The 57,671-nt window shown below is 54.7% G+C and carries 38 protein-coding genes, 1 tRNA gene and 1 CRISPR repeat array (2 of these 40 only partly in view); of the genes, 14 read left to right on the forward strand and 25 right to left on the reverse strand.

The annotated features are described in order from the left end of the window. Positions 1–1,255 carry the 5' portion of a PLP-dependent aminotransferase family protein gene (locus C5Y96_RS24660; RefSeq protein ID WP_105359004.1) on the reverse strand. It extends 200 nt beyond the left edge of the window, so the window shows 1,255 of its 1,455 coding nt (coding positions 1–1,255); it begins with the start codon at positions 1,253–1,255; the stop codon falls past the left edge of the window. Between the two features lie 167 nt (positions 1,256–1,422). Between C5Y96_RS24660 and metE the strand changes: the two genes are divergently transcribed. The 8 genes from metE to C5Y96_RS24700 all read left to right on the forward strand — a co-directional run bounded on the left by metE (position 1,423) and on the right by C5Y96_RS24700 (position 11,125). Beyond that, on the forward strand, positions 1,423–3,711 hold the full coding sequence (gene metE / locus C5Y96_RS24665; protein WP_105359006.1) for a 5-methyltetrahydropteroyltriglutamate--homocysteine S-methyltransferase: 2,289 nt from the start codon (positions 1,423–1,425) through the stop codon (positions 3,709–3,711). Between the two features lie 175 nt (positions 3,712–3,886). Next, positions 3,887–4,309, forward strand: a complete 423-nt coding sequence (locus tag C5Y96_RS24670; protein ID WP_233199109.1) for a Dabb family protein — start codon at positions 3,887–3,889, stop codon at positions 4,307–4,309. A gap of 310 nt (positions 4,310–4,619) precedes the next feature. Then, positions 4,620–4,940: a hypothetical protein gene (locus C5Y96_RS24675; protein ID WP_105359008.1), complete on the forward strand. Its 321-nt coding sequence runs from the start codon at positions 4,620–4,622 to the stop codon at positions 4,938–4,940. Between the two features lie 228 nt (positions 4,941–5,168). Continuing rightward, on the forward strand, positions 5,169–5,783 hold the full coding sequence (locus tag C5Y96_RS24680; protein ID WP_158261411.1) for a carbonic anhydrase: 615 nt from the start codon (positions 5,169–5,171) through the stop codon (positions 5,781–5,783). 28 nt (positions 5,784–5,811) lie between these two features. Continuing rightward, entirely contained in the window at positions 5,812–7,524 is a 1,713-nt protein-coding gene (locus C5Y96_RS24685) for a SulP family inorganic anion transporter (RefSeq protein ID WP_105359012.1), read from the forward strand. Between the two features lie 422 nt (positions 7,525–7,946). After that, entirely contained in the window at positions 7,947–9,416 is a 1,470-nt protein-coding gene (locus tag C5Y96_RS24690; RefSeq protein WP_233199111.1) for an OprO/OprP family phosphate-selective porin, read from the forward strand. Between the two features lie 99 nt (positions 9,417–9,515). Further along, positions 9,516–10,055: a hypothetical protein gene (locus C5Y96_RS24695; protein WP_105359014.1), complete on the forward strand. Its 540-nt coding sequence runs from the start codon at positions 9,516–9,518 to the stop codon at positions 10,053–10,055. Between the two features lie 236 nt (positions 10,056–10,291). After that, the gene (locus C5Y96_RS24700; RefSeq protein WP_105359015.1) at positions 10,292–11,125 is read left to right on the forward strand and encodes a TrmH family RNA methyltransferase; all 834 of its coding nucleotides are present in this window, start codon (positions 10,292–10,294) and stop codon (positions 11,123–11,125) included. On the opposite strand, the gene C5Y96_RS24705 is transcribed toward C5Y96_RS24700, so the two are convergent. From C5Y96_RS24705 to C5Y96_RS24730, 6 genes are all read right to left on the reverse strand, one after another. Continuing rightward, entirely contained in the window at positions 11,102–11,890 is a 789-nt protein-coding gene (locus C5Y96_RS24705; protein WP_105359016.1) for a biotin--[acetyl-CoA-carboxylase] ligase, read from the reverse strand. The genes C5Y96_RS24700 and C5Y96_RS24705 overlap by 24 nt on opposite strands. A gap of 61 nt (positions 11,891–11,951) precedes the next feature. After that, positions 11,952–15,395: a pyruvate carboxylase gene (locus tag C5Y96_RS24710; RefSeq protein ID WP_105359017.1), complete on the reverse strand. Its 3,444-nt coding sequence runs from the start codon at positions 15,393–15,395 to the stop codon at positions 11,952–11,954. Between the two features lie 270 nt (positions 15,396–15,665). Continuing rightward, a complete protein-coding gene (locus C5Y96_RS24715) occupies positions 15,666–16,427 on the reverse strand; it encodes a response regulator (RefSeq protein ID WP_105359018.1) in 762 nt (253 codons plus the stop codon). A gap of 35 nt (positions 16,428–16,462) precedes the next feature. Next, a complete protein-coding gene (phoU, locus tag C5Y96_RS24720; RefSeq protein WP_105359020.1) occupies positions 16,463–17,152 on the reverse strand; it encodes a phosphate signaling complex protein PhoU in 690 nt (229 codons plus the stop codon). Positions 17,153–17,308: 156 nt separating this feature from the next. Then, complete coding sequence (locus C5Y96_RS24725) at positions 17,309–19,096, reverse strand: sensor histidine kinase (RefSeq protein WP_105359021.1); 1,788 nt, start codon at positions 19,094–19,096, stop codon at positions 17,309–17,311. A 190-nt stretch (positions 19,097–19,286) separates the two neighbouring features. Next, a complete protein-coding gene (locus C5Y96_RS24730) occupies positions 19,287–20,675 on the reverse strand; it encodes a Gfo/Idh/MocA family protein (RefSeq protein WP_105359022.1) in 1,389 nt (462 codons plus the stop codon). 188 nt (positions 20,676–20,863) lie between these two features. On the opposite strand from C5Y96_RS24730, the gene C5Y96_RS24735 reads away from it, so the two are divergent. Then, positions 20,864–21,907: an FAD:protein FMN transferase gene (locus tag C5Y96_RS24735; RefSeq protein ID WP_158261412.1), complete on the forward strand. Its 1,044-nt coding sequence runs from the start codon at positions 20,864–20,866 to the stop codon at positions 21,905–21,907. Positions 21,908–21,915: 8 nt separating this feature from the next. Here the strand turns inward: C5Y96_RS24735 and C5Y96_RS24740 are convergent, their stop codons facing one another. Next, on the reverse strand, positions 21,916–22,443 hold the full coding sequence (locus C5Y96_RS24740; protein WP_105359024.1) for an opioid growth factor receptor-related protein: 528 nt from the start codon (positions 22,441–22,443) through the stop codon (positions 21,916–21,918). A 144-nt stretch (positions 22,444–22,587) separates the two neighbouring features. Here C5Y96_RS24740 and C5Y96_RS24745 point away from each other — a divergent pair, with 144 nt between their 5' ends. After that, positions 22,588–24,135 (forward strand): cryptochrome/photolyase family protein, encoded by a 1,548-nt coding sequence (locus tag C5Y96_RS24745; protein WP_105359025.1) that lies wholly within the window; start codon positions 22,588–22,590, stop codon positions 24,133–24,135. Here the strand turns inward: C5Y96_RS24745 and C5Y96_RS24750 are convergent. Beyond that, positions 24,132–24,539: a carboxypeptidase-like regulatory domain-containing protein gene (locus C5Y96_RS24750; RefSeq protein ID WP_105359027.1), complete on the reverse strand. Its 408-nt coding sequence runs from the start codon at positions 24,537–24,539 to the stop codon at positions 24,132–24,134. The genes C5Y96_RS24745 and C5Y96_RS24750 overlap by 4 nt on opposite strands. A gap of 102 nt (positions 24,540–24,641) precedes the next feature. After that, positions 24,642–25,691, reverse strand: coding sequence for a DUF1559 domain-containing protein (locus tag C5Y96_RS24755; RefSeq protein ID WP_105359029.1), 1,050 nt, complete (start codon positions 25,689–25,691; stop codon positions 24,642–24,644). A 188-nt stretch (positions 25,692–25,879) separates the two neighbouring features. On the opposite strand from C5Y96_RS24755, the gene C5Y96_RS24760 reads away from it, so the two are divergent. After that, positions 25,880–26,647, forward strand: a complete 768-nt coding sequence (locus C5Y96_RS24760; protein ID WP_146115796.1) for an AraC family transcriptional regulator — start codon at positions 25,880–25,882, stop codon at positions 26,645–26,647. A gap of 279 nt (positions 26,648–26,926) precedes the next feature. Here the strand turns inward: C5Y96_RS24760 and C5Y96_RS24765 are convergent, their stop codons facing one another. Next, the gene (locus tag C5Y96_RS24765; protein WP_105359033.1) at positions 26,927–28,501 is read right to left on the reverse strand and encodes a M20/M25/M40 family metallo-hydrolase; all 1,575 of its coding nucleotides are present in this window, start codon (positions 28,499–28,501) and stop codon (positions 26,927–26,929) included. A gap of 225 nt (positions 28,502–28,726) precedes the next feature. Here C5Y96_RS24765 and C5Y96_RS24770 point away from each other — a divergent pair. After that, a tRNA-Ser gene (locus tag C5Y96_RS24770) sits at positions 28,727–28,816 on the forward strand. A 233-nt stretch (positions 28,817–29,049) separates the two neighbouring features. Here C5Y96_RS24770 and C5Y96_RS24775 read toward each other — a convergent pair. From C5Y96_RS24775 to C5Y96_RS24815, 10 genes are all read right to left on the reverse strand, one after another. Further along, positions 29,050–30,279: a tyrosine-type recombinase/integrase gene (locus C5Y96_RS24775; RefSeq protein WP_158261413.1), complete on the reverse strand. Its 1,230-nt coding sequence runs from the start codon at positions 30,277–30,279 to the stop codon at positions 29,050–29,052. A gap of 19 nt (positions 30,280–30,298) precedes the next feature. Beyond that, the gene (locus tag C5Y96_RS27525; RefSeq protein ID WP_158261414.1) at positions 30,299–30,577 is read right to left on the reverse strand and encodes a helix-turn-helix transcriptional regulator; all 279 of its coding nucleotides are present in this window, start codon (positions 30,575–30,577) and stop codon (positions 30,299–30,301) included. Positions 30,578–30,732: 155 nt separating this feature from the next. Continuing rightward, the gene (locus tag C5Y96_RS24780; RefSeq protein ID WP_105359037.1) at positions 30,733–31,881 is read right to left on the reverse strand and encodes a hypothetical protein; all 1,149 of its coding nucleotides are present in this window, start codon (positions 31,879–31,881) and stop codon (positions 30,733–30,735) included. Between the two features lie 408 nt (positions 31,882–32,289). Further along, a CRISPR array of direct repeats spans positions 32,290–34,694; the repeat unit is 36 nt; unit sequence GCTGTGGCTTGGAGGGAATCGTCGCTTAGGTACACT. Positions 34,695–34,747: 53 nt separating this feature from the next. Next, entirely contained in the window at positions 34,748–35,074 is a 327-nt protein-coding gene (gene cas2, locus C5Y96_RS24785) for a CRISPR-associated endonuclease Cas2 (protein ID WP_199188790.1), read from the reverse strand. A 1-nt stretch (position 35,075) separates the two neighbouring features. Further along, positions 35,076–35,969: a type II CRISPR-associated endonuclease Cas1 gene (gene cas1, locus C5Y96_RS24790; protein ID WP_105359040.1), complete on the reverse strand. Its 894-nt coding sequence runs from the start codon at positions 35,967–35,969 to the stop codon at positions 35,076–35,078. After that, positions 35,962–39,114, reverse strand: coding sequence for a type II CRISPR RNA-guided endonuclease Cas9 (cas9, locus tag C5Y96_RS24795; protein ID WP_158261415.1), 3,153 nt, complete (start codon positions 39,112–39,114; stop codon positions 35,962–35,964). Before cas9 ends, cas1 begins: the two co-directional genes overlap by 8 nt. A 546-nt stretch (positions 39,115–39,660) precedes the next feature. Beyond that, positions 39,661–42,474, reverse strand: coding sequence for an ABC transporter permease (locus C5Y96_RS24800; RefSeq protein WP_105359044.1), 2,814 nt, complete (start codon positions 42,472–42,474; stop codon positions 39,661–39,663). Continuing rightward, entirely contained in the window at positions 42,474–43,238 is a 765-nt protein-coding gene (locus C5Y96_RS24805) for an ABC transporter ATP-binding protein (protein ID WP_105359046.1), read from the reverse strand. The genes C5Y96_RS24800 and C5Y96_RS24805 overlap by 1 nt, the downstream gene beginning before the upstream one ends. Positions 43,239–43,270: 32 nt before the next feature. Next, positions 43,271–46,066: an ABC transporter permease gene (locus tag C5Y96_RS24810; RefSeq protein WP_105359048.1), complete on the reverse strand. Its 2,796-nt coding sequence runs from the start codon at positions 46,064–46,066 to the stop codon at positions 43,271–43,273. Next, entirely contained in the window at positions 46,063–46,866 is an 804-nt protein-coding gene (locus C5Y96_RS24815) for an ABC transporter ATP-binding protein (RefSeq protein ID WP_105359049.1), read from the reverse strand. The genes C5Y96_RS24810 and C5Y96_RS24815 overlap by 4 nt, the downstream gene beginning before the upstream one ends. A 902-nt stretch (positions 46,867–47,768) precedes the next feature. Here C5Y96_RS24815 and C5Y96_RS24820 point away from each other — a divergent pair. Then, positions 47,769–48,689 (forward strand): DUF1559 domain-containing protein, encoded by a 921-nt coding sequence (locus C5Y96_RS24820; protein ID WP_105359113.1) that lies wholly within the window; start codon positions 47,769–47,771, stop codon positions 48,687–48,689. A gap of 229 nt (positions 48,690–48,918) precedes the next feature. On the opposite strand, the gene C5Y96_RS24825 is transcribed toward C5Y96_RS24820, so the two are convergent. From C5Y96_RS24825 to C5Y96_RS24840, 4 genes are all read right to left on the reverse strand, one after another. Continuing rightward, positions 48,919–51,168: a serine/threonine protein kinase gene (locus tag C5Y96_RS24825; RefSeq protein WP_105359050.1), complete on the reverse strand. Its 2,250-nt coding sequence runs from the start codon at positions 51,166–51,168 to the stop codon at positions 48,919–48,921. 110 nt (positions 51,169–51,278) lie between these two features. Beyond that, a complete protein-coding gene (locus C5Y96_RS24830) occupies positions 51,279–51,848 on the reverse strand; it encodes a sigma-70 family RNA polymerase sigma factor (RefSeq protein ID WP_105359051.1) in 570 nt (189 codons plus the stop codon). Positions 51,849–52,093: 245 nt separating this feature from the next. Next, positions 52,094–55,246 (reverse strand): efflux RND transporter permease subunit, encoded by a 3,153-nt coding sequence (locus tag C5Y96_RS24835; RefSeq protein WP_105359052.1) that lies wholly within the window; start codon positions 55,244–55,246, stop codon positions 52,094–52,096. Positions 55,247–55,256: 10 nt separating this feature from the next. Beyond that, a complete protein-coding gene (locus C5Y96_RS24840) occupies positions 55,257–56,321 on the reverse strand; it encodes an efflux RND transporter periplasmic adaptor subunit (protein ID WP_158261416.1) in 1,065 nt (354 codons plus the stop codon). Positions 56,322–56,865: 544 nt separating this feature from the next. Between C5Y96_RS24840 and C5Y96_RS24845 the strand changes: the two genes are divergently transcribed. Next, positions 56,866–57,671 carry the 5' portion of an efflux transporter outer membrane subunit gene (locus tag C5Y96_RS24845; RefSeq protein WP_105359054.1) on the forward strand. It continues 793 nt past the right edge of the window, so the window shows 806 of its 1,599 coding nt (coding positions 1–806); its start codon is at positions 56,866–56,868; its stop codon lies beyond the right edge, outside the window.

The following is a 57,671-nucleotide window of genomic DNA, read 5'->3' on the forward strand; positions in this document are numbered from 1 at the left end:
TCCACAGCACGTGACCACCCAAAGGTCGCGAGGCGCGGACTCCATCGGGAAAACAATTTCGCACTGCCCGTAAGGCGTCGTCCATTTGCTCGGCGAACTGCGAACGGACCTTCCGCAGGTGACGATCGTACGCCCCGGTTTCCAGGATCTCGGCGGCGACCAACTGCGGAGCAACCGACGTACATTGATTCACCACCAGCTTCATCAATTGAAACTGCTGCAAGTAACGCCCCGGAATGCACCACCCCAGCCGCAGCCCTGGCGACAGCGTTTTGCTGAAGCTGCCGCAGTAAAGGACGCGTCCCTGGGTGTCGTAGGCTTTGATCGCTCGCGGGCGAGGTGACCTGAACGAAAGGTCACCGTAAACGTCGTCTTCGACCAACGGAACCTGGTAGCGGTTTAAGATCTCGACCAGGCGTTTCTTATTCTCTTCCGGCATCAAGCTGCCGGTGGGGTTCGAGAAATTCGAAACGATCGTACACGCCGAGATATCGTATTTACCCAGCACATGGTCGAGGTGATCGAGCTGAATCCCGGTCTCCGGGTCACAGGCCACCTCCACCGCTTTCAGCCCCAATGACTGTAGCACTTCCAGCAGCGCGTAGTACGCCGGCGATTCGATCGCCACAATACTGCCCGGCGGGGCCACGCATTTGATGGAAAGATAAACCGCTTCCTTGGCCCCACTGGTGATAACGATATCATCGGGGCTGACCACGTAGCCAGCCTCGGTCCCGCGTTTGGCGATCGACTTACGCAGCGCCTCGTGCCCCGGTACCCCGTCGTAGCCGAAGCAGGCATCCGGCAAATCCCGCATCACCTTTTGATACGACTTATTAAGCACCGCCAGCGGCATCAATTGCGTCGATTGAACCGCCGCACCAAGGGTGGGCTCGGCACCAGAGCCAATCGCGGCGTTCATGCGCGTGGGGATGTTCGTTTGAATGACGCACGCTTCGCCGTTGGGCTTGGTCGACGAAAGCTTCGGCAGTTCCTCGGCCGGGCGACGAACGTAGTGGCCTGACTGCGGACGAACCTCGATCGTTCGCCAGTCTTCGAGCAAGGCCAGTGCGCTTTTGGCCGTGTTCAAGCTGACGCGATGCTCTTCACTTAAGCGACGGATCGACGGCAGCTTCTCGCCAGGCTCGAACGCCCCCGACTGAATCAGCCGCCGAATCTTGTCTGCCAACTGGTAGTAAAGCGTGTTCTCTTCGTCGCCGCCGACTGCAACGTCTGGTTGGGGGTCCGATTTCATCTGTCACCCATGTTCCCTTGGAAATCTGATTCGACTTGAGGCCAAGCCTTATCTGTAACCAAAGACAAAACACATATCCAAAACTGTATCCACCATCATCGTAGCGATAAACTGCTTGAACTCGCAAGTGTTATCACATTTCACCCACTCAAAAGGACTGTACCCCCATGGCGATTGCAACAAATCTCGGTTTTCCGCGGATCGGAGCCAAACGAGAGCTGAAGTGGCTGCTGGAAAAGTACTGGAAAGGGACGATCGGAGCCGAGGACCTGCTGACCGGGGCCCACGAAATCCGACGATCCAACTGGAATAGCCAGGTCGAAGCAGGCATCGAGCAGCTACCGGTTGGCGACTTTTCGCTGTACGACCACGTGCTCGACTGGGCCCTCCGCGTCGGAGCCGTACCGGCGGCCTATCAAACGCCGCAGCTGGTCAGCGAGCTCGATCGTTACTTCGCGATGGCCCGCGGCACGCAAAAAGGGGCCGACCTGCCCGCCTTGGAAATGACCAAGTGGTTCAATACCAACTACCACTACATTGTGCCTGAATGGTCCACCGATCAAGCCTTCCAGCTTAACGCCAACGCCCTACTCGCAGAGATCACCGCCGCACAGGCCGTTGCTGGTAACGTCCGCCCCGTGGTGCTGGGGCCGGTTAGCTTATTGCTGCTAGGCAAGCTGAAAGGTAGCGAGGCGTCGCCGCTGGTGCTGCTCGACAAACTGCTGCCGGTGTACGAGGAGCTTCTGGCGAAGCTCAACGAAGCAGGCGTGACGTGGGTGCAGTGGGACGAACCGATCCTGGCCCTCGACCTGAACGACCAGGCCCAGGCAGCGTTGAAGCACAGCCTGGAAGCCCTGGCCCCAGCGCGAGGTTCGCTGAAACTGGTACTGACCAGCTACTTCGAGTCGCTGCGAGAGAACCTGCCGCTGGCATTCTCGCTGCCGGTCGACGCCGTGCATCTCGACCTGGTCTATGGCCCCGAGCAACTGACCGCTGCCCTGCAGCACATCCGTCCCGAGCAGTACCTCTCGCTGGGGCTGGTCGATGGACGCAACGTCTGGAAGACCGACCTCGCTCGGGCACTGGAAACGGCTCAGTTAGCCGCCAATGCAATTGGCAAAGATCGACTACTAATCGCCGGAAGCTGCTCGCTATTGCATAGCCCGGTCGATCTGACACACGAGACCGAGATCGACGAGGAAGTCAAATCGTGGCTGGCCTTTGCACGACAGAAGCTGGACGAGATTTCGATTCTTACCCGTGCGATCAACGAAGGCCCCGAATCGGTGGCCAAGCAGCTTCAGGAGAACGCCGCGGCAATCGAAACGCGTCGGACTTCGCATCGCACGCACAACCCCGAAGTTCGCAGCCGCCATCAAGCAATTTCGTCTGAGAGTTTCCGACGCCAGGCCGATTACCAGGCTCGCAAGACGCAGCAGCAAGAACGCTTGAATCTTCCTTTGCTGCCAACCACCACGATCGGTTCGTTCCCGCAGACGAGCGAAGTCCGCCAGGCCCGGGCAGCGTTTCGCAAAGGGGACCTGGCCGCAGGCGACTATGACACATTCCTGAAAACCGAAACCCAAAAGTGCATTGCCCGGCAAGAGTCGCTGGGGATCGATGTGCTGGTACACGGCGAGTTCGAGCGGAATGATATGGTCGAGTACTTCGGCGAGCAACTGGAAGGATTCGTCGTCTCGGCCAACGGTTGGGTACAGAGCTATGGCTCGCGCTGCGTGAAGCCGCCGATCATCTTCGGTGACGTCCAGCGAGCCGGCGCGATGACGGTCGAAATGACCAGGTACGCACAGTCACTTACTTCGCGACCGGTGAAAGGCATGCTGACCGGGCCGGTGACGATCTTGTTCTGGTCGTTCATTCGCGACGATCAGCCGCGGCGCGATACGTGCGAACAGATTGCGCTGGCCATTCGCGACGAAGCGGCCGATCTGGAAGCAGCTGGCATCGGCGTGATTCAGATCGACGAGCCAGCCCTACGAGAAGGGCTGCCGCTACGAAAGACCGATCAAGAGGGCTACCTTCGCTGGGCCGTCGATGCGTTTCGCCTGGCTTCGAGCGGGGTGGCCAACCAGACGCAGATCCACACCCACATGTGCTACTGCGAGTTCAACGAAATTCTCCCATCGATCGCGGAGCTGGATGCCGACGTGATTTCGATCGAGACGAGCCGCTCGAAGATGGAACTGTTAGACGGGTTCGGTAGCTTCCAGTATCCCAACGAAATCGGACCAGGCGTCTACGACATTCACTCGCCGCGAGTGCCTGCGACCAGCGAGATGGTCGGCCTGCTGAAGAAAGCGGTCGATGTCATTCCACCGCAGCGACTGTGGGTGAATCCAGATTGCGGGCTGAAAACCCGCGGCTGGGTGGAAGTGGAAGCAGCTCTGGAATCGATGGTGGCCGCTGCCCGAGAAGTTCGCTCCCTGTTAGCTTAATAACAGTTAGAAACTGGTATTTTCATTCACGCCTCGTCAGGAAAATCCTCGGCGAGGCGTGAATTAATTCTTGGAGAAAGCCGTTGAAAACAGAACGCTTTCGTGTCAAATTAAAGGACTGCCCGCCAGCGACAATTCCCACCTCCTACCTGTACCCGAGAAGGTCCCGCCTCCCATGAAGTTTCCCGGTATGGAACTCCGCTCTTTGTCCGCCTGTTTTGCCCTGTTGTTTCTGGGCCTGTTTTCGATGACTGCGATGGTTCAAGCTGAAGATAAGAAAGCCGAAGAGGCCGCTCCGAAGCTTCGTCATGTGGTGATCTTCAAGTTCAAAGAGTCGGCCAAGGCCGAGGATATCGAGAAGGTGGAAAAGGCATTTGCCGCTTTGCCGAAGAAGATTCCGGTCATCAAGGATTACGAATGGGGCACCAATAACAGCCCCGAAATGCTCGATAAGGGCTTCACTCACTGCTTTCTGGTGACGTTCGCCAGCGAAGAGGATCGCGCCGCTTACCTCCCGCACCCGGCCCACCAGAAGTTCGTTTCGATCTTGCGACCGCATTTGGAAGAAGCGTTCGTGGTCGATTACTGGGCCAAATAGTTACAGGCCCCATAGTGTCTCGCTGGTGGCGGATAGCCACCAGGACCATCAGCCATTTGAGGGGGGACCGTCTTGCCTGGTCCCCTTGGCTATTTCTTGACGGTTAAGGTTGTCGATCTGCGCATTAGATGCCACTTCGTTATTTTTCGTAGAAGTGTATCGTTCTGGGTTGGACGACAGCACGCGGATTACCTATTCTTTTTTGTAGACAATGATTTCGAGTTTGACGATTTCATTGCCGATATGAACGATGAGCTTACTCATTACGTACTGGGTAGGCGTGCTTCGTGAATCCCTTTAGGGACCCTGAATGAATTCTCGTTGGCTTTACTTTCTGTTGATCGTTGCCCTGCTGCTGCCGGTGACACGCCCGCGGCTGACCGGTGCGATGATTGCTGGAAGTACGCCCATCTCGAACAATTCGCAGGGGAACACTTCGCAGACCGAGGAAGAGGAAGTTCACGAACGAACGGCCACCTCGCGTCAAACGCATCGCATTGCCCGGGGCTCGCAAGCCTCGCTGGGGCAATACTCGATTCCACAACCGGGTCGATTCCACAGTGCTAAAACCGGTGCCGCGCCGGGCATTGTCGCAACCCACAACGGTTTCGGCGGCCACATTACCTGCTAACTCTTTGCAGGCTGCTATGCGCGCACTTACAGATCCACTTGGCTGAATCTCGGTGCGCAAATTCTTTCGGCAGCCGCCATCTCTTGGTACCTGATGCCTGAACCTCGGTTCGCGTTGGCATCGTCAATTGTGCTCTCGAACGCCACTTCGTGCCTGGGTTTTCCCTGGCATGGTGACTCGAGTTCCTCCCCTCAATTCCATCTGAACTCAACCAAGAAGATATATACCATGCGCGACTTACTATCCGGCGTGACTCAATTCCAACAAGAAACCTTCCCCGTAAAGAAGAGCCGTTTTCAGGAACTGGCCCGGGGGCAAAGCCCGGAAGCACTGTTCATTACCTGCAGTGATTCCCGAGTGAATCCAGAACTGTTTACCAACAGCGAGCCCGGCGAGATCTTCGTTATTCGCAATGCCGGCAACATCGTCGGCCGCAAAGGAGAAGCCGACTTGGGCATGGCAGCCACCATTGAATATGCGGTCAAAGCCTTGAAGGTTCCGCAGATCATCGTGTGCGGCCACTCTCAGTGCGGGGCCATGCAAGGATTGATGAATCCTGAAGTGGTCTCCGGTTTGCCAGAAGTGGGCAAGTGGGTCTCGCTGTCGAAGAAGGCCCTTGATGATCGGTCGGGCAACCCCAAAGGGGATCGCCTGATGCAACTCATCGAAGCCAACATTCGCCTGCAAGTGCGAAACCTGATGACCTTCCCCGAAGTCGCCTACGCGGTCGAAGCTGGCCGACTGCTGCTGCATGGCTGGCTGTACGACTTCGAAACCGGCAGGGTGAATGTCCTTGCTCCAGAAACCAACCAATTCGTCGACCCACACGTCCGAATTGCCTGAACTTAATCCCCCTCACGGAAGCAAACCCATGGCTAAGCAAGACACTCACACCAACCCGGTCACCGGCTACTTCGCAGCTACGTTCAGGAAAGATTTTATTGCCTCGATCGTCGTTTTCCTGGTCGCCCTGCCGCTATGTATCGGGATCGCCGTGGCCGTCGGGGTGAATCCCGCTCGGGCATTGATTACCGGTATCGTCGGCGGTTTGATCGTGGGCATCTTCACCGGTTCGCCGCTGCAAGTCAGTGGGCCAGCCGCGGGTTTGTTCGTGATTGTGGCGGACATGATTGCCCAGCAGAAAGCGAAGTTCCTCGAATTCTTTTCGGGTCCGGGTGAGGCCGCCGACGGGGCTGCGATGACGTATGCCTTGTCGGCGCTGGGTCTCTCGGTGCTCGTTGCCGGGGCGATTCAAGTGGCCGCAGGCAAACTCGGCATCGGTCGTTGGTTTCAGGCCGTTTCGCCGGCAGTGATCAACGGCATGCTGGCGGGGATTGGTATCCTGATCATCGTCAGCCAGTTTCACGTGATGCTCGATCACGAAGCACTATGGCACGGCCACAAGGCCCACGGCGGCTTGCAATATATGGCCACTATTCCCGAAGCAATTTGGAAGTGCTTCGACCTGAGCGATGGCACCCCGCACCATCACCTGGCCGGCGCAATCGGTATTGTCACGATCATGACGATGATGCTTTGGCAGTCGTTCGCACCGAAACAACTGAAGCTTGTTCCGGCGGCACTGCTGGGGATCGCTCTGGCGACGATCGTAGCCATGGTGCTGAGCTTCGAGATTCAGAACCTGGTCGTGCCAGAGAACCTGCTGGACGAAGTCTCGTTTCTCACTTCGACATCCGAGTGGTCTTCGATTGTCGTCGATCCATCGATTTACGTCTCGGCCTTGGTGATTGCGTTGGTGGCCAGTGCCGAAACGCTGCTCTGCGCGACGGCGGTAGACAAGATGAAACCCGGGCACAAAACGAATCACGACAAGGAACTCACCGCCCAGGGGATCGGCAACATGGCCTGCGGGCTGGTGGGTGCTTTGCCGATGACAGGCGTGATCGTGCGAAGTTCGGCCAACGTCAATGCCGGGGGACAAACCCGCGGGGCGACCATTTTGCATGGAGCCTGGCTGCTGCTGTTCATTGTGTTCCTACCCCAGATCCTGACGCTGGTGCCCCGCGCGGCGTTGGGGGCCTTGTTGGTTTACACCGGCATCAAGCTGGTCAACATCAAGCAGATCAAGGAACTCTATAAGACTAGTTGGTCCGAGTTCGCGATCTACGCCACGACGGTCGTCCTGATTGTCAGCTTCGACCTGCTGATTGGCGTGATCGCGGGGATTGTGCTGTCGGCAATCAAGCTGCTGGTGACGTTCACCCGCTTCGAGGCAGACCTGTACGTCAACGAGGAAGACAAGACGGCATCGCTTGGTCTCCACGGAGCTGCCACCTTCTTGCGGCTTCCGGTTTTGATGCAGCGTCTGGAAGAGATTCCCGACGATGTCGAACTGCATGTCGACCTCAGTAACCTGACCTACGTAGACCATGCGTGCTTCGAATCGCTAATGGACTGGGCCAAGCAGCACGAGAAGTCTGGCGGCAGCCTGGTGGTCGATTGGAGTCAGCTGCATGGCAAGTTCCAGAAGGAAGTTGATATCCGCCCCAACGGTAGTAGCGATGTCCAGCGCAACGGCAAAGCAAAAGTGAAACGTACGCCCGTCGGGGGAGGCGTTGGCTGAGCTGGCGCGTCATAACCGTTACAACGCACTCGTTCAGTCCTCAATAAATATGAAGACTATGTAAAGATGTTGGTGAGCTGCCCCTTACCAACGGGAGCCCGGTACACACCATTCGGTGTACCGGGTTACTTTTTGGGTCCGTTGGTGAGTTCTATTCCGCGGGCGCGAGTCATTTTCCCTCTATCGCTAGCACCACCTGCAACGGTTGTAGCAATTGCCGGTTCCGATAGTGCGCAATGCAGCGGCTTTGCGGGGAACTCTGGCGGTACCTTTTCTACCAGTTCTTACAACCGCTCGGGTTCTGCCGAGCGGGCTGAAATCGATCTGCCTGTAATGAGGCGCGTTCCGATTATCGCATCTAACGGCATTGGTCACTTTCCGTTCAGGATGAACGAAATTCGTGAAGTATGGAAACCCACACGATGAAAACTAGCTGGACTTGCCGCGCCCTGGGGCTTTGTTTGGGCGCATTGGCACCTGCTCTTGGTTACGGCCAAGAGTCCATCTACAGCGCACCACAAATAGACTACCCGTCTGGCGCGCCGAACTATCAGTACAACTACGAGCAACCCCAGCAGTTCTACGCTGCTCCGGAAGCTCCTCAAGCGTTGCCGGCGGTCGATACGGTTTCGGCCGCTTCGTACTACAACCTGCTCGAACGGGTTGAGAAGCTGGAATCGGAAGCAGCCGAAGAGGCCTGCAAAGAAGTGGACATCATCGGCAAGCCCACGCAAAAGTGGTCTGGCCGTGTGCACTTCGACTACTGGAACTTCCCAGACAATTCGGCTCTGCCGAACTTCCTGGAATCGGGCGACGCCAACGACGGCGGCGACGACTTCATCGGCTTCCGTCGTCTGCGATTCGGCGTGGCTGGTGATGTCTCGGAAAACATGGTCTACAAAATTGAAATGGAGTTCGCCAATCCAAGCAAACTCGCTTTCAAAGACGCTTACCTGGGCTGGAGCGAACTACCGTTTCTGCATACCGTGCTGCTGGGTAACCAGAAGCGTCCTTACGGCTTGGATCACTTGAACTCGAGCCGTTACAACGTCTTCATGGAACGTCCGTTCACGGTCGAAGCATTCAACCAGGACGCTCGACGTCTCGGTCTGCAATCGTACGGCGTTTCCGAAGGCGAATCGTGGAACTGGCGATTCGGTTACTTTCTGATGGACGACCTGGCCCAAACCGGCGGCCAGTACGACGACAACTACCAGTCGGAAATCGCTGGTCGTCTGGCGAATACCTTCTGGTACGACGAAACCTCCGGCGGTCGTGGTTATGCTCACTGGGCCGTTTCCGGTTCAGCTGCTTTCCCTGGCAGCGGTGGCGACGACCACTTCCTTACCCGTCCTGAAGCCCGTACCGACGCCAAGTGGTACGACACCGGCACGCTGGGTGCTTCCAACTACCAGTTGGTGGGTTTGGAAGGTGTGCTGAACATTGGTGCTTTCTCGCTGGTAGGTGAATACCAACACGTTCACGCCAATCGCTCGGCCAATCCCGATGTCGACTTCGGTGGTGGCTACGTCTATGCCGCTTACTGGTTGACCGGCGAATACACGCCATGGGAACGCGACTCCGGTACGCTGGGTCGAACCAAGCCCCTGGAAAACTTCTGGATCGTCAACCGCTGCGATGGCTGCCGAAGCTACGGCTGGGGTGCCTGGCAAGTGGCTGCCCGTTACTCGTACGGCGATTTCTCGGACCAGGACATCTTCGGTGGTGTCGGCGAGAGTGTCACCTTGGGCGTCAACTGGTGGTGGAACCCGAACGCTCGCGTTCAGTTCAACTACATCAACGGTCGCATCTCCGATCGCGTTGTCGCTGGGGCTCCTTCCGATGCCGGCTGGTACGACATGTTCGGCCTGCGATTCATGGTCGACTTCTAAACCGCCCTGCGGCTTGAGAAAACCTGGTCAGGCTCTGACTGAGAGCCTGGCGACCCACGCAAAACATTTAAGTTAAAAATCCAATACGGAGCGATCTCCATGAAACGTTACCTCGCCATAATTGGCCTCGGACTGCTGTTTTTCGGCAGCGGGTGCTGTGCGACCAAGTGCTGCACGCCAACGTGCTGCTCTTCGTACGGCAAGACTTGCTCGCCGGAAGTGAAAGAAATTGAAGTTGCCCACAACTGCTACGCCGACAAATGCAAAGACGTTTGCATTCCGGCCGTACGCTTCCCGTGGGAAGACTGCTGCTCGCCACTGCGTTGCGGCAAAGTACGCTCGGTCAAGCAATTGACCAAGTGGGAATACAAGTGCCCCGACTGTGAAGTGAAATGGAACGTCATCAACAACGGCTGCTGTGGCAACGGCAACGGCTGTTGCGGCAATGGCAACGGATGTGGTTGTGGCGGCAGCGGCTGCGGAGCTTGTGGTGTTGGCTGCGGCGATCCAGCTTGCGGCTACAGCGAAGCCCCACAACCGATGCCTGCAGTGGTAACTCCGGAAACTTCCCCATCGGAAGTTCCACCGATGCCACCTGTAGTGATCGAGCAAACCTCCTTCTACGCTCCCACGCGTTAACGAGTCACTCTCTCCCTCGACTCAGAGGAATTCCGACCCAGCCCTTGGAGGTTTCCCAGCTCCAAGGGCTTTTTTCGTTCGAAGGAGAGTTTCATTGATGGGTGTTCCACGGCATCCCCCGGCAGTGCGAAGCAAGGTCATACGCAACTTGCCGAAAAACAGTGCCGAGGGGGGAAGTGGCTCACGTTGATGGCACCTCTTAGGGAAACCGATTCGGCTCGTTAGAATAGCCCTTTATGCAGCCGAACATCATTCCCATCAGCTCGCCTCAAGATCCACAACTCGTTCGCTATCAACGCGAGTTCGAGCGGAAGAGCCATATGCGAGATGGTTACTTCGTAGCCGAAAGCCAGTTTCTCGTACAGCGACTGCTCGATAGTCCGTTTCACATCGAATCGATCCTGGTTGACGACCAGGCGAAAATCCCCGAGCTTCCTCCGCAACGTGTTGGCCAGTTTCCGATTTACGTTTTGTCGCGCAGCGATATCAAGGAACTGGTCGGCTATAACTTCCACCGCGGGATCATGGCCTGCGGGCTGCGTCCCCGGCGAAGCAGCATCGATTCGGTCTTCACTGATAATGTTCCACACACGTCCACAATCCTGGCCGCCTCGAAGATCGGCGACTTCGAGAACATGGGAGCGATCATCCGCGCAGCGTGTGCGTTCGGGGCCGATGCCATTTTGCTGGACGATGGATGTGCCGATCCGTTTGCCCGGCGTTCGCTGCGGGTATCGACAGGGCATGCGTTCAAGATCCCGATTGTCGAAAGTGAAGACTTCAACGCCGATCTAACGAAGCTGGCCGCGATGGGGTTCGAACACTTCGCGACGGTGCTATCCGATACGGCAACGCCCCTATCCGAGGTTCGCCGGGCACCGCGGAGCGTGCTGCTGGTAGGCAACGAAGGGTATGGGCTCGAACAAGAGACGCTCGCTCACTGCCCCCATCAGATCACCATTGAGATGCAGCGCGGCAGCGACTCGCTGAACGTGGCGATGGCGACCGGCATCTTCCTGTATCACTTCTGTTACATGCAACCGACGTTACCAGCGGACGATCTCGCCTGAGACGATCGAACGCTGCCCAGCGGATGTCTGCACGAGCAGTGCCCCTGAAGCATCAATACCGCGGCACTCGCCGGTAATGATCTGCTCGGCCTGGCGGGTTTCGACCGAGCGCCCCGTCAGCAGGCAATGCGTTTGCCAGTACGGTAACAGCCCTTCCAGCGAATCGACATTCTGCTGGCAAAGCGTTTGAAAGCGGGTCAGAAAGACGAGCAAAATCTCGGGCAGAAAGTGCTGCTCGCCGGTAACATCGGTCAGGGCGATCGCTTTCTGCTGCACGTCATCCGGGGCGTTTTCCAGCGAGTTATTCACGTTCACGCCGATGCCAATGCACAGCACAGGCTCAGCCGCGTCGCGCTTTTCGACGAGGATACCACACACCTTGCGACCGGCCAGGTAAACATCGTTGGGCCACTTCAACTGAAAGGCATCGGACTGGGCAAGTTCTTCCAATGCCTGACACATGGCCACGCCAGCGATGAGGGAACAGCGCGGCCAGTGGTGCGTCGGGATCGGGGTATCCTTTGTGCCGAGCATTACTGTAAACGTTAACGCCCCGTCGCCGGCAAACCAGCTGCGCGATCCCCTGCCCCGCCCCTTGGTTTGCCGACGAGCGACCACCAGCGCCGGCAGATGCTGGCTGTACGCGGCAAGATTGGCCAGCGCATGATCGCTGGTCGACGGCAACTCGTCGAAGACATCGACCTGCGCGAAGCCTGCCTGGCGCTCGATCTCTTGCTGGGCTAACTCGGGAAACCAATCACTCATAGAGACTCATTTTCATCTTGTCCCCTCTCCCTTGCAGGGAGAAGGAACAGGACAGGAGAGCTTAGGCCAGGCGGATCATGAGGTCGCCGGTTTCGACCTGGCTGCCTGGTTTGACGAGGACTTCTTCGACCGTGCCGGCCACTTCGGCGTAGACCGTCGTTTCCATCTTCATCGCTTCCAAGGACAACAGCTTCTGCCCCTTGGCGACCTTCTCGCCAGGCTCGACAGCAATGGTGACAACCATGCCAGGCATCGAGGAGCCGATCTGCTTCGGGTCGCCGGAATCGGCCTTCTGACGTTTGGGAACGTCCGACTCGAGGGAGTGATCGAGAATACTCACTTCGCGCGGCTGGCCGTTCAACTCGAAGAAGACAACGCGGGTTCCATCGGGGTGCGGTTCGCTCACGGTGAGGAACTTCACGATCAGCGTTTTGCCTGTTTCGATATCCACTACCAGTTCTTCACCGGGGATTTGTCCGTAGAAGAAGACCGGCGTGGGGAGCTTGCTGATGTCGCCGTATTCGACCTCGTGCTTGGCGAATTCTTCGTACACCTTGGGGTACAGGAGATACGACACGACTTCGCTCCGCTTTGGCTTGTGGCCCAGGATCTTCTCGACCTTGGCAGACGCGTCGTCGAAGTCGGCTGGCTCGAAGCTTTCGCCGGGGCGAGTCGTCAGGATGGCTTCGTCCCGCATCACGCGTTTCTGTAACCCTTCCGGGAAACCGCCTGGCGGCTGTCCCATGCGTCCACCCAGCAGGTCTTTCACCGACGCGGGGAAGGCCAGTTCGCGCTCGGGATCGAGGACGTCTGCTGGGGTCAGTTCGTTGGCGACCATGAACAGGGCCATGTCACCGACTGCCTTCGAGGTGGGCGTCACTTTGACGATGTCGCCCAGCATCTCGTTCACCTGGGCGTAGATCTCGCAGATCTTGGACCACTGATCCGAAAGCCCCAACGCGTGGGCTTGCTGGAACAGGTTGGTATACTGACCGCCTGGCATTTCGTGACGATACAGGTCGGCGGTGGCTGGCAGCACAGTGCTTTCAAACGGGGTGTAGAACTCGCGGACCGATCGCCAGTACTCGGCGATTTCGTCGATCTGCTTGGTGCCGAGCTTGCTTTCCTGCGGGGTGCCACGCAGCATCTCGACCACCGTGTTCAAGTTCGGCTGCGACGTTCCACCAGACAGGGGTGCCATGGCGGCGTCAGCAATGTCGAGCCCCACTTCGGCCCCTTCCAGGATCGAAGCGGCCTGAATGCCGGCGGTGTCGTGCGTATGAAAGTGAATCGGCAGGCCGATCTCTTCCCGCAGTGTCTTGATCAGCTTCCGAGCGGCAGTCGGCTTGCACAAACCGGCCATATCTTTGATCGCCAGGAAGTGAGCTCCCATGCTTTCGAGTTGCTTGGCCAGATCGACGTAATACTTCAGCGTGTACTTGTCCCGCTTGGGGTTACTGATGTCGCCGGTATAGCAGATCGAAGCTTCGCAGATGCCGCCTGACTCGATGACGGCGTCCATGGCGACCTTCATGTTCGGCACCCAGTTCAGGGCGTCGAACACGCGGAACACATCGAGCCCTGCCTGGGAGGCTTCCTGCACGAACGCTTTCACCACGTTGTCGGGGTAGTTGGTATAGCCGACGGCGTTCGAGGCCCGCAGCAGCATCTGAAACAAGATGTTCGGAACCCGCTCGCGCATGTCGGCCAGGCGTTGCCACGGCGATTCCTTCAAGAATCGCATGGTGGTATCGAAGGTCGCCCCGCCCCACATCTCGATCGAAAACAGATCGGCACAATTATGAGCGTAGGCAGGCGAGATGTTCAGCAGGTCGTTGGTCCGAACGCGGGTCGCCAGCAAGCTTTGATGGGCATCGCGAAAGGTCGTATCGGTGAACAGTAGTTGGTTCTGTTCACGAACCCACTGGGCGAACTTTTCGCTGCCAAGCTCTTTCCAGCGATCACGCGAGCCCTTGGGCAACGGCGCGTCCTCGTCGATTGCGGGCGTGGGAGCCGGATCGCGACGCTTGGAGATCGCTCGATCTTTGACCAGGCCATTTCCGTTGACGGCGATATCGCCGAGGAACTTGAGTAGCTTCGTCGCGCGGTCTCGGCGTGGGGTGAATTGAATCAGCTCCGGCGTTTCGTCGATGAAACGCGTGGTGCACATGCCGTCGATAAAGGTCGGATGATTCATCAAGCGGCTGAGGAACGGAATGTTCGTCTTCACGCCGCGCACGCGGAACTCGGCCAGCACGCGTTCCATGCGGCGAGCGGCATCGACAAAGCGGCGTCCCCGCGCGGTGACCTTCACCAGCAGCGAGTCGTAATACGGATGAACGACCGCACCGCTGAACGCACTACCGGCATCCAAACGCACACCCATACCGGCACCACTGCGGTAATGGGTCACACGGCCGTAGTCCGGCATGAACTTGTTCGAGGCGTCTTCGGTGGTCACGCGGCACTGCAGCGCGAAGCCAAACGGAACGACCGACTCTTGCGTGGGAATACCGATCTCAGGGTGATCCAACGATTCCCCTTGGGCGACGAGGATCTGCGACTTCACCAGGTCGATGCCGGTGATCTCTTCAGTGACGGTGTGTTCGACCTGGATACGCGGGTTCACTTCGATGAAGTAGAACTCGCCGGTCGCCGCATCAACCAGGAACTCGACGGTACCGGCCGCGTAGTAGTCGACGGCCTTACCGATGGCGACGGCCGCATCGCACAGACCTTGCCGCGTTTTGGGATCGAGCTTGGGTGCCGGGGCAATTTCGACCACCTTCTGATGACGTCGCTGTACGCTGCAGTCACGTTCGTAAAGGTGGACCAGGTTGCCTTGTTTGTCCCCCAGCAGTTGTACTTCGATATGGCGGGCCTGCTGGATGAACTTCTCGATGAAGATGTCGGGGCTACCGAAGGCGTTGAGCGATTCGCGTTGGGCTTCTTTGAATGACGCCTCGAATTCTTCTGCCGTTTTGACAACGCGCATCCCGCGTCCGCCCCCCCCTTTGGCGGCTTTCAGGATGATAGGAAAGCCCATCTTTTCGGCCAGTTCGCGGCCGGCTGCGACGTCTTCGATTGCGGCGTCGCTACCACCTAGAATCGGCACACCGGCCTGCTTGGCCACGTTACGGGCAGCCGTCTTGTCGCCGAGCATCTCCAAGCAGTGCTTCGAAGGTCCGACGAAGACGATGCCGTTCTTTTCGCACGCATCGGCCAGGTCGGGGTTTTCCGACATGAAGCCGTAGCCAGGGTGAATAGCATCGATGTCGTATGTCTTGCACAGATGAATCACGCCGGGGATATCGAGATAAGCCCGGACCGGCTCCCCTTCCTGTCCAATCAGATAGGCTTCGTCCGCTTTGAATCGATGCAGCGCGAAGCGATCTTCGTACGAATACATGCCGACCGTCCGGATCCCCAGTTCGTGGGCACTGCGGAAGATACGGATGGCAATTTCACTACGGTTGGCAGCCAGGAGCTTGGTGATTTTCTTCATAGTCGGCCGTATTGAACACGCGGCTGCCCACAGATGGGGAAGCCAGACGGGAGAGTTGCTGTGGGGTAAAGCCAGCCAGTATACCAGATTGTAGGCGGAAGAAACGAGCGCAAGTCGGTCAACAATTTGATCAAATCGGACATGCGACGAGACAGCATACAGCGATTATGCGGGGGATTCGAGATTGGCTGGGCGCATAAAAAAGAGAACGAGCTGGCCCACTCGTTCTCTGGCTGTTTGTCGCGATACCGCATCGGATCGACCGGCGAATTACATGCGCGAGCTGCTGGCCGGCTCAGCGTAGTCTTCGTCGGCTTCGGAATCGTCGGTGGTGTGGACGGCACCTGGGTCGCGGAAGCGATAGCCGACCCCACGCACGGTTTCAATCAGGTCGGCGAACTCGGCCATCTTGCGGCGGAGGGCTCGCACGTGCACGTCGATCGTGCGTTCCATCACGACGGTGTCTTCACCCAAAGCAGCGTCGATCAGTTCCGAGCGATCGAACACTCGGCCTGGCTGTCGTGTGAGCGTTTCCAGCAGGCGGAATTCGCTGCGGGTCAGTTGCAGCGGTTTACCATGCACGGTGGCACGGTGACGGCGACGGTCGATGGTCACCCCTTGGCTGGCGACCACGTCGGTGGTGGTGGCTTCGGTGCCGCGGCGGCGACGTTCAAGGGCCTTGATGCGTTCCAGTAGAACCTTCACGCTGAACGGCTTGGTGACGTAATCGTCGGCACCCAGCGAGAAGCCGATCAACTGATCCGACTCTTCGGCCTTGGCCGTCAGCATCAGCACCATGATGTCTTTGGTAGCTGGATCGGCTCGCAGGCGGCGGCAGACTTCCAAACCGTCGACTACCGGCAGCATCAGGTCCAGGATTACCATGTCAGGCGTCTTCACTTGCGCCTGGGTCAAACCATCCTGACCATCGTAGGCGGAGAGCACCTCGTAGCCGGCCTGACGTACGTTGTATGCCAACACGTCGGCTAAGGCTCGGTCGTCTTCGACAATCAGAATTTTCATGCGGGCCATGTCTAGGTCCAATTTACTAAAACAAAAAAAGGGTGTTACTCACGTGTCATGTAGCCAGTATCGGAGCCGCCGGAATAGCGGTGCCGTACGATGACTCCTTCGACCATATAAATCACGTCGTCGGCAATATTGACGGCGTGGTCTGAAATGCGTTCGATGTGTCGGCTGGCCGAAAAGCAATGCAATGCCGGGACGACTTGATCGGGGCGATCACGCATCACCTTTTGCAGCTCTTCGATCACTTCGCGATTCATGCGATCGACCTGGGCATCCATCGCGCCCACTCGGGCAGCCGCGGCACAGTCCATGTTGACGAATGAATCGAGAACGTCTGACACCATCCCTTTGGTCATTTCAACCATGCGGGCCAGACGTGTCGGTATGACAAACGTGGGGTATTCGATCACGCTCTTGGCTCGTTCGGCCAGGTTCACCGTGAGATCCGCCATCCGTTCCAGGTCGTTGTTCACTTTCAGAACGGTCGCAATGCGTCGCAGATCGACGGCGACCGGTTGATGCAGTGCTAGAGCTTTGAGGCATTCTTCTTCGATCTGCACTTCCCGTTCGTCGACGATGATGTCGATATCGATCACCTCGTCGGCGATGTGCGGGTTGCGTTCAAAGAGTGCCCGGGTTGCCTTCTCCAGCATTTCTTCGACTACCCCAGAGAGCGACAGCACCTCGTGATGGAGATGATCGAGATCGCGCTGCAGATGGAGAGGCATCGTGTCTTGTCGAGTAATTCGTAAGGCTAAGGTGAGCTCGGCTCCGCCGGCGTCGGATCGAAAGTGAGGACCTTGTAGCGATTTGGCGCTGAAATAAGGTGCTTTCGATGAACCTTATGTTAACCCCGAATTGTTAAGGCAATGTAAACACAATTGTTAATTTGTAAGAACGCGGCTTCTTTTTAGGCGAACTGTGAAGACGGACCCCTCACCTGGGGCACTATCAAGCTCGACGCTACCCCCAAACGAACCAGCCAGGTGCTTCACAATCGAAAGCCCCAAGCCGGTGCCTCCCATTTCGCGGGAGCGGGCCTTATCGACGCGAAAGAAGCGTTCGAAGATCCGATCCTGGGCTTCTTGGGGGATGCCGATGCCATGGTCCTGCACCGAGATGGCCACCTGATCCCCTTCGGTTTTCCAGCGAACGAGTACGTCGCCAGGCATGCCAGAGTACTTCACGGCGTTATCGACCAGGTTCCCGACGATGGTCCGCAGCCCTTCCTCGTCGGCCCTGACATACACTTCGTCATCCTCGGCCGTTTCGACCACCAGGCGAATGTCCTTTGCGGCGGCTTTATCGCGTAGCGAATCGACACTCCACTGGGCGATGTCGGCGACGTTGACGTCGGTAATATCGAAGACTTCCTGTCCTGCTTCCACGCGGGCCAGTTGCAGCATGTCCATGATCAGGTCGTGCAGACGATCGCTTTGATCGGTGATCTGACCGAGGAAGTAGTCGCGGTTCTCAGCATCGTCCACGGCTCCCATGTGCAGCGTTTCAGCATACGCGCGAATCGCGGCCAGGGGTGTTTTCAGTTCGTGCGAAACGTTGGCGACAAACTCGCGACGCAGGTTTTCCAACCGGCGAAGTTCAGTCATATCGTGCAGCACAAGCACCACGCCTGGGCAGGGATCGCCGGGCAGGCAGTTGGCCTGGATATTGATGACGCGGCGAAACGGGGACGAGACCTCGAACTCGGTCGAGCACGCCTCGCCGGTCGACATGGCCTGCTGGACCGATTGGTCGAGAGCGCGAATGCGGGTGATTTCGATCAACGGTCGGCCTTCGACGCGATCGGCTCGAATACCCAGCAGCCGTCGCACGGCCTGGTTAGCCAGCAGCACGACGCGGTCGGCGTTCACGGCCAACACCCCTTCGACCATGCTTCCCAGTACGGTTTCAATACGGTTGGCTTGATCGCGGAGAGCCGTTTCGCGCTGCGTTACGGCAAGGGCCATCGCTTGGAAATGCCGTACTAGTTGTCCCAGTTCATCGCGAGACGAGTTCCAAAGGTGCTTCATCTCTCCGTTTTCGGCCAGGGCATCGCAGGCCTCGGTCAGATCGATGACCGGATCGACGGCTTTGGTTTCGACAATGCGGGTAAGAACGATGCCTGCGATGATGGTCCCGAAGGCGATGCATCCTACCACCAGAGCAATCGCTTCGGACGAACTAGCGAGATTGGTCTTGGGGGTTCCGGCCCGGACAAACGCAATCGTGTTTCCGTCGTGAACAACCCGCTGAGCGACCAGGATCATGGTTACTTCTTGATCGGCGAGCAAACGTTCGGCGTAGCCAAAGTTACGCTGATCGGCATCGCGGAACTCGCTGAGATCGCGTTGATTTTCCATCCGACGGGGAGGATACAGCGAGTCGGCCAGAACGCGGCCTCCATCACTGATAATGGTCAGGTACAGCCCCGATTCGGCGGCATAGCGTTTGACGTGACGTTGAAGCAGGTCTTCGTCGAGCAGGTCGGGCTCTTTCTCGTTCAGCACGCTGGCCTTCACCAGCTGGACTGCCGTTTCAAGATTGCGAATTCTCTCCTGACGAATCGCGGCCTGCCGCTCTCGCCCGGCAGCCCAAGTCATAGCGACCAGGGTCACAAAGCTCAATGCGACCACCATCAGTAAGATGTATGTTCCTATGCGTGACCGTACCATGGAGTCTCGTCAGTAATCATCCCTGCGAAAAAGTTGCCATCCTGTATCATAAAAAGGACTTGGCATTTCAGCAGGGTGCAAATGAGCCTGTTTTCATGAAGTTCCATTCATAATTGATCGGGAAAAGGAAAAAGGGCGAGCCAAGCGGCCCGCCCTCTTTTTTTCTGCGAATACTGTGAGCACCAACAACTTAGATGGTGATCGTTTCGCCTGGCATCGGAACGACGTAAGGCGACTGTTCGCGTTGCTTTTCGGCGGCTTCCGGATTTGGCTTGACCGGTGCTTCGTCGTCCATCTTGGTCAACTTGTCGAAGTCGGCCAAAGCGATTTCCGAGTTCAAAGCGTCCTGGTACTTCAGAACCTGACCACCCTTGCCGCTGTGACCACCGGAGTAGGTAGCCATACGACCGAAGATTGCGGTCATGGTGCTGTGAGCGCCGTAATCGCCTTCGTTAGGACGTTCGCCCTTTCGCAGCGAAGCGAACAGGTCGTGGTGTTCTTCCTGGTGACCACCACGGCCCCCTTGGCCGTAGCTCCAAGCCAGATCACCCTTAGCGTCGTAGATTTTGCCGCCACTGATGTCGGCATAACCCTTCGAGCCGTGGGCATGTTCCGAAACGCTGTTCCAGCAGCCAGGAATGTGGCGGCAGGCGCTCAGCATCTTCGTACCGTTGGGGTAGGTGAATTCGATCATATGGTGATCGTAGATTTCACCATTGTCGGCACCCTTACGAACCTGACGACCACCCTGGCCTTCAGCCGTTTCCGGTGGACCATCCATCAACCAGTTGATGACGTCGAGGTTGTGGATGTGCTGTTCAACGATATGGTCGCCGCACAGCCAGTTGAAGTAGTACCAGTTACGCATTTGGTATTCGAGTTCGGTCTGCGAAGCAGAACGGTTACGAGTCCAAACGCCCCCCGAGTTCCAGTAGGCTCGGCAGAAGATGATGTCGCCGATCGCACCGTCCTTCAGGCGGTTGATCGTTTCGACGTAGGCCTTTTCATGGTGACGCTGCAGACCAACGGCGACGGCCAGGTTCTTTTCCTTGGCGATCTTGTTGGCTTCCAACACGCGGCGAATACCAGGAGCGTCGGTAGCGACTGGCTTTTCCATGAAGATGTGCTTGCCAGCGTTCACTGCAGTTTCGAAGTGCAGCGGACGGAAACCAGGTGCGGTGGCCAGGATCACAAGATCGCAATCGGAATCGATCACCTTCTTGTAGGCGTCGAAACCAACGAACTGACGATCTTCCGGCACGTCGATTTGCTTGGCGTGACGGCTCTTCAGCGAACGGAGGCTCTGCTGCAGACGATCTTCAAAGACGTCGCCCATGGCCACCAGTTTGGTGTCGCCTTCGGTGTTCATCGCTTGATCGGCAGCACCGGTACCGCGACCACCACAGCCAACCAGGCCGATCTTGATTTGATCGCTACCGAAAGCGTGAGCGCTCTGGGCGATGCTCAACGTCCCAGCAATCGCACCACCGGCGACCAGCATGGACGAACCAGTCTTGATGAAGTCGCGCCGCGAAGGCTGAGCTGCATCGTTCTTATTCTTTGAATCTTTCTTAGACATAGATGGAGACTCTCCAGTTAAGCGAAATATTAGATAGGGCGAGGTGGGAAATATTTAGACGTGCGTCGTACCATGAGGGTAAGCTTAAAGCATACTGGATTCTACGAAACGATTCAATTATTTACTGGCGAGATAAGGGCTTGCGTGAATTTATTTACTGCCTGCCTGGCCCATCTCGTGGAGCGATCATGACGTTACCATTCTCAAAAGCGACCTTCGTCTGGGGGGCTATCTGCATCGTTTTCAGTGCGAGCGCCGCTCACTTGTGCGCCGACGAGGCTTCCCTTCTCTCGGTAACTCAGCCACACATGGGAACAATCGTCCGCATAGTGGCCGACACCGATGATGCCCAGCTATTCCAGAAAGCGACCGACGAGGCCTTTGCCCGCGTACGCGCGATCGAGCAGATTTGTAGCGATTATCGGAGTGATTCCGAAGTATTGCTGCTTTCCGAGAAATCTCCGACGCCTGAGCCAATTTCGGTCAGCGACGACCTGTGGAACGTCCTGACCCAGGCCCATACGGTCAATCGAGCGTCCAACGGTGCCTTCGACGTAACGGTTGGACCGCTCACCAAAGAGTGGCGACGCTTTCGGCGCCGCGGCCAGTTAGACCCGCTGCGAATCGAAGAAGTACGCACCGGCGTAGGTGCCCAGCACATGACGCTCGATGAAAAGAAGCACGCCGTGAGCCTGGGCGTCGGTGACATGCGAATCGATCTGGGGGGCATCGCCAAGGGTTATGCGATCGATGCAGCACTACAGGTGCTAACCCAGCACGGCATCACCCGAGCGCTGGTCGATGCCGGTGGAGACATTGCCGTGAGCGGTGCCCCGCGCGGGGAAGCTGGCTGGCGGGTAGGTATCGCCGGGCTCGATCCGAAGCAGCCGCCGATCCTGGTCGCTCATATCTCGCAGTGTGCCGTCGCGACCTCTGGCGACGCGTTTCAATTCCTGGAACACGAAGGGAAGCGTTACTCGCATATTCTCGATCCGCGCACAGGCTACGGTGTCGATCATCGGGGGACAGTCACCGTCTTCGCCCAAACAGCAACCACGGCCGATGCCTGGGCGTCGGCGATCAGCGTGCTTGGCCCCGCAGAGACCCCCCAGGTACTGGAGAAGGAGCCGGGCATTGCGACCTGGATGGAAGTGCTGATCGACGAGAAGCCGGTAACCTGGGCGAGCCCGAACCTGGGAACGTGGCTGAGCGAACACGGCCAGAAGAATTAGTTGCAGTCTTAGCCGATTGGCGCGAACACGGGGTCTTCGAGCGCTTGTTTCCAATACGCCAGAGTCCGCTCGGTGGCGCACTGCGACTGGATGGCCGATTGGCTTACGGCATCGTAGAACGCACGGGCTTCGCTCTCGAAGCCAAACAGTCGCATGCTGCGAATGGCCCGGGTGATTCGCAGGTGATTATGGTTCATAGGGGAATGCCAGGCATCGCGATTGGCGGCCAGGCTGGGATCGGGGACGAACTGCCCCTCTTCATCGAGTTCAAACCCCAGGAAACGCCCGAACCGCGTGATCATCTCGTGCATGCGCTGCTGGGCGTCGATATTCTCGCGTAAGACATGAGCCGAATGCTCGTCCACCAAGGGGCAATCGGGATTGACGCTCGACGTTTCATGCAGGGGAAACATCCACTGAATGATATCGTGATGCGATTCAAGCTCCCGGTCGGTCATCGCGATCATATCGAGAACCGATCGACCGTGACTATCGGTTCCATCGTGGCAATAGAAATCGACAACGCGCGACGTCATGCGGACTCTCCTTTATGCGAGGCGATTACCTGCTATTAACGATAGGCGATTGTTGTCCCTTTGGCGAGAGAATTCGCTTGCGAGTTATGCGGTACGGGTTCCTGCGGTTCGCCCAGTTGGCAACTCGGCACTCAGGAAGACCTCATGCGACATCTGCTTCTAATACTCGGTGACCAACTCGACCGCAACTCGGCCCTGTTCGATGGCTACGATCCTGAGCAAGACTTGCTTTGGATGGCCGAGAACGATCACGAGATTACCTATGTCCCCAGTCACAAGCAGCGGATTGTCTTGTTTCTGTCGGCCATGCGTCACTTTCGCGACGAACTCAAAGACGCAGGCCGGCAGTTGCAGTATCACCAGTTGTTCGCCGACAAGCGGAAGGACTCTGGCAAGTCGTTCGGTGAGTTGCTCTCGCAGACGCTGAAAAAAGAGAAACCCCAGGCGATTCGCGTCGTGCTGCCGGGTGACTATCGTGTGAAGCAGCTATTAGAAGAAACGGCGGCCGAGCACGACGTACCGATCGACTTTCTGCCGGACGTTCACTTCTTCTGCACGGTGAATGAGTTCCATAAGTTCGCCAAGGGGCGGAAGTCGCTGTTGATGGAAACGTTCTATCGCCAGATGCGGAAAAAACACGACATCTTGATGCGCGGCGACAAGCCGGTGGGGGGCACTTGGAACTACGATCACGACAACCGCGAGCCGTTCGGCAAAGAAGGGCCAAGCAACATTGGGAGGCCGACTTCGTTCTCGCACGATGAAATCACGAAAGAAGTTATTCAACTCGTCGAAGAGCGATTCGCCGACCACCCTGGCCAGATCGATACGTTCAACTTGCCAGTGACGCCGGGACAGGCGCGGCGGATGCTGGCCGACTTCGTCAAGTATCACCTCAACGGGTTTGGCAAATACGAAGACGCGATGTGGACGGATGAGCCATTTTTACACCACTCGCGGTTATCGACCAGCTTGAACCTGAAACTGCTCGATCCGCGGGAATGTGTGCAGGCCGCCGTCGAGGCGTACAAGGCAGGGACCGCCCCGCTGGCAAGTGTGGAAGGTTTCGTGCGGCAGGTTCTCGGCTGGCGCGAGTTCATCCGCGGCGTCTATTGGACGCAGATGCCAGCGTACGCCGAGATGAATCACTTCGATCATCAAGCAGAGTTGCCATCGTTCTTCTGGGATGGCGAGACCGACATGCAGTGCATTCGCCAGTCCCTTTTGCACGTTTTGAAGTATGGCTATGTCCACCACATTCAGCGTCTGATGGTGCTGGGCAACTTCTCGCTGACGCTGGGGGTGCATCCCTACAAGTTTCACCAGTGGCACATGGCGATGTACCTGGACGCGGTCGACTGGGTTTCGCTTCCCAATACGCTGGGGATGAGCCAGCATGGCGACGGGGGCATCGTGGGGACGAAGCCATACTGCTCGACCGGTAACTATGTCGACAAGATGAGCAACTTCTGCCAAGGCTGCATCTACAACCACAAGAAGGCCGTGGGGGCAGAGGCATGCCCGCTCACGACCTTCTATTGGGACTTTCTCGATCGACATTTTGACGAGCTTCAAAGCAACATGCGGATGAAGTTGCAGATGAAGCATGTCGAGCGAAAGAGAAACTCAGGTGAGATTGACGACATTCGCAGTCATGCGAAGAAGCTCCGCCAAGACTGGCACGTTGATTAAAGATCGAAGTCGATTGTGTTGGCCGATTTCTCAACCGTCACTTTCTCGGGCCATGTGACTTCCTCGAATGGCAGCGAACGTTTTGCTCTTCCTCGCGTCGGTTCGCCGGGTGCCGCTGGCATGCCTGGGCCACCGTAAGAAATCTGTACGCTGTGCTTGCCAACGATGGCACCGTTTTCACTTGCCGTAAAGCGAAGCGAATAGCGCCCATCGAGATCGCTCGTCGCGGACGATGGTCGTCCTGTTTCGGGAAAGAACGTTATGGTTGCGTCAGAAACGGGCTGACCATCTTTGGTTATCGTTCCAGCCACGGTTCCCAGGGCGATACCACTTCCACCAGAGCAACCGGCCAGCCCGACAACGATAATGGCTAACAGTAAACAACGAAGGTTTTTGCTAAGCATATCTTCGACACTCCTCATGAAAATTTCAGATCGGATCCTAGGAATAAGAAACCCAGAGGATCCTCAACAACGAGCTGCGGATCCCCTGGGTCATCCCCTAATTCAGTAGGCACCGACAGGCGTACCGTCGTTGCGATCCATGAGCGATGTGTAGATTGCGAAGTCGATCGTTTCAGGAATGAACCGAGTCGAACCATCCGCCAAAGTGAACTGAGCACCACCAGGGTGGGCCGAGCGATAGGCAGTGTTGTTGAACTTGGTCGTGGTCAGGCCCCAGCCTGGAGCCTTGGCGGTCCAATTCATGCTCAAGGCGTTAATTGGGTAGGTCGTTACCACGTAGTTATTCAGGTTGCTGGAGTGTGTGCCTGTTCCGCAGCTCCACAAACCGCCGCTGCACAAACTGGCACGATAGTCATTGAGTTGATCGTGAAAATTGGACTGCTCACCAACGGCGATCGTATTACTCGAGCCATCGGTCAACTTGTGAAAACCAACGCCACTTGCCGCGAAGGGGGCCGTACCTCGCCAGTACACCGGAAGGACACCGTTGTCGGCAATGTTACCACCCCACTGCCAGGAGCCGGCCGAGGTATCGGAAGTCGTTCCACCAACAATCGAACAGCCACTGTTGCCGGCATAGTCCGAGATTTGGATCTCGATTTCAGCCGGTGCTCCCAATCCTTGCGTAGCACTGGAAGTCGGGTACGTTTGCGTTCGTGGAAGCGGACTCGATGGGCACCACAGAGAATCAATGCGACCTTCGTGCATCGCTCGCCAACCGCGTGTCGGGGCAGCCCATCCCGCGGTGTTGTTGTCGTAGGTGCTGTCGGGAACATTAACCAGATCGTAGGCGGCTTTCTGTTCCATGAACGGCATCACGCGGACGAACCACGATGCCTGACGGGCCCAACCCGAGGCACCGCTCGACTCCCCAAACCCTGTCGGAGGGAACTCTTGGTGTACATCGTGATAATTGTGGATGGACAAACCCAACTGCTTCAGGTTGTTGCTGCACTGCATCCGTCGAGCGGCCTCACGTGCCTGCTGGACGGCCGGTAGCAACAAAGCAATCAGAACACCGATGATCGCAATCACGACCAACAGTTCCACAAGCGTAAAACCTCGCTTCTTGGCACGCATTCGAGCTAACATAGGGGACTTCTCCAGATATCATTCATGCAAGGAAAAATTAAATATGATTTGCTGAGCGAGGTGGTGGGGATTCTCGCCAACTGGCATGATGGAGAGGTGGGGATGTCGCTAGAGGTTTATTTCCCTAACGACGTGACTTATTTTCATTGAATCGACTGAATTCGTCTTTGGCCAAATCGACTGCCGGCATGCCGAATAAATACAAAAACGAATGGGAAGAGCATTTAGACGTTCTTTTCGCCCAAGCACCAACGTTGGCACTTGTCGAGGAATTGTTCGCTCGACTCGATGAGGTGAACCTCTGCATCAAAGATCTGGAGGGACGCTATCTAAGCGTAAATAGTGCATTTTTACGCAGCGTCCCCAAGCTTCGCCGAGAGGATGTGATCGGCAAGACGGCCTTCGATATCTACCCCCAGGCCCTGGCCGTCGGCTATCAGCAACAAGATCGTCAACTGCTGAGCCGTGGACAAAATCTACACGATCAACTGGAGATGATTACCAATCCCGATGGATCGCTAGGCTGGTATATCACCAGCAAGGTTTTGGCGAAGAACATTTCCCAGGAAGTGATTGCGATTATCGGCATGTCGCGCGACCTGCATGCCCCGACAGAAAGGGACGATCGCTACAACAAGCTTTCGCTCGCTTTGCGCAGGATGCAAACCGACTTTGCCAGTCCGCTACGGATTCAGCAATTGGCGGAAGACTCGGGGCTTTCAGTCAGCCAGTTCGAACGGCTGATGCGAAGCATGATTCAGATCACCCCGTCGCAGTATCTGATTCGACAACGGGTAGAAGCCGCCGCCGTGATGTTGCGTGACAGTAACAAGAACATCGCCACGGTGGCGATGGACTGCGGCTTCAGCGATCAGCCATCGTTCTGCAAACAATTCAAACGAATCACCGGCTTATCGCCGCTGAAATACCGGAAGATGACGCAGGATGGGAAGTAGCGTCCTACCCATCCTGCAGCCACCCTTCCAGCACTTTGACTAAACGTCGAAGGTTTCGACGACGACTTGCGTGGTCATGGCAGTGAATCCCTGGCAATCGGTTCTGTTGGCGAAACAGTCCACCGTTCCCTGGTTCTGGGACGCAACTGCGGACTGCATTAGATGCCATGTAGGATATTGCCAATCGCGCAGGGCGTCTTGGCAATTATCGATACGCCTCGCGTCGAGATTCGACAAAATTGAATCTCGTCTCGAAATGTTTGCCAGAAAAGCACACCGCTATGGCTGCGCAGTCTCAGCAGATGGCTCTTGCGTCCCTTTCAGCAGGGGGCGAATCGCAGCAAGTGGCAACTCGATCTGTAGCATGTGCCCTTCTCGATCGACCAGCAGCGTGGTCGGATCCTGGTATTGGGTGACCAGATTCTTAAAGGCCTCGCTGCTTTCCACCGGCTTGCCGTTCACTTCGTAAACACGATCAAGTGGCTTGAGTCCTGCCAAGGCGGCCACAGAGCCAGTCGTCACGTTGGTCAACATGACGGCCCCAGGCTCGGCGGGATCGTTCGTCCAAGAGATGCCCACCGGAGCCGGATTCAGGTCTAGTTTGATGTTGAGGGCCAACGGTTCCGCTTCCCCTTCCCTTTCGACCTTCAGCACGACATCGACCGGTGCGGCTTGAACCTGGGCCAGGAAGTCTTCGACGCTGGTGAAAGGGATGTCGGCGAACTCGATCAATCGGTCCCCTGCCTTAACTCCCCCATTTGCGGCCGGGCCACCCGGCGACACCGAGGCAATCGATAGCCCCTGCCCTATGTGTTGCTGCTCGGAATTCCAACGGATTCCCAGTCGCGAACGATTGACCGACCGGGCAACCTCGAATCGCTTTCGATCCGATTCCGTTTCCAAGCGAGAGCGTGTACGGAATGTAGGAAAGACATCTCGATTAGCTTCTTCCCAGACCGTTTCCGCCGTAAGACGGGCAACGGCCTGAACTCCATCGTGGTTGATCAAGTGCGCATCGTCCTGAGGACGATGGTATTCACCATGCAGCCCCGTATGGAACATGAGCGTGGGGATCGATCGCGAATAGAACGTGTAGTGATCGCTGTTGTCGGTCATCTCCCAGCGGAAGTCGAGCTTCAGGTCGCTGGTCATGTTGGACCGGGCAATTCTCTGACGAATTCCTGGCAGGGTTCGCGTTCCGTAGACTTCGACCCCTTGAGGACGCAGGCGACCAACCATGTCGAGATTGATGTACAGGCGAATTCGGTCCCATTTGACGGTTGGGTGTTCGACCCAATACTTCGACCCCAAAAGCCCCTTCTCTTCACCGTCCCACAAGATAAACAAGATCGATCGTTTGGGCTTGGCCTTCATCTGGGTGAGGGCCTGAATGACTTCCAACAACGCCGAGGTACCACTGGCGTTGTCGTCGGCACCGTTATGGACGTAACCAAACGGGCCAAAGCTGTTGGTCCGACTGCCGTACCCGACGTGATCGTAATGAGCCCCCACGACGATCAAATCGCCGGAATCGGCTCCCTGTTCGCCTGGCAAGATCCCCAAGATGTTGCGCGAACCGCCATGGAACAACTGAAAGAACGTGCCGTTATCACCCGCTGGTTTCAGACCATACTTGGAAAATAGCTCTTGCAGGTAGTTCCCTGCGGCACGCCCTCCGCGGCTGCCTGCTTCGCGCCCTTCGAAGCTGTCGTCGGCCAGGATATCGACGTGCCGTTTGACGTCTTCCTTGCGGATGGTGTCCAACGCCGCCGAATGCGAAAGCTCGCCGGCGAACGAGGCCTGAAAAGCAGCGAACCCAAGCAACACAGCAACTGTCCCTAGGCGTAAAATCATTTCGATTTCCCTTTGAACCCCTCAGAAGCACGCGATTTCCCTATGGTGATAAGGGGCATACTTTGAGTAAAGAGGGTCATGGTTATTCCAAATTTGGCGGTTAACGGGACAGATGGCCCATATTGAACGGCTTATTTCACCGTAACCATAGGCCATATTAGGAAAAAGCGAAGGAGGTCCCGTTGAGGACCAACGGAAAAGGGTGTAGACTTTCGCTTTCCCACAGGAGAGATGGCAGAGTGGTCGAATGCGCCGGTTTGCTAAACCGGTGAACGGTGTAAAACCGTTCCACGGGTTCGAATCCCGTTCTCTCCGCTTTCTAGCGAAGCCGTCAACGTAAGTCGTTGTCGGCTTTTGTTTTGCGCCGAGGTGGTTTTATTTGTCTCAGTGACTGAGACAAACACTGAGACAAATGAGCCCGAAATAATCCCCCTTAGGACCGTTTCCCAGGTCGAACCAGGAAGCATTTCACGGCAATTTATCCCACCCATCAGCGGCATCGCTATTCTACCTGTTGGCCATCGACGCTACGAAAGCCAAGTTCACAACTATGCGACGTCACGATCAGCACTTTCCTCGTCGTCGCGTCCGAGGAAGTTGATTTGTTCCATTCGACGGTGGCTGTCTTCGCGATGAAGATGCCGGTACAGCTGAGTCATCTCTGAGTCGCGGTGTCCGAGCCATTCCAGGAGTTCGGCGTCCCGTGCTCCGTTGCGGTAGGCTTCGCTACAGAAGTAGTGCCGGAGCCCGTGGACGGTGCCGCTGCCGAAGCCAATCTCACCTTGCGGTGTCGGAAACTCCTTGCCAAGCGGCTCAATGATTCGTTCTTGCAGATTCTGGAGCACACGACGGTCACTGAGGCGACCTCCGCGTGGGCCATGAAAAATACGGCCATCGGCATGACGCGGGATCTGCTGCAGCACCTTGAAGAATTCAGCGTGCATGGGCAAAGCCCGGCCCCGCTTCCCTTTGATCCGACGCTCGCCTCCCGTCTGTCGACGTCGGGGAACGGAACGCTCATCCGTGATTCGAATCGTCTTGGCCTCCAAGTCGACATCACTCCAGCGGAGTTGAGCAAGTTCATTGATTCGCAGTCCGGACGTTGCCAGACAGGTGATCACCTGCCCCATCCAGACAAGGTCCTCCGACTGATTGCAAAACTCAACCATCCGCGTGACTTGGGGCTGAGTATAACAGTAAGTCGAGCTTCCGCTCACCTTGTTCATCTTCAGCAGGAAACGGCACGACTGTGGCAAGTGGTCTTCTTCCGTCAACCACTTTACGACGGAGCAGATCATATTCGCCTCGAACACGATCGTTCGGTCGGCATATTTCTTCTTTGCGAGATCCGTCCCGTAGTCGAGCGTGTTGGCCTTCGTAACTTGGGACCAATTCTCAATCCCCTTCTTGCGGCAATACTCCTGATGCTTGTCACGCACCGCCTTGTAACGCTGGATGGTCTTCGGACTGACACCACCAAGCAACTCCGGCTTCTCGCAACGTTGGATGTAAAGTTGCCAACCGTCGCTTATCTGAACGTCCTTTTCGTTAGCCATTGGCTTAGCTTCGACCAAGCCACATTCGATCGCCTTCACGTGATCGAGTTCGTGAAGGCGTCGATACGCCTCTTCACGATCGCGAGTACCTAGGGATGGTTTCCCTAGCTGATACTGGCTGTTGAGACGACCATCGGCAAAGAAGACACCATTCGCCTTCCGCCGCAGGTACCAAGTGAAATTAGCGCACGGGATCGGCGCTTCCTTAGGTTTTCTAGGCATATCCCTCCTTTCAAATGATTTATTTCTTCGAACGCGACATCCACCCAGGTCGTGGCCCAGGAAGTCTCTCATCGGAAGCGGTGTTTTCAATCTGACGTGTGTTGGTAGCGTCAGTCGTAGCGTGGCAAAGTTCGATCGCATCCTCGGGAAACATGACCCGGCCGTGCTTTCCCGCCGGTTGATAAAATGGGATCTTGCCATCCCGCTTTAAACGCCAGATCGTCGACTCAGATAGGCCGGAATGCTCCACGAGAGCATTAATATCGACCAGCGTCTTTTTGAGATCCGAACTCGCCATTTGCGTTCACCAAGCTGAAATCACAGGCTTCCACCAAGGAGTGACCACGCGATCAAATTCGCGTTCGGAAGCTTCAACAAGGTTTACAGCGAGTAGCTAGGCTAAAGAAGGGAAAGCGTTTCGACACGCTCTACCTGTTTCGCGGTATCAGATTGTCAGGCTAATTCGGCTCTAAGATCCCAGTCTTTGCCAAGTGCCTTCTGAATCGCCATGCGATCGGCATGCATCGAACTTTCAGTCACGCCAAAGAATTCGGCAAAGGCCCGCTCGACGCGAGCCGTGCGCCGACTAAAGATGCTGGGATGTCTTTGGCGGAGCAGCCGCCAAAAGTGTTGAAATCGAAATCGACGTTCAAGCGAGGCAAACTGATTCTTCGCTTTGTTTCTTACGTCGATGATCTTGTGCCAGCCCTCCAAATGCTGAGTATCTGAAGAGGGACGCAAAGCGTCAGCGATCATATCTCGCAAAACATCGCGAGCAAACAGGGGGAAAGTATCAGGCCAGTTAAAGACACCGCCTGCTCGCATTAACTGCTTGACGATGGTTATCGGAAACTGGCCGCTAATCATGGGCTTCATCGGAATAGGTAATCTTGGACCTGCCAAGCCTTGAAGTCGCCATCGAACGCAGAACTCTAGGACCGCCGCGTCGTATTCCTGCCAACCTTCCTCGCTTGTCGGATTAAGCTGTCCTGGCTCTATCGAACTTAAGATCGGCAGACCAACCAGGGAAGTACCCCAGCGAAGCATCTGCTCGCCAAACTTCTCAAGCAAAACATCCATTTCGTCGAGAAAAACGGTGTTGGTCATCAACCAACCACTGTAGGCACCGCCAATCTCATCAAATGAAGACGAATGCTTGTTTGCTGCTTTCACCGTTAATTCGGCCTCCGTTTCAGATACCCCCAACTCGGTCAAGTCTTCTCGGCAGAGCGAAGGCTGGCCCATCAGTACAGACTTGATAGGCCAGTTCTGCCAGAATCCTACTCGATAGCAATGATCTCCAGATACCACTGATAGCTTACATTCGAGGTCATAAAGATCTCGATCAAACTCCAGGGCTTCGCCAACCTCTCCCTCGAACACCTTCTGCAGCAGTTGGGGCGGGATTGTATAAAAGAACTGGCCGCGAACCAGCGGATGAGCTTGGCATTCGGCAGGAACAGTCGGGTGCCTCGACCGAAGATCGTGTGCCAGCACATTCCTGAACTTGACATTGGTCGGCGGCCCATGTTGAGCAAAGACCGGGTGGATCGCTAGTTCATCCGATTCCGCGTCTTCGTTTTCAGTAGGGCGTTTCGTCATTCTTTTTACCACCGCAAAACCCAATTCTGCGTTATTCCGATCACCGAGATAAAGGGCAGGAATCTGCTGAGAGCTAATTCATCTCCAAGTATTATGACTCGAAATCAGCGAGAATTTAGGTGCGAGCCCTTCAATCAGATTTCATAATCTTTCGAAGTAACCCGAACTTCACCCGCCAATTGCTAACCATTCCCCTCAAGTATTATGACACCAATTCGCCTTGAATTTAGCTCCCGGCGCACTGATAGCTAATCTCCCGCTACGCTTGCTTCTTCTTATCCTTGTTTTTCTAATTATGCCTCATTTCTGGATAAAATTTAACTCGATACCTCGCCCAGAAACTCTTCTTAACCTTTACGTCATGGGCATAGGTACACTCCGATGGCACTTCTCGATCCACTCCTGGCCGCTGTGGCTTGGAGGGAATCGTCGCTTAGGTACACTAGCAATGAACGGCTCGATGACTGCGTGCTTGCTGTGGCTTGGAGGGAATCGTCGCTTAGGTACACTACCACGCGGGAACAAGTGGAGCGCCACGCGCTGTGGCTTGGAGGGAATCGTCGCTTAGGTACACTGAAACCTTACCACCGTGCAAACCTTCCTCTGCTGTGGCTTGGAGGGAATCGTCGCTTAGGTACACTCGTAGCTGTACCGCAATGCCCGCACGGCTTGCTGTGGCTTGGAGGGAATCGTCGCTTAGGTACACTAGTCGGCACCCTATGACGCTCCGAATCTTCGCTGTGGCTTGGAGGGAATCGTCGCTTAGGTACACTCTGCGCCGCAACTGCAAACGAATAGGCGTTGCTGTGGCTTGGAGGGAATCGTCGCTTAGGTACACTCCACGCAGGCGTTTTTCGATGCGCTGCACTTGCTGTGGCTTGGAGGGAATCGTCGCTTAGGTACACTTGTAGCGTGGTACAACGCGAGAGTATTCTGCTGTGGCTTGGAGGGAATCGTCGCTTAGGTACACTGAGAGATCCCGCTGGGTGTATCAAAATCGCGCTGTGGCTTGGAGGGAATCGTCGCTTAGGTACACTCAAAGCGGAGGAACGCCTGAGCTTCGACGGCTGTGGCTTGGAGGGAATCGTCGCTTAGGTACACTCAGTTCACGCAATTAAGGAATCCGAAGCAGGCTGTGGCTTGGAGGGAATCGTCGCTTAGGTACACTAAAAAGGAAACAAACATCCTTACGTCAATCTGCTGTGGCTTGGAGGGAATCGTCGCTTAGGTACACTTTAAGTTCTTGCGACCACTCCCAAACTTGCGCTGTGGCTTGGAGGGAATCGTCGCTTAGGTACACTGCCTGGATCCATTGGGCTGCGGTCCATGGGCTGTGGCTTGGAGGGAATCGTCGCTTAGGTACACTGATCGCAGGTGAGAAGCAACGATTCAAAATGCTGTGGCTTGGAGGGAATCGTCGCTTAGGTACACTTTGTACCCGGTGAACAAAAACGAGAACAACGCTGTGGCTTGGAGGGAATCGTCGCTTAGGTACACTTCGACAACCCATTTCCAACACGCAAGGAACGCTGTGGCTTGGAGGGAATCGTCGCTTAGGTACACTTGGCTATCGAGCAGGGCTTCCAGTTCGCGGGCTGTGGCTTGGAGGGAATCGTCGCTTAGGTACACTTAGCCGATTTCTTCCAGATCCTGTTCGATGCTGTGGCTTGGAGGGAATCGTCGCTTAGGTACACTAGATATTCTGCGACTGGAAATGGAAACGATGCTGTGGCTTGGAGGGAATCGTCGCTTAGGTACACTCTTTCCTCCACCGGCGTCGTGATCGGCAGTGCTGTGGCTTGGAGGGAATCGTCGCTTAGGTACACTGAAAGTTCGCCTGGAATGCTTCAACAAAAGGCTGTGGCTTGGAGGGAATCGTCGCTTAGGTACACTCCCACGATGCTTTTGATTGGGCCAATCACGCTGTGGCTTGGAGGGAATCGTCGCTTAGGTACACTATGCCGCTGCCAGAGTGCCGGTAAACTCAAGCTGTGGCTTGGAGGGAATCGTCGCTTAGGTACACTCCCCTTGCGGCGATGACGCGTCGAACAGGCGCTGTGGCTTGGAGGGAATCGTCGCTTAGGTACACTCAGCCATGTAGACAAGTCCCACGAGGGACAGCTGTGGCTTGGAGGGAATCGTCGCTTAGGTACACTTCGTAGCCAAATCCGTTGTCGCCCCAATGCTGTGGCTTGGAGGGAATCGTCGCTTAGGTACACTGCCCCCGCACTGATGCCAGCAGGTCAGGTGGCTGTGGCTTGGAGGGAATCGTCGCTTAGGTACACTCGTCAGGCGAACGCCCGACCAGCTAAACGCGCTGTGGCTTGGAGGGAATCGTCGCTTAGGTACACTGTCGTCTCGCGTGGCTCGTGCCTCTGCTGCGCTGTGGCTTGGAGGGAATCGTCGCTTAGGTACACTGAGGTTGGCTGATGCAGTGCCGCGTAGTAGCTGTGGCTTGGAGGGAATCGTCGCTTAGGTACACTCGCGAGATTTGTGAGGCTTACCCGGGCATCGCTGTGGCTTGGAGGGAATCGTCGCTTAGGTACACTACCCTCGATGGTTATACCGTTGCGAGTTGGGCTGTGGCTTGGAGGGAATCGTCGCTTAGGTACACTGCGAGAAGATGCTTACCGGCTATGTCTACGGCTGTGGCTTGGAGGGAATCGTCGCTTAGGTACACTCAAAGCGGTCTACATCAGCCATGATTCTTGGCTGTGGCTTGGAGGGAATCGTCGCTTAGGTACACTCTGGTTTCGTACCTTTGAAGCGAGGTTCAAGCTGTGGCTTGGAGGGAATCGTCGCTTAGGTACACTTGATCGTTCCCCAAGCCGTTGTGGAGCAATGAGTTAGGCCCTCAGCAACTGTATCAAAACAGCTGCATTTGCTGAGGTGCCTGCTCGGTTTCCGCACGTTTTTTGCCATAGAATACCTTCATTTTGCCGAATTGACGGTCCGTTACGGCCATAAATCTAACCTGCCCGGCGGGCGGCAAGTTCTTTTGTATTTGTCCAACGAACTTTGTTGAAACCTCTTCGCTCACACAATATCGAGAATACACCGAGTATTGCATCATCTGAAAGCCTTCATCAAGCAATTGCTTGCGAAATTTGGCGTAGTTTTTTCGAGCTTTACGTGTGTCGACAGGAAGGTCGAACATGATAAATAGCCACATGCCCTTGTACTCCGATAGCATTCTAAAACTCCGGTAGTTCGAGCTTCCTTGTCTCCCCTTCGATGGCGCGGACTAAGCTTCTAGCTGTCCGACAAGCAATGTCAAATAAAGTGCGTTGTTCTCCCAAATGGGTGAACTTCGAGAGCAAATGCGAAATGATATGTTGTTTCTCAAGCGTACTTAAACTTGATGGAACATGATTCTCCGATACGAAGTTCCATACGGCTTCATCGACAACCGGACGAAACGGTTCCATCAGATCATCTGCCAATGGGTATCCACTGCCGCGATTGTGATGATGGATCCCCAACGAAGGATGCAAGCCGGAAGCACAAATGGCTCTAGCGACAATCGCCCGCAATACGGCATAGCCATAGTTCAGAAGCAGATTCTCGTCCTTAGCATCACGATCCCGTTTAAAAGTCGAATCACCGAACATGGCCGACCAATATCGCCTTGCGGCCTGGGCCTCAACATTGTTCGGATCGCCTGAACGCACCTGAGTAGCCAGATGCTTGAGCCCTCGATCCGAGCCAATTGCACGTTCCAGTGATGTGGCTTGGTTGCGAACTTTTTGTCTAACAACCTGCTGCCATAGAGCTTTCTTCAACGGCAGCTTGATCTTGGCCTGTTGCTCAAACCGGCTCACCTGCCAGTGATGCGCGTTCAACGGAAGCAACATTCCTGTCGGCAGGCTGCTCGAATCACAGACGATCAGCACTGCCCCGTGATCGCATAATTCCGATAATACCGCGTGCGAAAAATGAACCTGCGGGTTCGCGATAACGACGACAGCAATGTCGCTGACGGGAATCTGAACCTGTTGTTCGTCCTCTTTGAAGCGAACATCAAGCTGGCGATTCCGTATGCGTAGTGATGCAGCACGGTTGGAAAAATCTAAGATGCGATCAATCATTAGCCGGAAAGACTTGTCCAATTGGGTCGACAAGAACCTTCCGTGGTTGAATTTCGGTCAGTCGTTTTGCACTTCTTATTCTAATTCGCGAAGCTTTTCGTTCAGTACTTGGCCTAGCATCTTCGGGAAGAATTAACTCTAAATCTCCATCAGAAAAGCTCAGGCATCGAACAACCTGACGTTGCCCAGGCTCGATCTCGACTTCAAGATGCTCTCCAGGCACGAGCGAAAACATAAACTTCGCACCTGGGCCGTGATCTTTCTGAATTACCTCGCACGGGCCTTCCTGGCCCTTTTTAGATCGCAACATCGAATCATACAGCGATACTACCGTGAAATCCCAAACGGCCCTCTCCTTGTCATTGTCGAACTTCAAGAGAAACTCGGCATGATGATTGTTGCCAGGTGCCACATAGCGCCGACTGTCCCCCTTGCCGAGAACGAGTTTTGGCAAAATTCGCGAGCGAATCCGTACCTTCTTAATTGGCACGAACCTTCCATTCCGCCCACGAATGTACGGCAGGTTTGCCTCATCCTTAAATGCTTGGGCAGGTACCCCTCCAATTCGATCAAGTTGAGTCTTCACCGCGTCGCGAACTGCCGGATCAATAATCGCGTCAACTTCGTTTGCACTCAGAGAACTGAGAGGTTTGCGAATGCGGTGATACGTCTTCTTGTTTTCCGGGTCAACGCAAGGAGGACTGAAATTCGATTCATCGTGAATTTGTCCGTTGAGCTTACGATGAACACGGGTTGAGACAATGACTTCATTCACCGCCGTTGTGGCATCCTCGATGAAGTTCTTCCAGGGAAGTTCAACGTCATCGAATTTATGCCGAATACCAAGCTCTTCGGCACGTTTGGCCGCGTCGCTCAACTGCTTTACGGTTCCATTTGTCGAACACGCAACTACCAATGCATCAACCGCGTGATGCCTATGATCAGCACGATTCTTCTGGTTGCCCCCATGAAGTATTCGGTTTACTTGCCAAACGTCCCGCAGGTACGAGACGAGCATGCCTGTCCGCGCCTCAACGCGAAGCTTGCCATCGCTATCCTGTCTACCGCCAAAGAGCAGCCCTACATAGTCAGCGGCCGTCTTGGTGACAAACTGCGTGTCACTTAAAAGGCGTTGCGCGAAGCCTTCTTCGATTGCATGAGCCGAGAAAAGTTCCAATTTCTTGTTGCGAGCGGGACCGATAAAGTTCTTGACTCGCATCAACATCTCATCCCAGGATTCCGTTTCGCCATACGCCTCCCAAGGCGTACGGTTCTTCTTACGACTGCGGTTCTCTTCGTGATAGCAAAGAGTCTTATTCAGGAAGGAATTGTTCAACGAGCGACTGAACGGTTGAATGTGCTCAATGTCAAACTGTGGGTTTTCTCCAACAAGCGTTGCCATTTCCATGCGACGACCTGTGTAAGGACAGTCCCAATTACATTCCTCGGCCAGTCGCACCTTCAAGACATTGCCTGATGTGACATACTTTTCACCCATTTCGGCCAAAAGGCCTTTGATGGCGCGTTCGCGGGATTTTTCGTTCTCACGATTACGTTTGAAGATCGCTTGCTTTTGTCGATTACTCTTTGCCAAATCACGAGCAAGCTCGATACGAATCTTTGTTGGCTGCCCGTATTTACGAATCAGCGCATTGACTACTTTCTTTAATTCGGTCAGCACGCGAACAACGGCTGGGTTGCGAAGACTAGGAAAAACGACATTGACCGGTGGCAGTCGATCATAGATCGCATCCATTTTACGGGCTTCGGGATATTCAGCGTTCTCTGCCTGGTAGTAATTCAATCCTTGGCGCATGTGTGGAAGCAACCGACTGATTGCTTTGCGCGACAGAGATCCGAATCCATCCTCAAAGCGACAATCAACAATCCGTTGAGCGTTTTCGTCCGAGATTCCCCATTTCGATACAAGGTGCTTGCGAAGTGCAGGAGCAGACTGAAAGCTGAGAATTGAATCGACTAGTCCGCCACGCTCGACAGGCGGCATACTGGTCCACTGGGTACCAAGAATCGCGGACAACTTGCTGGCTGTACGATTGCCGGGGATTTTGGAGTCTCCCCCCTCCTCAAAATTGAAAATATGCAGCGAAGGGTTCTGCTTCGAGGTCTTGAGATTTAAGACTTTGCGGATCCCTTTAAACGTAAGATCTCCATTTGCTTCCAATTCTGTGATTAATTCCTCTCGTTGCTGATCGGAGAGTTGTTGCGGTTGGCAATCCTCATCCCAATAGGTGAGGTCGTTGAGTTTTTGGAGGTACCGAAACTCCTGAAATTCGAGGCTTGCCGCAGGTGCCCGCCGTTTAGCTGTTTCTAGTTCGCAGTGTCCGATCAAATGCTTTTGAGAACGCAAGGGACGCTGAAAGAAAATCGCGTGATGGACCTTCTCTTTAAGTTCATTCGTCAATTCGGGATGAGAACCAGCCTGCGTCTTCCATATCAGCTCAAATTCATCCAAGAACATCTGGCGAGACGTCCATCGGCCTCGGATGCGAAGCTGCTCGGGATCAAGCGTAGCGAAGTATTGCCCCAAGGTTTGGCAGTTAGCCCCTTCAATCTCTTGATAGAGCTGGCCAATGCCTTGTTTGACCACTCCATCTTCTTCATCATTCGCTGCTTTGAGGTTGGTCTTAAACCCTCGACGTTGAGCCAAATGATAGAGAGCCCTACCAATTTCCAGCAGCGACAAGTCTTGATTGGAATCAGTTGCAGATGCCCGTAAATAGTAGGGAACGACATGAGCATTGCAGCGATCGGTAAACTTTTTCCCTAATTCTGCATCCATTCGCTGCAATATCGCGTGCCTTTCTTCAGGCTTCTTAGAAGGCCCAGCGGGTAGCATGCCATTTTGCTGAAACAAATAGAATAAGTTCGCCAGGCGCCGAGCACGGCGAAAGCCTTGTCGTCGGACCTGGCGTTTATCTCGCCGTACCTTTGCTCGACTGGTGGCCTTGCCTTCTTCAATCTTCGCGGCGCCGCCTTCAACACCGGCTTCAAACCGCCGCACTCCCATCGCCGCAATAGGCCGCTTCTTGTTCTGTGGTGCAATCAGTGCCCATCCAATAGATGCCACGCCTAGGTCTAAACCAAGAATCAATTCGTCTTTTGAACTTTTCGCGTCAGTAATCACTCTCGCGAACTCCTTGACATGGCTCGATGGGTGGGTATCCTTACACATGTACCTAAGCGACGATTGCTTCGCAAGTCATAGTAAAGCAATAGTCAGCGAAAGGTTTGCTCACGGAGCATTCCGTCGAGTACCCTTTGACGCCTCCCAGCGGGGCGTCTTTTTTTGCGCAGGTCTGGAAATCAAATATTGCCTGTTCGCGAAAAGAAATATTACTTGATGTTAAGTGCCAGGAGGGCCTGACAAAGTCGATGTCAGCCTGATTGGCTGCTATTAACACCATCAAGGTTTAGTTGAGGTTCTCGGAAGAGGACGCGAAGGATGCCTTGATGACGTTGCTTTTCCGCAAATTACGTGTTCAAAAGAACTTGCGCATCTGTCACAAGGTTCTACAATAAAACGAGAGTGTGGACGGTGCCATCACACTGTCGGGATATAACGGAACTAAACGTATAGGCCACGTCTATCGGTGATAACGTCCCCACGCCCCTTTGACCTCATGCAGCCGACACGCGGTGAGTCTCCCCAAAGGAGTATCTCATCGATCCCTCAAAAGGAACCTCGTCCTTCTTGCAACAAGACCAGCGGCCGTATCTTGCCGATCAAATACGCCGGCCAGGCAGCGCTCAGCGTTGCCAGAATTATCAATCCCACAAGGCCGATGGTGACGGCTTCCCACGGGATTACAAGATCGGGCTGCATGCCACCAAAGAAGCTCATGTATTGGGCGATGCCACATCCACACCAGCCGCACATAATGCCAAAGCCGACACTCAATATGCCAGCGACAATTCCAATCAAAATGCCTTCGGCCAACACGGCACGGATGATCGTCGAACTGGTGATTCCAATGCCTCTCAACACACCGAATTCCCAACGGCGAGCACGTACCGATGCCAGAAAAACGTTGAGCACACCGATACTGGCGATCAGAGACGCTATCAGAGGTACCTGACTGACGAGCCAGATCCAGCGTCGGGCAGCTCCTCGCGTTCTCTCTCTGATTTGGTTGACAGGGATAACGCTTACCTCGGCCTCTTCCATTGGCGTCGTGCCGGTACCCTGCATCTGGACACGCTTTGTATAGAACTGGCTGGCTAGATTCTGAATCTGTTGGGGATCGGCGTCCGATGAGGCGAAATCAAACCAGACATGCGATGCCTGGGGAAGGTCGAAGTCCCGCGCGACGGGGTCATAGTTTGCAAAAACGAGCGCGGCGGCGCGATGCGTCCGGGTGCGGAAACCAGTCAGCTTGGTTTGCCAATGCCAGCCCGGAAGCTTGACGGCCCCTGCGATTTCATAAGCGACAACCTTCTTCGCGTTCTCAGGAGGTACCAAAGCAAATGTATCGCCGATCTTCAGCCCCGTTTCCCGTAGAAAGTGATCCGGTACGATGCAGCCTCTTCCGGAGACCAATTTTTTACTAGCCTCTTCGGGATTCCCTTCCACCCACTCGAACTTTAGAAAAGGGTCGCTTCCCGAAAATGCTCGGGAGGCATCGATGCCGACAAGAACAATATTATCCTGGCGTATGACGGAGGCTCGCTCGGCGCTGTTGGTCAGGTCTTCCCGCATCCGAGGCTGTTCGACGACAATCGGAAAGCTTCGCTCGGGGTTGATTCCTGGAATATCCACCACAGCGTTGGCTTCCGAGCGGGAAAGGCCGCCTGAATTGAATTGTACGAGGGCATTGGGCGCCCATGGCCCTGGGATAAACCCTTCCAGCATCGTAAATCCCCAAACCTGAATTCCAATAAACAGCCCAACGCCGACGGCCAGGGAAATCGAGGCCCCGACCGTTCGCCATAAATGGCTGGTTATCTGGCAAGCCAGCAGCTTCGGATCAATTCCCATCCAACGAGCCAAGACGGGGCTTATCCATCGGTCAACTCCAGCCACAATCGCTGGAGAAATCAGAATGAAACCGATTGCCATCGAGGCGAAGCCGATGGTCATCAGGACCGGGATCCCTGCCTCGAAGGGCGGCGGAACCAGAAATGTTAGAACCGGGTTCACGGCAATCAATACGAGCCCGACAAGGAACCCGATTCGAGAAAACTGCTCTTCTCCCGCGTCTTCGACCCGTGGTGACATCGCATCGATCGGCTTCACGCGGGTTGCTCCATAGGCAGGGATGATTGACGCGATGAACGCGCCCCCCAGCGTTGCCGCCATCCCCAGCAACACACTGTGCCGCCCCAGCGTTACGCCATGGTCAAGCACTCGCGATGCTGCCATACCGACGGCCAATAGTGCCAGATAGCTTATGCCGAGCCCTGTCAGGAAACCAAGACCACCCAGAAACAGACCTTCCAGCGTGATTAATTGAGCAATCTGAAAACGGGTGAATGAGAGCGATCTCAGAATGGCGTACTGTCGGATACGTTCGTTCACCCCCATGCTCAACGTGCAAAGCACCACCAGAAATGCGACCAACATCGAAACCCCCGTTGCGGCGAACGATTGAAGACGAACATTTGCCGCGGAGGAGCTCTGATCCAGTGCCTCTTCCACCTCGAAAGCTTGCTGAAACTGGACAGGCGTCGCATACGACGAAAGTTTCGGCGCCCATCCAAAACGGAAAGTGTTGATATCGGTCTCTTCCTTCAAAGAGACGGCAATCAGGCTGATTTTAGGCGTATCCGTAAGAATGCGTTCCACCGCGGATTGAGTCAGAAAGATCTCGCCTTTGCTGGGGGCGAGAATTGGCAAAGCGGAATCCCCTGCACCTCGAAGCTTCGGGGCATCCAGAATTCCAATCACCTGCAGTTTATGGTCTTGATCGTTCTGCTTCAGCGTCAGCATGTCGCCTACATCGATCCCCATCCGCTGGGCTGTTTCCGTTCGCACGACAACTTGCGGAACGTCCGATTCTTCTGTCGATAGCCAATCGCCTCGCAGCATCTCGAACGGGGCTTCAGGGGCGTCTGTGATCATCAGCAATGTGCCCGGCAGGCTACCGGGGCGCCGGATGTTTGGCCCGCCGCCATATCCAGTGGGTGGACCATTGTTATCGGAGTTATCCTTATCGCGCGCTGCCGGACTGGCCGATTTTGGCGGGATTACTTCAGCGCGAACGGCCCACATCGGATCCGCATTCGCCACGACCGGGTCGGACCTAAGATCGTCCAACACTTCCGGGGGGACGAACTTCTCTTCCTTTTGTTCGATGGGAGCAACGGCCAACTCGTAACGTCCCATGGCAAGATTGGCATAGTCGTCGAACGTCTTTTCTAACGCGTCGTAACCACTGGCGATCCAAATCACCAGGCAGGTCGCCGCGGCCGTGGCGGTAATAGTCAGAGCGACGCGAACGGGAGACTCCCAGAGGAACGACCAGGCCAGACGCAAAACCTTCCTCATTAAACGGCCTCCATGGGACGACGCAGTAGACTTTGATACTGCATGGCCACCTCCTGCGGATCGCGAGACCCGTCAGGCGTGAATTCAGCAACGTTCTTCCCGTCCCGCATCACGACCACACGATCGGCCCACATGGCCACATTCGGCTCATGCGTGACTGCGATGATGGTTCGCCCCTGCTCTCTCGACAGCTCGTGAAGAAGTTGGCAGATCTGTTGTCCCGCGTCGTAGTCCAAGCTTCCCGTCGGTTCGTCCGCCAAAAGAATGGCCGGATCGCAGATCAGAGCCCGAGCGATGGCGACACGCTGTTGTTCTCCGCCCGACAAAGCTCCAGGTTTATGCAGCCGTCGATCTTGCAGGTTAAGCCGCTTTAGCAGCTGATCGACACGCTCGGAAAGATGGCTGCTGGCAGGGGCTGGCAGACGAATGTTGTCTTCGGCGGTCAGACTGGGAATCAAATTGAAAGCCTGAAAGACCAGTCCGATTTCCTTTCCGCGAAATTTGGTCAATCGAACGTCGCTGAGCTCGGAGAGGTCCTGCCCGTTCACCAGAACTTTTCCTGCGTCCACATCGGTCAGGCCGGCGATTGCGTGCAGCAAGGTACTCTTGCCGGATCCGGAGGCACCCATGATGACGATGAACTGGCCCGCTTCAGCCGTCAGGTCGACTTCGTTGAGGGCGGTGATGGCCGTCTGACTTCGCCTGAACTGTTTACGGACTCCCTCAACCACCAAGGGCGGAGACGTCTGGGACGAGGAATTCATCGGCTCAACTTCCAAAGTAGCTGGACGTGGTTCTAAGTGGATGCGCGACCGGCCTGCAGGAGCGACAGCGGTTCGGCCCTGCCGGACGAGATCGCCGGCCACAGCGCCGCCAGAAAGCAAAGCACAAACGTGAGAACATAACCAAATACGAGCGAGGACCAAGGCACCACCAACGGAGTGCTCACTCCCTCAAACCATTGATTGCTGACATAACGAACCAGCCCCAGGCAGGTCCACCCGGTCAAGATACCAAAGGCCAGGCTTAGCCCGCTGGCCACCAGGCCAATCATAATCGCTTCCGAAATGACAAGCTTGACCAGACCGAATCGCCTTAATCCCACCGCTCGTAATATGCCAAACTCCCAACGGCGTGCGCGGACGGACGCGGCCATCGTATTCACGATACCCAGTGAGACCACCAGCAGCGTGATCAACGGAAGCCATCCCATTGCCCCAACCGCGGCGCCGCCCCGGCGGCGCATGCTGTTGCGAACGTTCTCAAGAGACGTGACCTGCAATTCATCGCGTCCAAATCCTCCGACGCGGCGTCCTGGCCCGATGCCTCCCGGCCCGCTTGCTTCGGGCCTGGCAGCGGGACCTACGGCAACGATCGACTTGAGGTTCTCCCGAAGCTGCTCGCCTGTCACATCCGACTTGGGATCCAGCCACAGATACTCAAGCGTCGGCAAGGCGAAATCTTCCCGAACTTCGGTTTCAGGAGCCAACACAATGCCTGCCGTCCGAACGAAATGGCGTCGAATGCCGGTTGTTTTCGTTATCCAGTTGGAACCCGGCATCGAAACGATACCGGCGATTGTGTATTCGACAGGATCTTTGGGGCGGTTCGGGGGAATCATGGTAATCCGGTCTCCCACCTTCAGCCCTGCCAGTCGATCGAACGTATCAGGAACCAGGCAGAAGCGTCCTTCCTTCAGTTTCGCGAGTGCCTCCTCTCGGCTGCCTTGGACGAAGCTGAGTTGAAACAGGGGATCGTCGCCGGAGAACGCCTTTTCGCAATCGACTCCAATCAGAGACACATTGTCTTGTCGCACGGCGGAATCGCGTTCCGCGGCATTCAACGGATCCCCAGCGAGCTTGGTTTGCTCCACCGCGACTTTCAGACAACGCTTCGAATCGATTCCGTCGACCTGGTGAATCCGTTCAAACTGATCCAGCGGCAGACCGCTGGGGAATTTAACGATCGTGTCAGGCGTCCAACGTCCCGGCATAAAACCACCCAGCATGGAATGCCCCCAAACCTGGGTTGCCGTATAGAGCCCCAGCCCCAGCATCAGCGAAGCGGCAATGCCTGTAGTCCGCCACATGTTGGTACTCAACTGGCTTTTAACGAGTCCCGCTTGAAGCCGCATCATCAAGGCGATCAGCGGACTTAACAGCCGTTCGACACCAAGAACGACTAGCGGGGCCAGAAGTGCAAAACCAAGGACGGTAGCCGGGGCACCCAACAGCAGAATCAATACGAACCTAAGCCGCTCGGGCAGCGTCACGGCATAAACCAACAACGGATTGACGGCGATCAGCAGCAAGCTGACCACCGTAGCTAACATATACCACCGCGAAGTCCTGGGACGCATCGGCGTGGGAGCCATCGCTTCCAGCGGACTGATGCGAGTTGCTTTCCAGATGGGAAAAATTGAGGCCAATAACGCTCCGAGAAATGAACAAAGTCCCGTCAACAGAATGCTTGCCACTCCCAGTTGCACGCCGTTTGGGAACAGTGCCGGCGTGGCATTGGCAAGTATCTGCAGCAAGATCCAGCCACCTGCCAGGCCGCCAACCCAGCCGAAGATGGCAAAAACCAGTGCCTCGACCAATACCAGCCAGGCAACCTGCGATCGGCGAAGCCCCACCGCGCGAAGCACGGCCATCTGTCGGGCACGTTCGTTAACTCCCATGCTGAGCGTCGTGAAGATTATGAACGCTGATGCCAGGATGGACAGGGCCGTTACAAAATAGGCCTGGTTCCGCGCCCCTTCCGCTGCAAACCCGGACGATATCTTCGAGCGGATGTCCTCCATGCGAAGCAATTCCAAGGCAGGGCTGGCGGATGCAATCGTGTCCCCCAGAACGTCCGCGGTTTTGGCTGGCCGCAAGCGAACTTCAATCAAGTTCGTGGCATCCGCCGAGCCGGTTAAACGAGGAACAATCCGTCTAGGAACGTATGCCGCCAGTGACGCTGGTCCCCGGTTAACCCCACCTGGAGCTCCCCCTTTGGTTCGCGTCATCGCGAATTCTACCCCGGCTTCCGCTTGTTGAACGATACCGACAACGTTCAACTGGACCACTTCTCGATTCTCGGTGCGGAACTGAATCGCATCTCCCGGTGTTAACGAGAGCGCGTCCGCAACGCCGCTGCTGACCACGGCCTCGGTTTCCGTAGTCGGATCGAGCCATCTCCCTTCCAGAAGCGGGTGCCGTGATTCCGTCGCGTTGGTTCCTACGACGCTAGGCCCCAATCGCCCCAGACCTCGACGCGATCGATTCTCACCTTCTGGTAATTCTTCAGCACGACGAAACATCATGCGGAATTGCATCACCGGATTGGCGGACTCAACGTCCGGATGACTCGCGACGGCATTGATCACGTCGGAGGAAATATGCTGGTCAGCATCTTTCGGCACGACGAAAACGGAATAGTTTCCAACGAAACCTTCGGTCTGTTCGTCAAATTGCGAGGCAATGGCTTCATAGGCGGAGACCACCCACAGAACGACGCCGATTGCGAAGATCATCGCCAAGGCCGTCAGAAGGAAACGAACCTTTTGCTGCCTCGTGTGAGCGATGAAAAGTTTCCAAGTCAGGTTCATACGGCCCCCATGGCGGCTTGGCCGGAGACGATCTCTTGATAACGGAGTGCCAGGGACTGGGCATCCGGAAATTGGTCGGCGTTCCAGTCCGAACACACGGCACCATCTTTCATGACAACAACGCGACCGGCCCAAGCCGCAACCGCAGGCTCATGGGTCACCATCACAATGCTTCGCCCTTCCTCCTGGTTAAGTTCCCGTAGCAAAGAGCAAATCGCATTGCCATTACCGGAATCGAGACTTCCGGTTGGCTCGTCCGCCAAGATAATCGCAGGGTCCGTAACCAGTGCCCGGGCGATCGCGACGCGTTGTTGTTCGCCGCCACTCATGGCATCGGGCCGATGCCCAAGCCGATCGCCAAGGCCGAGCCGGTCCAGCAAATGCCTGGCTCTATCTTGCGCGTCTGCACTACCGCGTCCCCCTTCCGCCATCAGAGGCAGCATCACATTCTCGAGAGCGGTGAGCGCGGTAACCAGGTTGAACTGTTGGAAGACCAGTCCAATCCTGCGGCGACGGAAATCGGTCAGCTTTGCGTCGGACAAACTCGATAGCTTTTCGCCTTCGACCCAAACCGCACCGGAATCAGGCCGAGTCAGGCCCGCCATCACGTGCAGCAGCGTGCTCTTGCCGCAGCCACTAGGCCCCATAATCGCGGTGAACTCACCTTTTTGAATGGAGAGAGAAACGCCGTTTAAGGCCTTTACCAAATTGGATCCTTGTCGGAAAGTCTTAACGAGTTCGTCGGCACGCAAAGGTGTCGACTGGTTCGTTTCTTCCGGGGGGGTTGTCTCGCTCAACATTCGTCTTCCTTCGATCAATCAAGACTTCTGTGGAACTGCTTGGAAGACATCTCTTGAACGTGGGAACCGTTTCGATTCCGACTGTTGGAATCAACGAACGGATATTCGAGGTGATCTTCCTGGCGAGTAGTTTGAATTTCGTGAAGCCCCAAGTCTGCACTAAGGGAGAATCACGGCAGCGACTGAAGTGAAACGTTTCGTGACAAAAGCGATCCGAAACGCACGTTCAGAAATTGCCAAATGGCTAAGCCTGGCTAATAGATATGGCTTGGCAGTCGCTATGAGAAACAGGAATGTACCTACTTAAGATATCGGCCAGGGAATTAGTTCGCAAGACAGTCGTTAGCCCGTTAAGGATGTGAGGCTTTTATCGCGATCACTTGGACTAAATAGCCTTTCGGTGTCCATCCATGATTTGGGTGAATGCAAAATCTGTAGACGTTTCAATCGCTCGCTAACCGGCCCCCAAGCTGTTCAAACATTGAAATCCGTCGGAATAGCAATCCGTTGAGTAAGAATATTTTGCTGATGAAAGCCTCTTCGATGTCAATCAAGGCCCTCCACTTTTTGAAATATCTTTGGATCACGCTAGGCCAGACATTAAACACTAGGGGCACATGAGCATGGCAGATCGGCCCGGCTGTGTCGCTCCAGCCGACGTAAGTGTCACTACAATCGACACGAGATCTCAATGATGTTAGTTCGATACGGCAGTTCACGGGCTAACTCGTTATTCTCAGAGACTTGGCATTCTGATTGCACGTTGGTTGTGTCCTTCCTTTGCGTTGTTTTCATCGACTTGACGTGACCATCGATGAGCAGGAAGCGGAGAGGGATGCATTTAGCATTTTCAACACGTAAACCCCTCCCGAGACGTACCGATATTTTGAGAATTTTATTCAATGCTCCATCGCCGTACTGCGTTCACGCTTGTCGAGCTTCTGGTTGTGATTGCCATCATTGGGATTTTGATTGCTCTTTTACTACCTGCGGTACAGCAGGCCCGGGAGGCCGCTCGCCGGATGCAATGCGCCAACAACCTGAAACAAATCTGTCTAGCATTTCACAACTATGCCGACGTCAATAAAGGGTTTCCCCAGGCGCGAATTACGGGCGTTTATGATGGGGCAAATTCCGTCTTTTCCGGATGGCCGACTGCTATCTTACCCTACATCGAGCAAGGCAATTTAGCTGAGCTTTACAACGACAATCTGCCCCACTTCCATGAAGACAATCAGGAACTGGTGCGAACAAAAATTGATTTGTTCGTCTGTCCTTCCACTCCGAACGGAGACCGCCAAGTACAACTCTCGACCGGCCCCGTGGAATCGACGCTGATACCGGACCGCTATGGTGCTCCTGGTGACTATTATGTCCGCCTGCAAACGTGGGTATGGCCTAGCGGTCCCACGCTCGATGTCGGCCTCGATTCGAATGCGGCTACCCCTTTGGCCAAATTTACCGACGGCCTGTCCAATACCGTCTTGCTAGGAGAGGTGTGTGCCCGCCCTGTTTTGTATATTAATGGCAAACCACAATCGAGCCCAATGACCGCTCAACCTGGTTGGTCAGCTTGGGCTGGCCCCCAAGCTTTACGGCTTAGAAGTTACAACTCCGATTGCTCTGCCGAATCGGACAGCTCGAATGTTTATCAGCAGGCGATCAATGTTTGCAACCAACAAGGTCTATACAGCTTCCATCCTGGTGGAGCAATGGTCTCATTGGGTGATGGCAGTGTCCGATTTCTTGCCGAGACGACTGACATCGAGACGGTCGTTGCCATGCACTCTCGCTCAGGGGGAGAAGTCTTCGAGATGCCTTAGGCGGTCTCGCCGTTGATCTGAAAGGCATCTCGGATCTCTTCACTGCGGCGATCTTCGGGTACATTCGTCATCGTCAGTCCTTGGTTCTGGTTGGTTGATGTTTGGTAATCAAATCCATACCAGAGCCAGGGCTGGATCTCAAATTTGCGCAATAATTAGGACGTCATCCGTTCTTTGGCGGTAGGCACATACTTTTGCACCTTAATGCGTAGCAAGCTGACAACCTACATCATTCGATGACAGCAAGTGCCCTGGAAGTTCTCTGAGCGAGCTTGGGATTTGGGGTTGAAGTCTTACCGTTAATAAGCCTTTGAGCCCGGTCATAATTGATCAGGAATTCGATCCAATCAAACCATGGAATTGGGAGCGATATATCTGGGCCGTTGAGAGAGGACTCCAGCCATAATTCCATCTGTTGTTCTGCCTGCTTAAGTATCATTTGAGCATCAGTTGATCGTCCTTGTTCGTGATATGCAATAGCGATCAACGGATAGCCTATCCCATGACCTGCCCAGGTTTGGCTATCATCACTAGATTGCTGAAGGCGGAAGATTGCTTGTTTTAGATTGCCTGCTTTTAAGTGTGCCCATCCGGCTACATACAATCGAACTCCCATGGGAATACGAGAATGCTTTCGTTGAGTCAGTGATTCCTCTTCATTCTTTTCACTATCTAACGATGTCAGTTGCCCTTCAAAAGCTTCAGCGATTTTGCTCGCTTCTACAGGAGAAACATCCTGGCTGATCAACACTCCGCGGGAAACAGCCCCACCTGTCATTTCTCCGACTTGCGCGAGTTGCTGGCGGAGTACGGAATACTGTGATCGCTTATCCGTATAAAGGAATAGCTGCGGAACACCAAGGAATTCAACGCGATCCAACGGGCTTCCAAGCTCGAACGCCTGTTGATAGTCATCGGCGGCTAGTTCCCAAAGTCCCAACTTCGCATAAAGCGACCCTCGTCCTATCCAAACAGGAAAGTAGCGAGGTTGCACCTTTATTGCCTGCGTATATGCATCGTGAGCTTCGGCCCAGTTTCCAGCATCAACGTGGGCATATCCCGAAGTCAGCAATGAATTGGCTTGTTTCAATCGTTCGGTGAACTGCTCCAGTTCTTCCTTGGCCGAAGTCGCTTCTGTTTCAGCACGGCGAGCATCACGTAAAGCAATCGTCGCAACGCTTGCCTGCCAAGCACTGACAACAAGCCCGAGGATCAATGCCAATGCAACCATCGACGTGGCAAGAATTGCAATCTTGTGTCGCCTCGCATATTTGGAGAAGCGATATAGTGACGAAGGTGGCCGCGCTTCGATAGGCTGTTGATTCAAGTAACATGTCACGTCTTTGGCCAAGGCCCCAGCCGTCGCGTAACGACGGTTTCGATCCTTATTAAGAGCCTTCATAACGATCCAATCGAGATCGCCTTTGACAGTGGAAGTTAACCGAGCAGGCTCCATTCGCCGATTCGCAGATATAGTACTTGCGAGTTCATTGTTAAGCGTACTAAGTCGATAACTAGGACGTTGGGCCTCCTCTTCTCGAATGATCCGGCGAAGTTCGTCAAGCCCGACATTGGCTACACGATCTTGAACCAAAGGTGTTGAACCGGTGAGTATCTCATAGAGCAATACCCCCAGGGAATAGATGTCGCTCCGCGTATCGATATCCAGGTTGCTCATCTCTGCCTGTTCAGGACTCATGTATGCTGGTGTTCCAATCATCGAAGCATACCGTGTATAGATCGTCCGATCGGTCAGGGTTTGATTGATCGCCTTGGCCACCCCAAAGTCAATGATCTTAGGAACTGGTTTGCCATTCTCTAGCGAAACAAGAATATTCGACGGTTTCAGATCGCGATGAATAATCCCCTTTTGGTGCGCATATTGGACTGCATGGCAGATTAATACGAAAAGGTCCAACCTTTCGTTTGTCGTCAGTTTGTGCCGATCACAAAAATCGATTAGCGGCACGCCACGTACGAGTTCCATCACAAAATATGGGTGGCCTCTAAACGTCATTCCGGCATCGTAAACGCGAGCAATATTGGCATGATCCATTAGAGCGAGCGCTTGACGCTCGGCCTCGAAGCGGGCGATCACTTCCGGAGAATCCATACCCGGCTTAATAATTTTAAGTGCTACTCGACGCCGAAACGGCTTTTCCTGGTCGGCCACGAATACTAGCCCAAAACCACCTTCGCCGATCTGTTCTCGAAGTTTGAACGGACCGACATCAGCCCCAGGCTCATAGGGAAAAGAGAACGCCTTTTGCATTGGATAGCCGACGGTGCTTTCAAGATCCCAAATTGCCAGCCGATCGACGGGATTCTCTTCTCGGAAGTGCTCATAAACCAATGCCTGGACGGACGCCAGCAATTCTTGATCACTCCCACACGCCTTTTGTAGAAATACATTGCGAACTGGCTCTGACTCGATTTCAATCGCTTCAAAGAAGATCGACTTTTCCTGACCTTTAGACATGTTGTGGTGGCCCTTGGTTTTAAGCAGAAGAAGCAATGGGCTAAGACGATTATTGAATCAGCCATCCTTCCAGGTCATGCGAGATCTGACCATATTCTGGGCCAAAATCTTTAATCCGCGGAAATACTTCCCCCCAATTCCCTGCCTAGCCAGGCTCGCGCATAAGACCACTGCCTTTTGACCGTTGAAGGGGAAATATTCAACGCGTCAGCTGCTTCATCGATTGTTAAACCTACGAAGTAACGTAACTCAACTAACTTGGCTAATTCTGGCTCAACATGACTCAATTTACTCAGAGCTGCATCCAAATCGAGCAGTTCATCAACGTCCTTTCCCGAATCGATGGCATCGGCCTCATCGATTTCAAACTGATGGCGTTCGCCTCCACGTTTTAGGCTCTTTCTACGTCGAGCACTCTCGATCAGAATTCGCCTCATCGCCTCGGCCGCGGCTCCAAAGAAATGGGCACGTCCATCCCACCCATCGTGCAAGTTTCCAACCAGGCGAAGATAGGCCTCATGCACCAGAGCGGTGGGTTGAAGAGTTTGACCGGGAAGTTCATTTCGTATTTTTTGTGCCGCAATATGCCTGAGTTCAGCATATACCAAGGGTAACAACTCGCTTGTGGCCGAGCGGTTTCCGTTCTGAATCTGCTGAATGATGCGGGTCACTTCCGACAAGCGATGACTCCCAGTCGGTGGCTAACGTCTTTCATGCTTACATTATCGGCCACCAATTCCTGAATTACTAGCGATACCAGCTTTAGTTTTGACCACTATCGGGCAAGTACAGTCGAACAATCTGACTACGGTCCTGCACCCTCTCCCTAGAAGAACTCTGGACTACTACCACTTATAGACTGGTTTCCTTCATGGGGCAGGTCATGTCTGCGTTCAAACAATCTTCTGAAACATCTTCGCTTTCTCTAGCATTCGTTGGAAACGAACGGCTGGAAATACCAACGCTTGACGGCAACTAGAGCCTTCCTTAGATCATCGGTGGCAAGTAGAGCACACGGAATCAAGAACAACGTTACTAGCGTGGCAAACATAACGCCGAATGCCAGCGATGCGGCCATTGGGATTAAAAACTGAGCCTGCAACGATTTGTCCATCAACAAGGGCACGAGCCCGACAAAGGTAGTGATCGATGTCAGCATGATCGGACGAAAACGTCTAGCCCCCGCTTGGAGCGCTGCTTCGCGAAGTGAGGCCCCTTCCGCGCGACGTTGATTCACATAATCGACCATTACAAGTGTGTCGTTAACGGCAACACCAGCAAGGGCAAGCATTCCGAAGATTGATAGATACGAAGGAGTGATATCCATCGCGATGTGTCCCAGAAGTGCGCCAATAATCGCAAAAGGAACGGCCAATAAGACGAAGAATGGCTGCCCCAGCGACTTCAATGCAACTGCCAGCAATCCATAAAGGACAAAGGCCAGTAAACATGCTCCAAGTATCGTCTTCCGCTGTGCATCTTCTGCTTCGGCAACGTAGCCTACATACTCGAAACTAAGATTATGCTGCTGGCACAATTCTTGGATCTCTGGAGAGAGTTCCTCGGCGATTCCTAGGATATCAACAGTCGCGTCAACCGGTTGAGCCCCACAGCGAAGTATCTCTGCTCCGTTTTTACGTTCCACGGAAGACGGTGCTTTGGTGAAGACGACCTCCGCAACAGTCGAAAGAGGAACGTCCGCACCACGTGGTGTCCGAACCCGCATTCGTTCAAGAGTATGTAGGGTCTCCCGCTGCTCTAATGGTAGCCTGACCATGACGCGGATGCTGTCGATTCCGCGTTGCAGCCGTTGCGCTTCTTCTCCAAAGAAGGACTGGCGAACCTGCTGAGCTAGAAGTTGTTGGGTCAGGCCAAGCTCAGCCGCCTGGGGTTTGAGCCGTAATTCTAATTCATCTTGCCCATAGTTGATGTTCGCCCAAGCAGAGCTGAATTCTTTATATTCTTCCAACATAACCTTTATTTGGCGGGCAACTTCAGCCTTCTCAGGGGACATCGGTCCTCGCAATTCAATATTTAGATTCTCATTGTCGACATTGCGATCTCGATTGATGCTTGAGTCAGACCGAATACGGAACTCTGTTGCCTCTGGAATTGGGCCAATCAGTTCATTCCATCTAGCCGCGAGATCGCTATTTCTGGGGCCAGTGGAACTGCGTAGCGACGGTGCCAAAACCTCGAAAGTGATGGCTCCACGTGACTTGTCAAAATCTCGATGAATTCTTGCAGCACCCACCAGCTTCGAGATGTTTCGGACCAACGACTCCCCAGTCTCAGGGTCAATGAATTCCTTTTGAACTTGAAGTAATCCCGCTTCGATCCTATTCATGTATCGTGCGGTAGTTTCCAAGGAGGTATCGTCAGGCATATCCAGCTCAGCTGAGATACGCTGTTTTTCCACGGAAGGATAGGCAATGAATTCCATTCGGCCACTTAGGCAGTATCCCGCCATCAAGAGCATCGCTGAGACAAACATCGCCAAAACCGATATGCGATATCGTACGGAGAATTCAAGACACGGCTGATAGATCCGCTCAATAAAGTACTCCAAACCGTCGGCAATCGATGTCTGAATCCGCGTGATCGGGTTATTGTGGGGAACCGGCCGCAAATGCTTAAGGTGGGCTGGCAGAATAAACTTAGATTCAATCAAGGAAAAAAGGAGCACTGGTGCCACGACTGGTGGTACCTGAGATGCAAAATCTCCCCAGCTTCCCTCAAAGAATAACAGTGGGATGAATGCGACCATCGTGGTCAAAGCACCAAAGGTGACAGGGACAGTAACTTCCTGGGTACCTTGAACGGCTGCTTCCAAAGGAGAAAGCCCTTCCTTCATTTTTAAATAGACGTTCTCACCCGTCACGATCGCATCGTCGACGACAATTCCCACGACAATAATGAATCCAAACAGGCTCATGACGTTGGCGGTAACCCCAAACCAAGGCATCAGCATCACCCCACCGGCAAAACCAACTGGAATGCCAGCCACGATCCAGAAAGCAAGACCAGGGCGAAGGAATATCCCTAGTAATAACATCACTAGCAGACTGCCTTGGACCATTGATTCAATAAGTGTTGTCAAGCGACCGCGGATCTCGACCGATTCATCATCCCAGATGAACAACTCAATTCCCTCGGGAAAACGACTTCGGGTATTACGGACGTACTCGTGTACCTTGTCGGAAATGTCGATCGCGTTTTCTTTTCCGGTACGCATTACTTCGACAAATAAGGCTGGCCGTCCATTAAACTCAACAATCTTTTCCCCTTCTTCAAAGCCGTCATTGATCGTCGCGACTTCTCCGAGAAGTATGTCGGCACCGTTAGCTGCACGAATGGGGATCTTGCTAAACTCTTGCTCGGAGTAGGCCTGACCACGGGTTCGGACGATGAAGGTGCCACTGTCGCTCTCGATTGAACCTGCAGGTAAATCGATTGAGAATTGCTGGATAGCATCGGTCAGATCTTGCAAACTTAGTCCATAGGCCAGGAGCTTGGTTGTATTGACTTCTACGCTAATTTCGTATTCACGGTCGCCCTGTACTTGTGCCCTGCTGATTCCTGGTAGTGCAATGACATCTTCCTGAACTTGGCGAGCAACCTCACGCAGTTCGTGCGGGCTCAGGTGTCCGGTCACCGCGATGCTAAGTACTTCCCACCAATTGGATGAATCAGGAATCGAAATCTGTGGGCGTTCGGTCTCATCTGGGAACGTGGTGATGGTGTCAATTCGTGATGAGACGTCTTCCAAGAGCACACGCAAATCTGTCCCAGGTTCGGCTTCAACAGTAATTCTTCCGCTACCTTGACGCCCATCGGAAATGATATCCCGAATCCCCTCGACCCCTTCGAGCGATTCTTCAATCGGGATAAGTATCGCTTGTTCAACATCCTTCGCGGTTCCTCCGCGATAAGTCATGTCGATTCGAACCTCTTCCATGCTCCTTTCGGGAGACACTTCTAGTGGGATTTTGTAGAAGGCCGTGTATATACCCGCAATCAATATCGCGAGCATCAAAAAATTTGCGGCGATGCCATTGGTAGTAAACCAGCGAATCATAAGGTCGTCGTCAGTTGGTGACGCTCTCGTCAGTTTCTAAGGAAGTAGACTCGGCAATCGTAATTGTTGGGTTTGCCGGTGGTATGATTTCGATCTTTGCCCCCTTGGGAGTGAAAACCATCGGAGTCGTAGCCAACCACATTCCCTTGGGGACTGACTTCGACGGAACGATCACTTTTTCCGCGTCAGACCAAAGGGGCTCTACCATCAAGGGTAATAGTGTTTGATTCTCTTGGTTCACCAGTACAATTTGGTCCAATTGGCGGACGGCGGCCCTTGGCAGTGCAATCACATCTCGAAGTAACGTCCCCTCAATGGAAGCGATAACCGGTTGACCAATTCTTAGTGGCTTTGTGCCTGATGTACGGCCAAACGGATCCTCGATTCGTGCGATGGCGAACAAGTCACGGGAGTCGGCATCTAAAACCCCTTCCGTACGAACAATCCTCCCATTCCAAATGGAATCGTTCGCTTGCCGGATGCCGTCTTGTAGCTGTACGGCGATCGGGGCGTCATCAGCAAACTCGGGGAGTTCAAGAAATTCTCTTTGTTCGCCCGAAATAGGCAATCGGACCTCGACGTAGTCGATGGCAAACACTTCACCCAACGGAGTATTTGTCCCTGCCAATTGGCCGATGCCGATCAACTTCGACATGACTCGACCGTCGAACGGAGCAACGATCTTCGTTCTCCCAAGATTTAATCTCGCCTGCTCTACTTGTGTTTCAGCTAACGCGACATTGGCTTCAGCCTGCTCTCGGCTCGCAGAAGCCGTTTCCACTTCTCCCTGAGAAACGGCATTTGATTCCACAAGTCTGAGTTTGCGTTCTTCAACAAGCTTGGCAAGCTTAAGTTCCGATTTGGCGACCTCTAACTCAGACTCAGAGACCGAAAGCGCCGTTTGGTAGTCGCTAGGGTCGATCTCAACAAGAACATCCCCCTTGTTAAAGTAAGCCCCCACTTCAAACGAAGCGTTAATACTAGCAACCGTGCCAGAGACCTGCGAAGTCAGTGTTACTTGGTTATGCGGTTGCACGACTGCATGTGTCTTGACCACGACAGGATAGTCGACCACCTCAATTTCCTCGACCCGAGAGCGGAGTAGAACCTTTCGGGGCTCGGGCCGCGAGGGACGCTCGACTTTCTCGGCCAATAGTTGAAAGCCGAACCAGCCTGCGGCTAGAATTCCGCATGGAATTGCGAGTCTAAGCAGAAGTCCAGCCAGATACCTAGGTTTTGATGAATTCGTTGTCATATCTAAATTTCAAGTTATTTGGTTAAATCGAGCAGGATAGCATCGGGAGCATGCCTTCTTAAATTGAGATTCAACACCATTCCGTTCTCGATGGGTCGAACCTACTGAGGTTGGACTTGCTATTCTCCGGATATCGCTCGCCACTTCGGCCCAAAGTTCTGTTGTGCCGCCCCAACTCTTGAGGGACACGCACGACAAGTGGATGAAACGGTTGTTCGGATGACGGCGACTTTAACGCTGACGGTCGGGGTTTGGCGTTAAGCTTTTCGGCCTGACGTGGTTTGATTCTTCCAGTTGCATCAAATTCTCCGATGATAAGACAGGTGCGGTTCGTTCCTATCTTGCTGGTTTTCCGAGAAATTCGATGCGATATGCACTTAAATTGCCTGCAGCCTACCCGTTTCGGAAGGGGCTGGTCTTGTTGCTTGCCTTGTTCGGTGTTGGTGGTGTGGGCTGCACCAGTCCGCAGGACTGGTTTGCGAACGGCTTTAAGGTGGGACCTAACTATTGCACACCGTCCGCTCCGGTAGCACAAGACTGGATCGATGCCAACGACAAGCGGGTGATTAATGACCCGGTTAATGCCACGGCTTGGTGGGCTACTGCTTTCAACGACCCCGTTTTGAACCAACTTGTTACCGAGGCATACACTCAGAATTTGACGGTTCGACAGGCTGGTGCCCGCATTATGCAGGCACGGGCACTTCGACAGATTGCCGTGGGGAACTTCTTCCCTCAGCAACAAGCATTGTCGGCGGAGTACTCTCACAATCTCACCACGGGCTCTGGCTTTGATCGACACTTCAGCGTCTGGCGAGGGTCCTTCGCGCTCGCTTGGGAAATTGATTTCTGGGGCCGGTATCGCCGAGCGATCGAATCGGCAGACGCTGATCTCGACGCTGCAATCTACGACTACGGTGATGTCGTCGTCACACTTGTGGCCGACGTCGCGGCAACCTACATCGATATCCGCACGCTTCAAACACGGTTGGAACTCGTCAAACTCAATGTGGAAAATCAACGGAAGACCTATGAGTTAACTGAAATTCGTTTTCGAAATGGCGAATCGAGTGAGGTCGACGTGCAGCAGGCAAAGTCAAGCCTAGTCCAAACGGAATCCCTCGTTCCCCAAGTGGAGACATCCCTTCGACAATCACAGAACCAACTTTG

This window comes from Blastopirellula marina, assembly GCF_002967715.1.
Taxonomy (GTDB): domain Bacteria; phylum Planctomycetota; class Planctomycetia; order Pirellulales; family Pirellulaceae; genus Bremerella; species Bremerella marina_B.

Excerpts from the sequence above, each read along its gene's own strand:
- metE (WP_105359006.1), top strand. The coding sequence starts at position 1,423 with ATGGCGATTGCAACAAATCTCGGTTTTCCGCGGATCGGAGCCAAACGA.
- C5Y96_RS24670 (WP_233199109.1), top strand. The coding sequence starts at position 3,887 with ATGAAGTTTCCCGGTATGGAACTCCGCTCTTTGTCCGCCTGTTTTGCC.
- C5Y96_RS24675 (WP_105359008.1), top strand. The coding sequence starts at position 4,620 with ATGAATTCTCGTTGGCTTTACTTTCTGTTGATCGTTGCCCTGCTGCTG.
- C5Y96_RS24680 (WP_158261411.1), top strand. The coding sequence starts at position 5,169 with ATGCGCGACTTACTATCCGGCGTGACTCAATTCCAACAAGAAACCTTC.
- C5Y96_RS24685 (WP_105359012.1), top strand. The coding sequence starts at position 5,812 with ATGGCTAAGCAAGACACTCACACCAACCCGGTCACCGGCTACTTCGCA.
- C5Y96_RS24690 (WP_233199111.1), top strand. The coding sequence starts at position 7,947 with ATGAAAACTAGCTGGACTTGCCGCGCCCTGGGGCTTTGTTTGGGCGCA.
- C5Y96_RS24695 (WP_105359014.1), top strand. The coding sequence starts at position 9,516 with ATGAAACGTTACCTCGCCATAATTGGCCTCGGACTGCTGTTTTTCGGC.
- C5Y96_RS24700 (WP_105359015.1), top strand. The coding sequence starts at position 10,292 with ATGCAGCCGAACATCATTCCCATCAGCTCGCCTCAAGATCCACAACTC.
- C5Y96_RS24705 (WP_105359016.1), bottom strand. The coding sequence starts at position 11,890 with ATGAGTGATTGGTTTCCCGAGTTAGCCCAGCAAGAGATCGAGCGCCAG.
- C5Y96_RS24710 (WP_105359017.1), bottom strand. The coding sequence starts at position 15,395 with ATGAAGAAAATCACCAAGCTCCTGGCTGCCAACCGTAGTGAAATTGCC.
- C5Y96_RS24715 (WP_105359018.1), bottom strand. The coding sequence starts at position 16,427 with ATGGCCCGCATGAAAATTCTGATTGTCGAAGACGACCGAGCCTTAGCC.
- phoU (WP_105359020.1), bottom strand. The coding sequence starts at position 17,152 with ATGCCTCTCCATCTGCAGCGCGATCTCGATCATCTCCATCACGAGGTG.
- C5Y96_RS24725 (WP_105359021.1), bottom strand. The coding sequence starts at position 19,096 with ATGGTACGGTCACGCATAGGAACATACATCTTACTGATGGTGGTCGCA.
- C5Y96_RS24730 (WP_105359022.1), bottom strand. The coding sequence starts at position 20,675 with ATGTCTAAGAAAGATTCAAAGAATAAGAACGATGCAGCTCAGCCTTCG.
- C5Y96_RS24735 (WP_158261412.1), top strand. The coding sequence starts at position 20,864 with ATGACGTTACCATTCTCAAAAGCGACCTTCGTCTGGGGGGCTATCTGC.
- C5Y96_RS24740 (WP_105359024.1), bottom strand. The coding sequence starts at position 22,443 with ATGACGTCGCGCGTTGTCGATTTCTATTGCCACGATGGAACCGATAGT.
- C5Y96_RS24745 (WP_105359025.1), top strand. The coding sequence starts at position 22,588 with ATGCGACATCTGCTTCTAATACTCGGTGACCAACTCGACCGCAACTCG.
- C5Y96_RS24750 (WP_105359027.1), bottom strand. The coding sequence starts at position 24,539 with ATGCTTAGCAAAAACCTTCGTTGTTTACTGTTAGCCATTATCGTTGTC.
- C5Y96_RS24755 (WP_105359029.1), bottom strand. The coding sequence starts at position 25,691 with ATGTTAGCTCGAATGCGTGCCAAGAAGCGAGGTTTTACGCTTGTGGAA.
- C5Y96_RS24760 (WP_146115796.1), top strand. The coding sequence starts at position 25,880 with ATGCCGAATAAATACAAAAACGAATGGGAAGAGCATTTAGACGTTCTT.
- C5Y96_RS24765 (WP_105359033.1), bottom strand. The coding sequence starts at position 28,501 with ATGATTTTACGCCTAGGGACAGTTGCTGTGTTGCTTGGGTTCGCTGCT.
- C5Y96_RS24775 (WP_158261413.1), bottom strand. The coding sequence starts at position 30,279 with ATGCCTAGAAAACCTAAGGAAGCGCCGATCCCGTGCGCTAATTTCACT.
- C5Y96_RS27525 (WP_158261414.1), bottom strand. The coding sequence starts at position 30,577 with ATGGCGAGTTCGGATCTCAAAAAGACGCTGGTCGATATTAATGCTCTC.
- C5Y96_RS24780 (WP_105359037.1), bottom strand. The coding sequence starts at position 31,881 with ATGACGAAACGCCCTACTGAAAACGAAGACGCGGAATCGGATGAACTA.
- cas2 (WP_199188790.1), bottom strand. The coding sequence starts at position 35,074 with ATGCTATCGGAGTACAAGGGCATGTGGCTATTTATCATGTTCGACCTT.
- cas1 (WP_105359040.1), bottom strand. The coding sequence starts at position 35,969 with ATGATTGATCGCATCTTAGATTTTTCCAACCGTGCTGCATCACTACGC.
- C5Y96_RS24800 (WP_105359044.1), bottom strand. The coding sequence starts at position 42,474 with ATGAGGAAGGTTTTGCGTCTGGCCTGGTCGTTCCTCTGGGAGTCTCCC.
- C5Y96_RS24805 (WP_105359046.1), bottom strand. The coding sequence starts at position 43,238 with ATGAATTCCTCGTCCCAGACGTCTCCGCCCTTGGTGGTTGAGGGAGTC.
- C5Y96_RS24810 (WP_105359048.1), bottom strand. The coding sequence starts at position 46,066 with ATGAACCTGACTTGGAAACTTTTCATCGCTCACACGAGGCAGCAAAAG.
- C5Y96_RS24815 (WP_105359049.1), bottom strand. The coding sequence starts at position 46,866 with ATGTTGAGCGAGACAACCCCCCCGGAAGAAACGAACCAGTCGACACCT.
- C5Y96_RS24820 (WP_105359113.1), top strand. The coding sequence starts at position 47,769 with ATGCTCCATCGCCGTACTGCGTTCACGCTTGTCGAGCTTCTGGTTGTG.
- C5Y96_RS24825 (WP_105359050.1), bottom strand. The coding sequence starts at position 51,168 with ATGTCTAAAGGTCAGGAAAAGTCGATCTTCTTTGAAGCGATTGAAATC.
- C5Y96_RS24835 (WP_105359052.1), bottom strand. The coding sequence starts at position 55,246 with ATGATTCGCTGGTTTACTACCAATGGCATCGCCGCAAATTTTTTGATG.